This window comes from Bradyrhizobium sp. 22 (assembly GCF_000482425.1).
Taxonomy (GTDB): domain Bacteria; phylum Pseudomonadota; class Alphaproteobacteria; order Rhizobiales; family Xanthobacteraceae; genus Bradyrhizobium; species Bradyrhizobium japonicum_B.
On the sequence record NZ_KI519399.1, the window covers coordinates 2,309,183 to 2,365,173 of the forward strand.

Sequence of the window (55,991 nt, forward strand, 5' to 3'; positions counted from 1 at the left end):
GCGCGCCGACGACGGCGAGGCCGGACCAGACCAGGCGCGACAATGTGGGATGCTTGGACACGGGCTTGGACATGGGAAGTCTCCTATGTTGGCCGCAACCTCGCTGGTCGCCGGCTATGACGGGAGCTTGGTCGAGATCGCGTCGATCCTGAAATGCCGGCTTGCTCTCGATGCGATAGCGATGCGCTATGTTGATGCGCGGCGGCTATCGATCCGATTGGGCAACGGCATTTCCGCTTTCGTACCATTCGGCGTCCGATGACAGGGCGCCCGATTGGCGCCCGGTATCGCGCCCCTTGCGGCCGGCCGAACCAGGAAACTAATATTCACCGAATGCAATGCCGGAGCAGAAGATGACATCTCTCTCGCCAGCCGATGCCGAGCAGCTCAGGCTTGCCTTCCAGCGTTGCCGCGACATGGACGGTACGCTGAACGAGCAGCTCCGCGCCTATGCCGATGCCAGCCGTGCGGTCTTTCCGGCCTATGGCGAGGCAGTCGATCGCCTGGTCGCGAGATTGGGCGGGAACGGCGGCGGCGAGACCGCGCCGCGTCCCGGCGATCTGATGCCGCCATTCATGCTGCCGGACGAGGGCGGGCGTCTGGTCACACTGCCTGCGCTGCTGGAGCGCGGTCCGCTTGCCGTGATGTTCTTCCGCGGCCATTGGTGTCCCTATTGCCGGCTCAATGTCCGCGCCGTGGTCCAGGCGCTCGGTCATATCGAGGCCATGGGGGCGCAGGTCGTCGCAATCATGCCGGAGACGCAGGAATATACAGGGCAACTGAAGGTCGAATCCGCTGCGCCGTTTCCGATCCTCACCGATCTCGACAACGGCTATGCGCTCTCGCTCAATCTCGCGATCTGGCTCGGCGCCGAGATCCAGCATCTGCTGTCGTATCAGGACATGGCGAAATTCCACGGCAATGACGGCTGGATGCTGCCGATCCCGGCCGTGTTCGTGGTCGGCCGCGACGGAATGGTGAAAGCGCGGTTCGTCGATCCCGATTTCCGCAAGCGCATGGAGATCGACGATCTGCTCGCGGCGCTGGAGAGCGCGAGCCGGGAGAACTGAGCTTTTCTTCCCTTCTTCCCTTGCGGGAGAAGGCGGCGCGGAGCGCCGGATGAGGGGTCTCTAGCCCCATATACTGATGTGCGTGGAGATATACCCCTCACCCAAGCGAGTCCGGGTCTGCCAGCGTGGCTGCCCTCTCCCACCAGGGGCGAGGGCACAGCAATGCGCCTCTGGCCTGGGGCGGAGCGCTCGCTCTGCTAGCCAGCAATCTCCCGCCAGTCGGCGCCGCGCAGCATGCGCATCACGGCGTTGGCGACTGCCGTGCGCTGGCGGCCGGCCACGCCGTAGAGGCTGACGGTGCGGCGTGCGTCCAGTCCGGCGACGGTGGCGCGGCTCAGCGTTTCCGGCAGAGGCGAGGTGTGCGGCACCATGGCGACGCCGATGTCGGCTTCGACCAGCTCGATCAGGTCGCGCTCGCTCGAAATCTCGTGGCCATGCTCGATGCCGTGCTCGCGCAGGCTCGCGGAAATGCGGCGCGAATGCTCGCAGAAGGTCCGGCTCAGCAATTGCTCCGAGCGCAAATCGTCCAGCTCGATGCTGCTGCGGCCGGCCAACCGATGTCCGTCGCCAACGACGAGCTCGAAGCTCTCGGTGAACAGCGGCCAGGTGTCGAGCCGGTCCCAGGCCTCGTCGATCTCGGCGGCGATGCCGAGCTCGGCTTCTCCCTTCTTGAGGAAATCGGCGACCTCGCGGCTCGTCCCGCGCAGGAAGCGCAGCTCGAGCCGGTTGAACTGCCGCCTGATCTCGTTGAGGTGCGGGATCAGCAATGCCAGATCGATCGAATGCGTCAGCGCGATGCGCAGCGCGCCGACTTCACCGCTCCTGAACGAGGAGGCGAGCGAGCGCGCGCCGACCGCGGCATCATAGCACTGCTTCAGGAGCGGATGCATGCGCTGGCCGAGCTCGGTCAGTTGCGCCGCCGGTCGCTCGCGGCGAAACAGGTCGCCGCCGAGCTCGGCCTCGAGCTGCTTGATCGCGCGCGTCAGCGAAGGCTGCGTGACGTTGCACTCCTCCGCCGCGCGCGTGAAATTGAGCAGTCGCGCCACCGCGAGGAAATAGCGGACCTGGTGCATTTCCATGGATCGGCTCCCAGCAAGATTGGCTGGAAACCTAGCCGATCGAAGCGGGAAATGACATCCCGCCCGCGATAGCGCGGACGTATGGAGTCGGAAGCCAGCCGGTATTTCCGTTCGGGCCGGCGATCCTCCAGGGTCTTGCGAAGGCTTGAAGTCCAGTCATCGCCAACGGAGACCGTGCCATGAACATACCGCTGAAGTCGCAGACATCGCAGCCTGCCCGCGCGCTGGCCGGCAAGGTTGCGCTCGTCACGGGCTCGACCAGCGGCATCGGTCTCGGCATCGCACGTGCCCTGGCGGCGGCCGGCGCCGATGTCGTCCTGAACGGCCTCGGCGTCGCCAGTGAGATCGGCCGGACGCGCGAGCAGATCGCCGCCGAGTTCGGCGTCAAGGCGAGCTACTCGCCGGCCGACATGACGAGGCCAAAGTCGATCGCCGAGATGATCGCGGCGACCATCGCCGAGTCCGGCCGGCTCGACATCCTCGTCAACAACGCCGGCATCCAGCATGTGGCGCCGCTCGAGCAATTTCCCGTCGAGAAATGGGACCAGATCCTCGCGATCAACCTGACCTCGGCCTTCCACACGACGCGGCTCGCGCTGCCGGCGATGCGCCAGAACGGGTTCGGCCGGATCATCAACATCGCCTCCGCGCATGGCCTGGTCGGCTCGCCGTTCAAGGCCGCCTATGTCGCCGCCAAGCACGGCATCGTCGGTCTGACGAAGGTGACGGCGCTGGAGACAGCGGAGGAAGGCATCACCTGCAACGCCGTGTGCCCGGGCTACGTCTACACGCCGCTGGTCGAAGCGCAAATCGACGGGCAGGCCAAGGCGCACGGCATCTCCCGCGACCAGGTCATCCGCGACGTGCTGCTGGCGCAGCAGCCGAACAAGCGCTTTGCCACGGTCGAGGAGCTCGGCGCACTGACGGTGTTCCTGTCGACGGATGCGGCGGCTTCGATCACCGGCATCGCGCTTCCGGTCGACGGCGGCTGGACTGCGCATTGAGATGGGCCGGCGCAACAAGCCGCAACGGCATGTGAATATTCGATCGGTGCAAGCTCACCAGGAGCGAGACATAAACGGCATGCAGGACAACACGCAGAGCAAGGGCGCGGATCTGCCCGGCCAGGTCGTGCTCGTGCTCCAGGGCGGCGGTGCGCTCGGGTCCTACCAGGCCGGCGTGTATCAGGCGCTGCATGAGGCCGGCATCGAGCCGGACTGGATCATCGGCACCTCGATCGGCGCCATCAATGCCAGCCTGATCGCGGGCAATGCACCCGGCCAACGGCTGGCGCATCTGAAGGAATTCTGGAAGCGGATGGAGCAGAATCCGATCTGGAATCTGCGCACCGCGTTTCCCGGCTTCAACGAGAAGCTCACCTATTGGTCGACCGTCACCAACGGCATTCCCGGATTCTTTCGCCCCAATCCGCTGGCACATGCCGGTGATTCCTATCCGCTTGGAGCGGATCACGCCGGCTTCTATTCGACCGAACCATTGGAGAGGACGCTGCTCGAGCTGGTCGATTTCAGCCTGGTCAACAGCTGCTCGCCGCGGCTGACGGTCGGCGCGGCCCATGTCCGCAGCAGCCAGATGCGCTATTTCGACAGCCGCGACGGCGAGCTGACCGTGAAGCACGTGATGGCCTCCGGCGCGCTGCCGCCGGCGTTTCCGGCGGTGCGCATCGACGGCGAGCTCTATTGGGACGGCGGCATCCTGTCCAACACCCCGACCGAAGCCGTGTTCGACGACAATCCGCGCAGGAATTCGCTGATCTTCGCCGTGCATCTGTGGAATCCGATCGGCGCTGAGCCGACGACGATGGCGGAGGTGCTGAACCGGCACAAGGACGTGCAATATTCGAGCCGTATCGCGAGCCAGATCGCCCGCCAGCAGCAGGCCCACCGCCTGCGCCACGTCATCAATCAGCTCGCCGCGCGCCTCTCCGAGAGCGAGCGCCGCGACTCTGCGGTGCGGGAGTTGATCAGCTACGGCTGTCCGACCCGGATGCATGTGGTGCGACTGCTGGCGCCGCAGCTCGATCGTGAGACCCATACCAAGGATATCGACTTCAGCCCGTCCGGCATCATGCGGCGCTGGGACGCCGGCTATGCGCATACGCGGTCCGTGCTCGAACGAAAGCCGTGGATCGGCGAATTCGATCCGCTCGCCGGCGTGGTGCTGCACGAGCATATGGACGTGCTGCCGATGGCGGCGGAGTAGAACTGCTCTTGTATCATCGAATTGCCACAGGCCTTGCGGATCGTCGGTCACCTTGCAGCCGAAGGCCGCGCAGATGGTATCCGCGAACGATCTCGAGGCAACGCTCGATCAGGTCCGTGCCAATGCGGCGGGAGCGGTGGCCGGCGTGTTCGGTCCTGACACGCTGACCTGGCGGATCGATCGCGAGGCCGTCATCTTCCTCGGCGCCGGCCGCGCGCTATTGCTGCAGCTGGCCCATCCCTGGGTTGCCGCGGCCATCGCCGAGCATTCCAAAACCTTTGCCGATCCGATCGGGCGCTTCCATCGCACCTTCGACATCGTGTTTGCCATGGTGTTCGGCTCGCTGGAGCGGGCGTTGCTGTCGTCGCGCCAGCTGCACCGGCGTCACAGCATGATCGTCGGAGAGATGCCCGAGACGACCGGCCCGTTCGCGGCAGGCTCGCGCTACCACGCCAACGACGTCGCATCGCTCCGCTGGGTTCATGCGACGCTGGTGGAGTCGGCGCTGATGGCGCATGACCTTGTCCTGCCGGCTCTCACGGCGGAAGAGCGCGAGCGCTACTGGAGCGAGAGTCGGCTGTTCGGGGCCTTGTTCGGGTTGACCGCGGACGATTTACCGGCGGACTGGTCCGGCTTTGCCGCCTACACCGCGGCGATGGCGCAGTCGGAGACGCTGACCGTGAGCCCGGCGGCGCGCGAGATCGCGGCGCAGATCTTTGCCGGCGCCCGCCCGTGGTTGCGGCCGCCGCGCTGGTACCGCGCGCTGACGGCGCGGATGTTGCCGGAACGGCTGCGCGCCGGGTTCGCCCTTGCGCTCGACGCGAACAACGACAGGTCGGTCGACAATGCGCTGCGCTGGATCAGGCGCGTCTATCCGAAACTGCCTGACAGGCTGCGCTATGTCGGCCCCTACCAGGAAGCACAGGCGCGCCTGCGCGGCGAGCCGCAGCCGGACTGGATGACGCGCTGTCTTAACCGCGCGTGGATCGGACGGCCGCAGATGGACGTGCGCCGCAAGGGGTGAGGGCCCGATCTCTCGTGTCCCGGACAAGCCACAACGCGCAACGCGCGTTGCGGCGCAGTGCCGGGACCCAGAGGCCGCGAACTGCGACGCGCGATGGGCCCCGGCTCGGCAGCGCATCGTCGAAGAGACGCTGCGCTGCGTCCGGGGCACGAGAGGGCGAGGCGCTCGCAATGACCTGAGTTTGTGGGAGCGCCGAAGCACCTCACACCGACGCCAGCTTCCGGTACAGCGCGCTATAGCTGCCGGCCGAGATGCTCCAGGAGAACGATCGGCCCATGGCGCTGCGGCGCATGGTGTCGAGCTGGTCCTGGGCCATGAAGGCCGAGAAGGCCCGGCGGACGCCGCCGAGGAAGGAATCGCGCGAGGGTTTCGAGAACAGGAATCCGGTCTCGCCGTCGGTGATGGTCTCGGCGAGGCCGCCGGTCTGGTGCCCGATCGGCAGCGAGCCGAAGCGCTGGGCATACATCTGGCTGAGGCCGCACGGCTCGAAGCGCGACGGCATCAGGGTGAAGTCGCTGCCGGCAAAGATGCGGCGTGCCTGGGCATCGTTGAAGCCGATCACGACGCCGATGGCGTCAGGGCGGCGGCGATGCGCGTCGATCAAGGCCTGCTCGAGCGCCGGCTCGCCAGAGCCGGTGACCACGATCTGCCCGCCGGCATCGACGATCTCGTCGGCCGCCGACAGCACGAGGTCGATACCCTTCTGGTGCACGAGGCGCGCGACGATGCCGAACATCGGGCCGCGCGAGACCGCTAAGCCGAACTGCTTGCGGACGTAATCCGCATTGGCCCTCTTGCCGGCCCAGTCGCCGGCGCCGAACTGCTGGGCGAGTTGGGCGCAGGAGCGCGGATCCCAGCTCTCGTCGATGCCGTTGAGGATGCCGGTCAGCTCGGCGGCGTCCGAGCGCAGCCGGAGCAGTCCCTCCAGGCCGCAGCCAAACTCGGCCGTAGTGATCTCGCGCGCATAGGTGCCGCTGACGGTGGTGAGGTGCGAGGCGTAGACGAGGCCGGCCTTGAGGAAGGAGACCTGATCATAGAACTCGACGCCGTCGATGTGGAAGGAGCTCTCCGGTGCCCCGATCCGGCGCAGAGCGTCCTTCGGGAAAAGACCCTGATAGGCGAGGTTGTGGATGGTCAGGATCGACGGCAGCTTGGCGCCGTGCCAGGCAAGGTAGGCCGGCACGAGCGAGGCCTGCCAGTCATTGGCATGGATCAGGTCTGCTGCCCAATTCTTGTCCAGCTTGCCCATGGCCAGCTCAGCGGCGGCGGAGGCAAATCGGGCGAAGCGAATGTCGTTGTCGGGCCAGTCGCGCCCGGACTCGTCGCCATAGGGATTGCCGGGCCGGTCGTAGAGTTGCGAGCAGAGCAGCACGTAGACCGGCAGGCCGTCCTTGGTCGCGGCTCGGCCGAGCGAGCATGCCGGCATTTCCGCGAACGCCGGGCAGCGGCCAACGATCTGAATATGCGTGAGTTGTTCGATGATGTCGCGATAGCCGGGCAGCATGACCCGGATATCGGCAAAGGGGCGAAGCGCGCGGGGGAGAGCTGCGGACACGGCGCCAAGGCCGCCGACGCGGACGAAGTCGTCCATCTCAGTCGTGACGAACAAGACCCTCAAGAACAGCTGCCCTCTTCCGATCCCGTTTGCTGCTATGCAAGAACGGGTCCAGTTGCCCACGAATCTCAAAGCCCGCCCACGCGGCACGTCCGTTCGGTAAAGACTTTCCTACTCAGCCGCCGCCCTCTAGGGTCGCCGCATCAACAAGAGAGAACATTGAAGGTTCCAAGGGGCTTCGGGGATGCAGCTAGCAGATAAGCATGAGGGGACAACGACAAAGGCCTTCGCCGGCCTCCGGGTGCTGGATTTTTCGACCACCATCGCCGGTCCTCACTGCGCGCGGATGCTTGCCGACATGGGCGCCGAGGTCATCAAGATCGAGACCGAGGGCGGCGAGACGATGCGGACCCGGCCGCCGCTGCGCAACGGCTGCAGCACCACGTTCGGCCAGCTCAATGTCGGCAAGAAGAGCGTGGTGCTCGACCTCAAATCGGAGGACGGCAGGGAGGCGGTCCGCCGGCTGGTCGCGACGTCGGACATCCTGGTCGAGAACTTCCGCCCCGGCGTGATGCACCGGCTGCGGCTCGACTATGACAGGCTGCGCGCCGTCAATCCGAGGTTGATCTATTGCTCGATCTCCGGCTACGGCCAGAGCGGCCCTTCGGCCGAGCTGCCGGCCTATGCGCCGGTAATCCATGCCGCCTCCGGCTACGACATGGCGCATCTGGCCTACCAGCCCGGCCGCAACCGTCCCGATTATTGCGGCATCTATCACGCCGACGTCGTCACCGGCACCTATGGCTTCGGCGCGATCGCCTCCGCGCTCTATCAGCGGACCGTGACCGGGCTCGGCCAGCATATCGACGTGTCCATGCTGGAATCGATGCTGTCGCTGACGCTGACCGAGCTGCAGGGCGCGCAATTCGCCGTGAAGCCGCCGCCGCGCCCGATGTTCGGACCGACCGAGACGGCAGACGGCTACGTCATGATCACGGTCGCCAGCGAAAAGACGTTCCAGGGATTGATGGGCGTGATCGGCCACGGCGAATGGATCACCGACCCGCGCTTCTCGACCTATGCCCCGCGTCGCGAGAATTGGGCCGAGGTGATGGACGGGGTCGAGGCCTGGTCGCGGCAGCTCACGACCGATGCGTGTCTTGCTGCGCTCGGCGCGGCCGGCGTGCCGGCTTCGGCCTATCGCACCGTGGCCGAGGCGCTGGCCGATCCGCAGCTCGCGCACCGGCAGGCGCTCACGTCCGTGCAGGACGAGGGCGGCTCCTTCAAAGTGCTCAACCTGCCGTTCCGGATGTCGGGCGCCGACACCGTGCCCGCCACGACGATGGCCGGGCTCGGCGAACATACCGATGCGCTGCGCGAGGAGATCGGCCTCGCCGACGATGCGCCAATTCCGACAGGCAAAACAGCCGCGACACGCTGAGCAACGTTGCGCCGCACTGCGGCGTGTGATCTTCCACGCGTTCCTCTTGCGGTGGCGCGCTTTTGCCGCCACTCTCGCCTCCAGTCATTCAGCGATCCGAAACATCGGACGAGGGATCCGGGGAGGAACCATGACGAAGATTGCTGCTGCGGCGCGCAAGCACGCGCCGATATTCCTTGTTGCGGCATTTGCCCTCCTTCCACTGACTGGGCCTGCGCAGGCGCAGAAGTCCGGCGGCAGCATCACCGTCGGCCAGGAGCTGGAGATTGCAGGCTTCGATCCCCTGAAAGTCGGCGTCTACGACACCTCGACCTTCACGGCTGCCGCCGCCATCTTCGACACGCTCACAACGCTTGACGAGAAGGGACAGGCCGCGCCGAAGCTCGCGGTGTCCTGGACTCATTCCGACGACTACATGACGTGGACCTTCAAGCTGCGCGAGGGAGTGAAATTCCACGACGGCACGCCGTTCAATGCGCAGGCCTTCAAGGAGAATTTCGACCGGCAGAAGGATCCCGCCAACAAGTGCCGCTGCGCGTTCTACATCACCAACATCAAGGAAGTGCTGGCGCCGGACGAATACACCCTGGTCTACAAGCTCACCGACCCTTCGGTGAATCTGCCGGCGGTAATCACGATCCAGAGCCAGAACAACGCGGTGCATTCGCCGACGGCGTGGAAGACCAAGGGCGACGACTACAATCGCAATCCCGTCGGCACCGGTCCCTACATCCTGAAGTCATGGACCGCCGGCGACCGCATGGTGCTGGAGAAGAATCCAAACTACTGGGACAAGGGCCGGCCCTATCTCGACCGCATCATCCTGAAGCCGCTGCCCGACGCGCAGTCGCGCTTCGCCTCGCTGCAATCGGGAGAGGCCGACATCATCTGGGACGACGAGAACGACGCCGACAACATCATGAAGGCGCAGAAGGATCCCAAGCTCACGGTGCACACCTACAAGGGCTCGGGCGCGGCGGTCTACGCCTTCAACACCAAGGTCGCGCCGTTCGACGATGTCCGCGTGCGCCAGGCGCTGGTGATGGCGATCGACCGCCCGAAGATGTCGCAGGCGATCACCAACGGTCTGAGCCGGCCCGCGAGCAATCCTTACGGTGACGGCTCCTGGGTCAAATGCAAGGACGACGGCGCGCTGCCGTTCGACGTCGAGAAGGCCAAGGCTCTGATCAAGGATTACGGCAAGCCGGTCGAGTTCAAGATGCTGGTGACCGCGACGCCGCGCGGCCGCATGGTCGGACAGGTGCTGCAGCAGTTCTGGAAGCGCGTCGGCGCCAACATGGAGATCGAGCAGGTCGACCAGGCCACCATTCCCTCGCGCGCCTTCACCCGCCAGTTCCAGATGACGCCGTGGCGCATCGTCGATCTCGCCGATCCCGATCCGCAGATGTACGCGAATTTCCGCAGCGGCAGCCCGCTGGCGCTCGCCGGATACTCAAACCCCGAGCTCGACAAACTGCTGGACCATGCGCGCGTCACGGCCGATCTCGGCCAGCGCAGCGAGGATTACTGCGCCATCAGCCGCCTGATCAACAAGGAGGCGATCTGGTTCTGGACCTTCCAGAACACCTATTACGCGCTGTCGAGCGCCAAGCTGAAGGGCTTCCCGAAGATGTACAACGGCGTGATCGACGTCTCGAGGACCTGGCTGGAATGATCGCGCGATGCTGAACTTCGTTGTTCGGCGGCTGCTTGCCATGCTGCCGGTGCTGCTCGCTGTCTCGCTGCTGACGTTCCTGATTGCCTCGCTGCTGCCGGGCGACCTCGCTCTCGTCATCCTCGGCGATCAGGCGACGCCGGAGAACGTGGCGGCGCTCCGCCGCGACATGGGGCTCGACCAGCCGCTGTGGTGGCGCTATCTCAGCTGGCTCGGCCAGGTCCTGCAGGGCGATCTCGGCCGCTCGTTCCGCACCGGGCAGACGGTGTTGCAGGCGGTCGCCGAGCGCATTCCGGTCTCGCTGCAATTGATGCTGATGGCCGAGTTCCTCGGCCTCCTGATCGGCGTTCCCGTCGCGATCGCCTGTGCCGCGCGCGCCGGCGGCGCGTTCGACCGCTTCATGACCGGCAGCGCGTTCGCGATGCTGTCGATGCCGTCCTTCCTGGTGGCGATCCTGCTGATCTATCTGTTCGCGGTCGAGCTGCACTGGCTGCCGGCGACCGGCTATGTGCCGTTCACCGAGGCGCCGCTCAGCAATCTGCGCTTCTTCGTGCTGCCGGCGCTGACGCTCGCCCTCGCCGAATGGCCTGGAATCATGCGGGTGCTGCGTTCCGACATGATCGCGACCCTGCAGGAGGACTATATCGCGCTCGCCAAGGCAAAAGGCCTCAAGCCCGCGCGCATCCTGTTCGTCCATGCGCTGAAGCCGTCGTCGCTGACCCTGGTGACGGTGACCGGCATCAATATCGGCCGTCTGCTCGGCGGCACGCTGATCGTGGAATCGATCTTCGCGCTGCCCGGCATCGGCCGCCTCCTGGTCGGGGCGATCTATACCCGCGACCTCGTCATCCTCCAGGGCGTGGTGCTGCTGGTCGCCTGCGGCTTCGTCATCGTGAATTTCATCGTCGACATGCTCTACGCCGTGCTCGACCCCAGGATCCGCCATGGCCACGCTTGAGCTCTCGCTGCAGGACGAGGCGGCGCCCGTGCCGGTCGGCCGCAAGCGCAAGCTCGGCCTGCTGTTCTGGATCGCGAGCAGCTGGCTTGCGATCATCCTCGCGCTCGCGATCCTCGCGCCCGTGCTGCCGCTGCAGAATCCCATCGACATGGACATGCTGGAGCGCCGCGCCGCGTTCTCTTCCGAGCACTGGCTGGGGACCGACGGGCTCGGCCGCGACGAGCTCGCCCGCCTGATCTTCGGCGCGCGGACCTCGCTGACGGTCGGGCTGATCGCGCCGATGATCGGTCTTGCCATCGGCGGCGCGCTCGGCCTGCTCGCCGGCTATTTCCGCGGCCGGTTCGAGACCATCGTGGTCGGCAGCATGGACGTGCTGCTGGCCTTTCCGCCGCTGATCTTCGCGCTTGCCGTGACCGCCTATCTCGGCCAGTCCGTCCCCAATCTCACCGTGATCCTCGGCGTGCTCGGCATTCCCGCCTTCATGCGCGTGGCGCGGGCGGCCACGCTGACGCTGGCGCGGCGGGAATTCGTGATCGCGGCCGAGGCGCTCGGCGCCAGCCATGCGCGCATCCTGCTGCGCGAGCTGCTGCCGAACGTGATCCTGCCGCTGCTCGCCTTCTTCCTGCTCGGCGTCGCCGTCACCATCGTGGTCGAGGGGGCGCTGTCCTTCCTCGGCCTCGGCGTGCCGCCGCCGATGGCGAGCTGGGGCAGCATGATCGGGGAAGGGCGCGACAGCCTCGACGTCGCGCCGCGGCTGGCGTTCCTGCCGGCGACCGGACTTTTCGTGACCGTGCTGGCCTTCAATCTGGTCGGCGACACCTTGCGGGCGCTGACCGACCCGCGCCAGGGGGCGCTGTGAGCGCCCCGCTATTGACCATCGCGGACGTCACCGTCGAGCTGCCGACGCCGCGCGGCAATTTGCGCGCGGTGGATCATGTCGATCTGTCGCTGCAGGCGGGCCGCACGCTCGGCATCGTCGGCGAATCCGGCTGCGGCAAGACCATGCTGTCGCGCGCCGTGCTGCAGCTGCTGCCGAAGAAAGCAAAGCTCACGGGCCGCGTGATGTTCGACGGCCAGGATCTGGTGCAGCTCGCGCCGGAAAGCCTGCGGCGGCTGCGCGGCCGCGATCTCGCGGTCGTGTTCCAGGATCCCATGACCTCGCTCAATCCGGTGCTCACGATCGGCACGCAGTTGATGGAGACGATCCAGGAGCATCTCGAACTCGATGCTCCGGCGGCGAAGGCGCGCAGCATCGAACTCTTGGCCGCCGTTGGCATTCCCGCGCCGGAGCAGCGGCTCGCGCAATACCCGCATCAATGTTCCGGCGGCATGCGCCAGCGCATCGCGATCGCGATCGCGCTGTCCTGCGAGCCGAAGCTCTTGATCGCGGACGAGCCGACGACCGCGCTCGACGTCACCATCCAGGCGCAGATCCTCGATCTGCTCGCGCGCGAGCAGCGCCGCCGTCATATGGCGATGATCATCATCACCCACGATCTCGGCGTCGTCGCCGGCCGTGCCGACGAGGTTGCGGTGATGTATGCGGGCAGGGTGGTGGAGCGCGCTCCGACCTCGGCGTTGTTCAAGCGCATGCACATGCCCTACACCGAGGCGTTGCTGGCAGCGATCCCCAAGCTGGATGCCGCGCCGCATACGCCGCTGCCGGCCATCTCCGGCCGTCCGCCCGATCCGACGCGGCCGCTGCGTGGCTGCTCCTTCGCGCCGCGCTGCCGTTATGCCACCGGCCGCTGTCGTGAGGCCAAGCCGGCGCTGGCAAGCGCCGAAATGCCTGATCATCTTTACGCGTGCTTCCACCCGATCCAGATGGCGGAAGGAGTTGGCGCATGATGCAGCTTGCCGTGCGCGCCGAGCCGCTTCTGAACGTCGACAATCTCGTCGTCGAGTATGGCCTCGGCAACAAGATTGTGCATGCCGTCTCGGGAGTCAGCTTTCAGGTCGCGCGCGGCGAGACGCTGGGGCTGGTCGGCGAATCCGGCTGCGGCAAGTCGACGCTGGGGCGTGCGGTGCTGCAATTGCGCCGCGCCAGATCCGGCCGCGTGCTGTTCGACGGCGAGGACCTCACCGCGATGGAGGGCGAGGCGCTGCGCAGGATGCGCCGCCGCGTGCAGCTGATCTTCCAGGACCCGATCGCCTCGCTTAACCCGCGCCGCCGGATCGGCGACATCGTGGCCGAGCCGCTGATCATCGCCGGCGTCAAGGATGCGGCCGAGCGCAGGCGGCGCGTCCACGAGGTGCTGTCGGCGGTCGGGCTCGATCCTGAGCTCGTCGCTGGGCGCCTGCCGCACGAGTTCTCCGGCGGCCAGTGCCAACGCATCTGCATCGCGCGGTCACTCGTGCTCAATCCCGAGTTCATCGTCTGCGACGAGCCGGTCTCGGCGCTCGACGTCTCGATCCGCGCGCAGATCCTCAACCTGCTGGAGGAGATGAAGGCGCGCTTCGGCCTGACGCTGCTGTTCATCGCGCATGATCTTGCTGTGGTCAAAGCGGTCAGCGACCGCGTCGCGGTGATGTATCTCGGCCGGCTTTGCGAGGTCGGCCCTGCCGAGCAATTGTTCGCGAGGCCGGCACATCCCTATACGGAGCTGTTGCTGCAGGCGATCCCGGTGCCCGATCCGGACGTTCGTCCCGCCGAGAGCGTAGCGGGCGGCGAGCCGCCATCGCCGATTGCGCCGCCGTCCGGGTGCCGCTTCCGCACCCGCTGCCCGCGGGCCGATCAGCGATGCAGCGCGGAGATACCGGAGTTGCGTGAAGTCGCATCCGGCCAGTTCGCGGCTTGCCATCATCCGCTGGCCTGAACTAAGACCGGTTTGTCTCGCCTTGCCGGCCATGGCATGGTGGCGCGGCGACAAGAAGCATGCGGGAGGACGTCGATGAAGAGTTACAAGGTTGCCGATTTCAAGGCGCCGCTGCAGGAGTTCGACGAAGCGACGCCGCAGCCGTCGGGCACGCAGGTGCTGATCAAGGTGAAGGCCGCCGGCGTCTGCCACAGCGATCTCCACATCTGGGAAGGCGGTTACGATCTCGGCCACGGCCGCAAGCCGCTGTCGCTGAAGGACCGCGGCATCAGCCTGCCGCTGACCATGGGCCACGAGACCGTCGGTGAAATCCTGGCGTTCGGCCCCGACGTGAAGCCGACCGACCAGGGCGAGCTGAAGATCGGCGACGTCGGGCTGGTCTATCCCTGGATCGGCTGCGGCAAGTGCGCCACCTGCCTTGCCGGTGACGAGAACATGTGCCTGACGCCGCGCTCGCTCGGCGTCTATTGCGACGGCGGCTATTCCGATCACATGCTGGTGCCGCATCCGCGCTATCTGCTCAATCTGCGAGGGCTCGATCCGGCGACGACCGCGCCCTATGCCTGCTCGGGCGTCACCACCTACAGCGCGCTGAAGAAGGTCGAGCAGCATTTCGACACGCCGATCGTGATGTTCGGCGCGGGCGGTCTTGGCCTGATGGCGCTGTCGCTGTTGAAGGCGATGGGCGGCAAAGGCGCGATCATGGTCGATATCGACGCCAGGAAGCGCGAGGCGGCGGAGAAGGCCGGCGCGCTCGCCACCGTCGATCCCAAGGCACCGGATGCGCTGGAGCAGCTTGCCAGGAAAGCGGGCGGGCCGATCCGGGCCGTGATCGACCTCGTGGGCAATGCAGCGACGACGCAGCTCGGTTTCGACTGCCTCACCAAGGGCGGCAAGCTCGTCATCGTTGGCCTGTTCGGCGGCGGTGCGACCTGGGCACTGCCGCTGATTCCGATCAAGGCGATCACGATCCAGGGCAGCTATGTCGGCAACTTGCGCGAAACGCAGGAGCTGCTTGATCTCGTGCGGACCAAGAAGGTGCCGCCGATCCCCGTCACGACGGCCCCGCTCGCCAAGGCCAACGACGCGCTGCTGCAATTGCAGCAGGGCGCGGTGGTCGGGCGCACGGTGCTGACGCCGTAATCCATCTGTCATTCCGGGGCGGTCCGTAAGGACCGAACTACGGTGCGCAATTGCGCACCTGAGAATCTCGAGATCCCGGGTTCGGCTCTTCGAGCCGCCCCGGGATGACGCGTCCTACAGGAACTCCCATGTCCGCAAATAACGCCTTCCACATTGCCGTGCTCGCCGGGGACGGCATCGGTCCCGAAGTCATGGCGCCCGCACTCGAGGTGCTGCGCAAGGTCGGCGAGAAATCGGGCCTCGGCTTCCGTTTCACCGAGGCACCGGCCGGGGCGACCAATTATCGGGCGACCGGCAAGTCGATGCCGGATTCGACGATCAAGCTGTGCGAGGAGGCGGATGCGATCCTGCTCGGGGCCTGTGGCCTGCCGTCGGTGCGCTATCCCGACAATACCGAGATCGCGCCGCAGATCGAGCTGCGCTTCATCTTCGATCTCTATGCCGGCGTGCGACCCGCGCGCCTCATTCCCGGTGTGCCGAGCCCGATCGTCGGTGCCGACCAGCGCGGCATCGATCTCGTCGTGATCCGCGAATCCACGGAAGGGCTGTTCGCTTCGATGGGAAAGGGCGTCGTCACCCACGAGGACGCGCGTGAAACCATGGTGATCACGCGCCGGACCTCCGAGCGCCTGTTCGAGTTTTCGTTTCGCCTGGCCGAGCGGCGCAAGGCGCGCGGCAAGCCGGGGATGCTCACCTGCGTCGACAAGGCGAATGTGTTCAAGGCGTTTGCATTCTTCCGCGGCATCTTCGATGAGATCGCGAAGAAGCATCCTGACGTGAAGACCGACCGGCTCTATGTCGATGCCTGCTCGGCGATGCTGGTGAAGCGCCCCTGGGATTTCGACGTGATGGTGATGGAGAACATGTTCGGCGACATCGTCTCCGACATCACAGCCAGCCTGATCGGCGGCCTCGGCATGGCGCCGTCAGCCGATATCGGCGACAAATACGCGGTTTTCCAGCCCTGTCATGGCACCGCGCCCGATATCATGGGGCAGGGCAAGGCCAATCCCACCGGCATGATCCTGTCGGCGGCGATGATGCTGGACTGGCTCGCCGACAAGCACGGCGTCGAGAGCGCCGCGGACGCGGGCGAGACGATCGAGCGGGCGGTGGATCAGGTCTATGCCGGCGGCATCAAGCCGATGGAATTCGGCGGCAGCAACGGCACGGCGGATATTGCGAAGGCCGTGCTGGAGGCGCTGTAATTAAAGAAAAAGGGCCCGCGGGCCCCTTGGTTCACCAGCGCCGCCAGTGATGGTGATGACGCCAGCCCCACGGACGCGGGCCGTAGAAGCGCGGGCCGCCGTAATAGCCGTAGGCGCGGTAGTAATTCGGGCGCCACCAGCAACGGCCCCAGGGGTTACAGACCCAACGCACCTGATCGACGTCGGCGGCCGGGCCCTTTGCAAGCTGGTTCGCCTGCGGAATGCCGTTCGGCATGGCCGCGAGGGCCGGTCCCGAAGCGAGCGCCACACCGCCGATGGCAGCCAGACCGAGCACAGCAAGTTTGAATGTCATCGCAACCTCCCTCAATGATGGCGGGAGAACTATGGCGCGATCAACTGGTTGCTGCCGCAGCAAGCTGCACGAGGAATTTAATCTTCCTGAATAGAGGTTCAGCTACCTGCCCTGGAACCGCGGTTTGCGCTTCTCCATGAAGGCCTGCCGGCCCTCGCGGAAATCCGCGCTGTCCATGCAGGCATGGCCGATCGCCTTGATGGCGTCCATGTCGCGCTGGCCTTCGTCCTTCAGCACCTGAGCGATCGTGATCTTCGCGGCCTTGATCGCGAGCGGCGCGTTCTCGGAGATGGCATGCGCGATCGCCATCGTCTCACCCCACAGCTCATCGATCGGGAACAGGCGCTCGACGAGGCCGATCCGCAGCGCCTCCGCGGACTCGATGCGCATGCCCGTGTACATCAGCAGCCGGGCCCAGGACGGGCCGACCAACGATACCAGATGCTTCAGGCCGTCATAACCATAGGCGATGCCGAGCCTGGCCGCGGGAATGCCGAACTGGCTGCCATGAGCGGCGAGACGGATATCGGCGAGCATCGCGACCTGCATGCCGCCGCCGAGACAGAAGCCCTCGATGCAGGCGATCGTCGGCTTGGGAAAGTCGGCGAGCAATGCGCGCTGGGCCGCGCTGCGCTTGGCGTATTGCTCGGACGCCGCCGCATTATGGCGGGTCTTCTCGAACTGGCTGATGTCGGCCCCGGAGACGAAGGCCTTGCCGCCGGCGCCGCGCAGGATCACGACGCGCACCGTCTCGTCGTCGCGCAGGGCCGTCAGTGCCTCGCCAAATCCCTCCCACATCTCCAGCGACATCGCGTTGCGCTTGTCGGGATTGTTGAAGGTGATCACGCCGACGCCGTCAATGACGCGCTTGAGGATCTTGCCGTCGGCGTAGGATTTCTCATCGGAAGTGTCGGGCATCGCGCGCTCGCTTGTCATTGACAAGGTGCAATGTGCTGCGAGGGCATCGCCGCGGTCAACGGTAACAGGCGAGGCAACTTGCATCCGCCTGTGCCGCCATTGCATGGCGGCGGTGCCGCCGCGCCGGCAAGACAGGACGAGCGACACGGAATCTGATAACAAAAGAAGCGGTCAGACCGCCCGGGAAGCGAAGGCCGCGCGCGGAAAGCGCGCGGGCCAAGACGGACGCAAGGACATGCGATCCGGGTCCCGTTCAATCCGGCCGCGCCCCGTGACGCGGCGGATTGAAGATCGGCCGTAAAGGCCGATCGTCGGTCGATCTCAGCTTTCGTTCGCCGCGATCGATTCCATCAGCGAGACCAGCTGACGCTGCACCGTCTGGTCCTTGATCTTGCTGTAGGCACGCAGCAGGCGCAGGCTGAAGGCCGAATCGAGGAAGAGCAGGCTCTCGACTTCGCGCGCCTTGTTGTCGCCGTCGTAGAAGAAGGTCACCGGCACGTCGAGCGCGGAGGCGATCTGCTGAAGGCGAGCTGCGCCCACGCGATTGACGCCCTTCTCGTACTTCTGGACCTGCTGGAAGCTGACGCCGAGCTTCTCGCCGAGCTCGGCCTGCGAGATCTTCATCTCGACGCGCCGCAGGCGGATCCGCTTGCCAAGCTCGATGTCCGGCTTGCCGGCACTACGCTGCTTCATTCTCTTTGCCGCTGCTTTCATCTTCGTTCTCACCTTTGTTCTTCGGTTGAAAATCCCCCGAAGAGCTGGGTCAGGGGTTCGCCCATGTACGAGTCCTTGAATTCATGCGGGTGCACGAACTCTTCCTTAAACCACGGGAAACGAGCTGGACTGAACGCTTCGATCAGCCAGTCGATCATGTGCCGCACGCGCGGAATACGGCCGCTACCGGGATGGTAGGACAGCCAGATATCCAGCGGCCGGTTCAGCTCGACCTCCAGTGGAATCAATTTCCCGCCAAGCGCAATGGCGTAGCTGGGGAAGACGCCGATGCCGGCGCCATTCGCGACCGCCCAATAGTTGGCGCTCGAGACATTGGTCTTCATGACCAGAAGGTCCCGTTCCGAAACGCCCGGGAAGAAGCTTTCGAAGGATTCCTTGGCGGCGAGCTGGTCGGCGAATTGCAGCACCAGGCGATGCTTGATCAGTTCCGCCGCCGAACGCGGCGCGCCGTGTTTTGCGATGTACTTCTCCGAGGCCCAGAACATCAGGTGCATGCGGCCGAGCCGAACCAGCTTGATGTCGAGGGCCGAGGGACGGGACAGATGGATGGCGACGTCGGCCTCGTGGCGCGAGACATCGGCCGAGCGCATCGCGCAATGCAGGTCGACCAGGATCTTGGGATAGGCCTGCTGGAATTCGACCAGGCGCGGCGCAAGCCAGAACGTGCCGAGCCCCTCGGTGACGGCGACCCGGACCTCGCCGGACAGCGCGTTGGCCATCGAATCGCTGGCCCGCAGCACGTCGAAGGTGGCAGCCTCCATGCGCTCGACGGCGGACACCACCAGCGCGCCTTCATCGGTCAGATGGGTGCCGTGGACGTCGCGGGTGAACAGCGTGGTGCCGGTCTGGCGTTCGAAATCGTCGATCCGCCGGCGCACCGCGTTGATCGACAGCGACAGGCGTTCGGCCGCCGACCGGAAACTTCCGCATCGGACGACTTCAAGAAATATGCGGGCCGCATCCCAATCCGAGAGGCCGCTGAGATTTGTCTTTGGGCGTTCCGCCAGAGGAACGCCCCTTTCCGCCAAGGAGTGCATACAAGTCCCTTCGGACAGCTAAACTGGCAGAATCTGGCGCAAACCACAACCACTGCGGGTTGGGGGATGATGAGTTTTGAACTGTCATCCTTACCATCTAGGGTGAGTGGTATTTAGGTGCTGCCATGGGCTGGGAATCGGGTGAATTTGTCGCCTGTGCGAGGGGTGTGGCGTGGGTTCCGTTGCGAGCCGTGAAATGGCTGCGGGATTGCAGGCGCTGTCCGCGATGACCGTCTTTGTGCGCAAGCCTGCGCCGTCTCGGTCGATGGATCAATTGCAGCACGCCAAGCGTTTCCTTTTCAATCGCTTCGAACGGCGCGAACAGCGCGGCGCGGCCACGTTGGCCGGAATCGCAGTTCCACGGCGGAAACCAACTGAAATCAGGTTCAGAGGGGCAGCGGCCTCATGCTATCCTGGGAATTCCAGGGGCGCCGAGGGGATCGTCACAATCACGTCTCGCAGGCCGAATTAACGGAAAGAACGCCGGTGTCGCATTCAGACGAACAATTGCAGTCGGTGCTGGAAACACTCGAGGGATGCCGCAAGGTTCTCAATGCGTGCAACAGCCGGGAATCGGCCGATCTGCTCTCCATCGTCATCCTCGACGTCAGGATGAAGCTCAAAGGAATAGACAGTGCCGATCTCAAGGCATTGTGCGATGAAATGCTGCGGAGCGCTGCGAGCGCGCCGCCGACCCCTTCCAAGCAGACGCAGGACCAGCCCCGGCGTCCGCTGCTCCGCGTGGTGAAGTAGCCGCGCCGCCGAACCTCGCTTTTTGGCGAGGTTTGTGCGCGTCTCGATGCCGCACCTGTGATCGCAGACGGCATCGGGCGGAGCCCTGGTTTCGTGCGCCTCTGTTGCGCATTCTCCGGCATCGGCTACACCAGAGCCGGTTCGCTCCGGCCGGGCGCATTCCCCGCGCGCCGTACCGGTACCTGAGATGGCTCAGACGGCATCATGCAAAATGTTTCGATCCCGGCGGCTCTGATTGCCGGCCTCGTCAGTTTCCTTTCGCCTTGCGTCCTGCCGCTGGTCCCGCCCTATCTGGTCTACCTCACGGGCGCCACGATCGAGCATGTCGAGAGCGACGAGCCAGTGGAGGCCTCCAAGCGCGCCATCCTGTTGTCGGCGCTGCTGTTCGTGCTGGGATTCTCCACGATATTCGTCGCGCTCGGCGCCAGCGCCTCGCTGATCGGCGGGCTGATCCGGGCCTGGTCGGCGGAGCTGTCGATCCTCGCCGGCATCGTCATCATGGTCATGGGCCTGCACTTCCTCGGGCTGACGCGCATCGGCCTGCTGATGCGCGAGGGACGGCTGCCGATCCCGAAGCCGGTCGGCCTCTGGGGCGCCTATATCATGGGCCTCGCCTTCGCCTTCGGCTGGACGCCCTGTATCGGCCCGATCCTCGCCGCGATCCTGTCGATCGCCGCGGCTGAAACCACGGTGATGAAGGGCGCGGGTCTGCTCGCGGTCTATTCCGCGGGCCTCGGTATTCCCTTCCTGATCGCCGCCCTGATGATCGAGCAGTTCTCGGCACTGTTCGCGCGCATGAAGGGCCACCTTGTCAATGTCGAACGCGCCATGGGCGTCCTGATGGTGATCACCGGCATCGGCTTTCTCACCGGCGCAGTCTCGAATGTGAGCATCTGGCTGCTGGAGACCTTTCCAGCGCTGCAGACGATCGGCTAGCTGCCCCACGGGAACCGGGTTTTCACGGATAAAAGCCGCAAGGAACCGTTGAGAACCGTCAGGCATGCTACCTGAGAGCAGGTCTCCAACCTTTCCGATCCCGAGGCGTTGGAGCACGGACAATTGCATGATGGGAGATCTCGTGACCAAGACAGTGCGCCTAGAGCCCTTGTCGGGCAACGTGGCCCTGGTGGCCTGGCAATTCGTCGGACAGCCCTTGCAGGAGTGGCCAAGCTGGGTTCAGTCGAGTTGCTCGCTTCAGAAGGATGACGAGGGAAAATTCGAGCTTCGGCACGAGCGGCGTAACGGCACCCAGATCGTCTATCTCGGCGAGTGGCTGGTGCGAGATCTCGATGGCGGCGTCGATTTCTACACCGACGCCGAGATCTGGACGCGGTTCGCTGCGAAACGCTGAAGCGCGACGCGATCGCCGCGGATCGTGCGTCACGCCTTAGTCTTTCTTGCTTGAGCTCCGAGCGGTCAAAAGCCCGTGTCGTCAGTGGGGCAAAAAGCCTCGCCGGTAGGACACACCTGCATATGCAATCTGTGGTAATATCTCATCTTACTGCACCCTGAGGGGCAATTTTCAAAGACCTATACTGAAACGGGAATTTCAGCCCAATCGACAACTTCGTCGCCCCTCTCCACACAGCATTTTAAGCAGGAGCAAGCGATGGGAACCGACGTCAACCTTCATCCCGGTCATGGCAAGGCCGGACGTCAGCCGACGCGCCAATTTCTCGATACGCTTTCTGGACACGAAGATCCGGGCATGTTTGGGCGGATGTTTCCGACCCTGGAGCCGCTGGCTGTCGACGATGGCCCGCTCCATGAACTCGCCGATGCAATGAAGGACCCCAATCCCGGCGATCCCGCAGGAAACAATGCCAACGTACCCGCCGGCTTCACCTATCTTGGACAATTCGTCGACCACGACATCACGCTCGACCTGACCTCCTTCGGCGAGAAGGAAGCTGATCCGATGGCGGTGACGAATTTTCGCACGCCCGCCCTCGATCTCGACAGCATCTATGGTCTTGGTCCGGACGGAAGCCGCCACCTGTACGCGCGCAATTCGGCGAGCGACAGCGGCAAGACTCCGGGTCCCAAGCTCCTGATCGGCAAGACCGTCAACGTCGATGACATTACCGGGGACCATCGCAACGACCTGCCGCGCAATCCCGAGGGGTTTGCCCTGATCGGCGATCACCGTAACGACGAGAATCTGCTCGTCGCGCAAACCCACCTTGCGATGCTGAAGTTCCACAACAAGGTCTGCGATCAGCTCGCGGCGTCGGGCAAGCCGGCGGGCGAGATCTTCGAGGAGGCGCGCCGGATCGTGACCTGGCACTATCAATGGATGGTCCTGCACGATTTCGTCGAGCGGATCACCGAGAAGGGGATCGTGGCGAAGATTCTCGAGCAGGGGCGGCGCTTCTACCGCTTCAAGAAGACGCCCTACATGCCCGTCGAGTTTTCAGGCGCCGTCTATCGGCTCGGCCACAGCATGGTTCGTCAAGCCTACAGCCACAACAGGATCTTCACATTCGGACCAGGCAACATCCCGGCGACCCTCGACCTGCTGTTCAGGTTCACCGGGCTGTCGGGAGGGATCATTGGAGATCTCGCGCCCAATCCGATCCAGCCGCCGCTCCCGCTTCCGGTGCTTTCGAGCAACTGGATCATCGACTGGCGGCGCTACTTTCAGGTCCTGCCCAACAATCCTCCGGGCGTGGGGTTCAATCCGTCGCGCAAGATCGATCCGTTCGTCGTGCCGCAGCTCCACACCTTGCCGGGCGACGGCGGCAGCCTGCCGTTCCGCAATCTCAAACGCGGCGTGTTGCTGGGACTGCCGTCCGGACAGGACGTCGCCAAGGCCATGAAGATCAAGAATCCACTGTCCCCGGAAGAAATCTCGAAGGGGAGCGACGGTGCTGTGGCGAAGAAGCATGGTCTGCACCAGCACACCCCGCTCTGGTACTACATCCTCAAGGAGGCCGAGCAGCGGGGCGGCGGTGAACGGCTCGGGCCGGTCGGTGCGACGCTGCTCGCCGAGGTCTTCGTCGGCCTCGTCCATGGCGACCACCAGTCGTATCTTTGGGTCAAGGGCAAGAGCTGGAAACCGACGCTTCCATCGCAAGTGCCGGGCGAATTCACGATGGCCGATCTCTTGCGTTTCGTCGGCGATATCAGCCCGATCGACGGCATCTCGACCGTCTAGTCCTGGTCCCCGCCGGCGTTGCAGGCGATGGGGTAGACCGGCGCGCACGGCGCGCCGGTCTGGACGGTTGCAACAAGGCTCACGGCTTGAACACGTAGCCCGGCTTGATCGCTGCCGTCTCCGGGATCGGCGGCAGATCGGCGAACAGCTCGGGACGATCCTTCATGACCTTGAGAATGTGCTTCGGCTCGATATGCGCGTTGACGTCGAAGGTCGATTTGAGGATGCCGAGACGGGCGAGCCGGTCCTCGGCGCTCCACAGCGCGCGGTAATTGTTCGCCGACAGCCGGCGATCCGCTTGCTGGATGTTGAACTGCATCGCGGTCTCGGCGACCTCCTGCTTCAGTCCCGGTATCCAGCGCGTGGCAACTTGCGCCGCCAGCTTCGGGTTCTTGCGCATCCATTGGTCTGCCTCGGAGACGGCCGCGAGGAATTTCTCGATGGTCTCGCCGTTGGCCTGCACCCACGGGCGAAGCGCCACATTGAAGCCGATATAGGAGATCACGTCGCCGCCCCTGATGATCTCGACGGCGCCCGGCACGTCCTTGCCGGCGACGATCGGCCAGGGATCCCAGCCCGAGAACGCATCGATACCTTTGGCGAGCAGGGCGACCGTCATGTCCGGGGGCGGCGTGTTGACCAATGTCACGTCGTCGGGTTTCAGCCCGGCCTTCTCCAGCGTCGCCAGGATATAGAGATGGTTGATCGTGCCGAAGGATGCCGCGATCTTCTTGCCCTTCAGCGTCGACAGGTCGCCCTTGACGATGCCCGAGCCTTCGCGCGCGATGATCGCCATGGTCGCGTCGGACCCGGCCTTGGTGGCGTTGCCGCTGTAATTGCCGAGCGCGACGAGGTCCATGCCGCGCAGCACGGCACCGATCATGGGCACGCCGACCTGCACGATCTCGCTCTCGCCCGCCTGCAGCGCGTTCAGCGCGTCGACGCCGGTGGCATAGGGACGAGCGATCGTGACGTCGAGCCCGTACTTTTCGAAGAAGCCGCGCTCGAGCGCGATCGGCAGGCCGATCTGGTCGATGCCGGTGACCATGCCGGCCTTCAGTTTCGTCAGGTTCTGGGCGCTCGCCGGCACCATGCCGGCGAGAAGCGCTAGTCCAAGCAGCACGAGTCGTTTCATAGTCTCAGCCTCCCTCTTTTATCGGCCCCACCGCCGTCACCCAGTAGGGCCGGGCGACGGCATTGAGGTCCGTTCTTTTGACGCCACGCAATTCGATCGAATGCTCGTCCGTGCCCGACACGCGTCCGTATTGCTGGAACGCGAGCACATGGAATCTCTCCGGCGTGAACGGCAGCTCGATCTGGACATTCACTTTTTCCGACGTGCCTTTCAGCTCCGGCGCGATCTTGCCCGGGGCCGCGATCGTCAGCCAGAGCTGAAACAGCGCCCAGGCCGCGACGGCGCCGAGCACGACGCGTGCCTTGGTCGAGCGCAAGACGTCGGAGGCGATGCTCATGCCGCGCGCACCATCTGCAGCACCCGCGCGGACAGCTGCTTGAACCGGTCGTCCTTGACGAGGTCGTCCCAGACGCGCGGACGAGGAAGGTCGACCGCGATCTGGTCGAGCACGCGTCCCTTCGACAGCACGACCACGCGGTTGGCGAGAAACACCGCTTCAGCCACGTCATGGGTGATGAAGATCACCGTCGGTCTGCGCTCCTGCCAGATCCGGGTCAGCTCCTCCTGGAGCGTCATGCGCGTCTGCGCGTCGACGCTGGCGAACGGCTCGTCCATCAGCAGGACGTCGGGGTTGTTGGCGAGTGCGCGCACCACGCCGACGCGTTGCTGCATGCCGCCGGAGAGCTCGTTGGGATAGCGATGCGCCGCGTGCGACAGCCCGGCCAGCGCGAGATATTCGCGCGCGATGCGGTCGCGCTCGGCCTTCGGCACGCCACGCATCTTCGGGCCGAAGCCGACATTGTCGAGCACCGTCTTCCAGGGAAACAGCGCGAACGACTGGAACACGACGCCGCGCTCGGGGCCGGGCCCGTGCACCGGCTTGCCGTCGAGCAGGATGTCGCCCTTCGAATAGGGAATGAAGCCGGCGATCATGTTCAGGATCGTCGTCTTGCCGCAGCCGGAGGGGCCGACCACCGAGATGAACTCGCCGGGCTCGACGTCGAGCGAGACGTCGTGGACGGCGGTGACGTGTGCGCCCGCATAGGGGTCGAAATAGGTCTTGCCGAGATTGCGCAGCGAGAGCGTCTTCATGATGTCACCAATCCCCAACGCTGGCCGGTCGCGCGCTCGAGCGGCGCGAGGATCCAGGCGTCCACGATGTACCAGAGCAATCCGAGAATGATCATGCCGAGGATGATCTCGACGGTGGAGCCGGCGCGGCGGGCGTCGAACATCATGAAGCCGATGCCGGAGGTGCCGACGATCATCTCGACGGCGATCAGTGCGCGCCAGCCATAGCCGAGCCCGTTGCGCAGGCCGGTGATGATGTTCGGCAGCGCGCCCGGCAGCGTCACCTCCCACAGCACGCGCGCCCGCGAGGCCCCGAGGCTCAAGGCGGCACGCGCGAGGTCCCGCGGCACGGATTCGACGCCGAGCACGGTGTTGAGCACCACTGGGAACAACACGGTGTAGACGATGACGAAGGTCATCGTCGTCAATCCGAAGCCGAACCAGATCAGGAGGATCGGCAGCCAGGCGATGTCGCCGATGGCCTGGAAGAACAGCAGCACCGGCCAGCAGATGCGGTGCGCCCAGCGGCTGGTGCCGATCAGGATGCCCAGGGGAATGCCGAGCGCCATGCCGGCCGCGGCGCCGGTCGCGAGCCGGATCAGGCTGTCCTGGAGATAATCGGGCAGGATGCCCTTGTAGGTCAGCGTGAAGAACGCGCGCATGACGTCGGCCGGTCCGGGAAAGAACGCGCGCGGAAACAGACCGGCCTCGCTCACCGCGGTCCACAGCGCCAGCACCGGGATGAACGGAATGATCGCGGCGAGCCCCGGCCAGCGCTGGGTCAGGCGGGTATAGCCCGCCCAGATTTGCAGCATCAGATTCATGCGCGCCTCACCATGCCCCAGCGCTCGATGGTCGCGCGCTCGAGCGGGACCAGCAGCAGACGATCGATCAGAAGCCAGAGAACGCCGATCACGATCATGCCGAACACGATCACCTCGGTGCGGTAGAAGTCGCGGGCGACGAACAGCATGTAGCCGAGCCCGACATTGGTCGCGATCATCTCGGCCGCGATCAGGCCGCGCCAGGCAAAGCCAAGGCCCGTGCGGATGCCGGTGACGATGTTGGGGAGCGCGCCCGGCAGCAGCACCTCGGTCAGCAGCGCCCAGCGGCCGGCGCCGAGCGAGGCGGCAGCGTTGCGCAGCGTGTGCGGAATGGTCCTGACGCCGAGCAGGGTGTTGTAGGCGACGACAAAGAACACGGCATTGAAGATTACGAAGACGATCGCGCCAAAACCGTAGCCGAACCACAGCGTCGCGATCGGAATCCAGGCAATGCCGGCGAGCACCGAGAAGAAGCGGAACAGCGGCGTCAGGAAGGACGCGACCGCAGGGCTCACACCCATGGCGATGCCGAGCGGCACGGCGGTGGCGATGCCGATCAGCGTGCCCAAGGCGACGCGCAGGAGGCTTGCGCCGACATGGGCGAACAACGTGCCGTCGCGGATCGAATCCAGCGCGGCGGTGCCGACCGCACCGACGGAGGGAAACACGCGCGGATTGACGTTGAAGAGCGGGACGACGGCGGCCCAGATCGCGACCAGGGCCAGCAGCGGCGCGACGAACATCGCGATTCCCGCCAGCGAATTGACGCTGCGGATCAGCCGCGACGATCGACCTTTCAGACTGCCCGTCACTTGCATCTGGCCTCCCTCGCGTTCAGCAATGCCTGTGCCGGCATTTCGCGCTGATTACTCCACGGTCCTGCAACAGATCCCGGGCGAAGCAAGGCTGTGGCCCGAGCCCTCGTGTTACGGGTCATGACGTCTTCTCTTGCGCTTGAGGGGCGACGTCCTGGTCACGCGCACGTCCGATCCGCCCGCTCTGCGTGTCGCCGCAGCGATGACTGTCTTGCGGTTCGACAGCTTCAATCGGGTGTAGCCCAGCAGCCGTTCCATCGCGGCACGCGCCTTTTCCGGGTTGCCGCTCTCGATGGCCCGCGCCGCCGCCGCGTGGTTCGGCAGATTGTCCTTGAACCAGCCGCCGGGGCCCCCGACGGCGACGGTGAATACGGTGCTCAGAATGGTATCGATCGCGCCGCGAAAGCCCTGAAGCACCGGATTGTGGGTCGCGTCCAGGATGGCAAGATGGAAAGCCTTGTCGGCTGCGAGAGCGCTGGCCTGGTCTCTTGCCGTCTGCATCGCAGCCAGGGCCGTGTCGATCCGCCAGCGGTCGTTCCTCGTGGCACGTTCGGCGGCGAGCGCTGCGGCGGCCGGCTCGATGATCGAGCGCACCTCCTGGATTGCCAGCAGAAGGTCGCGATCAGGCTCGTCCTGGCCGACGAGCCAGCTCAGCACGTCGCGGTCGAGCAGGCTCCATTCGTGGCGCGGCAGCACGTGCGTGCCGTGGCGCGGCCGCACGCTGACGAGACCCTTCGCAGCGAGCGTCTTGATGGCCTCGCGTACCACGCCGCGTCCGACGCCGAACCGGGTTTCGAGCTCAGGCTCGGGCGGCAGAGTCGTCCCCACGGGAATGAGATCCTGGGCGATCTCGCGGCCGAGCGTTGTCAGCACGGCGCGAATGCGGCCGGGCTTGATCGGCTTGTCGACGGGGCTCGGGCGCGCTCTTGCCACTCTTATGTTCTCCCGCCCCGGCCGGTCCCAGCCGGTTCATTTATTTTTGGCTGCCACGCCCGGCAGCGGCACAATCATCCGATGTTTAACATCGGATGATTGGGCGAAGGCAAGCTGAATTGTCGCAGGGATCGCTGTGTTGCGCTGCGATATGCAAAGGGGGGCGACGTCCAGCGTGCAGATGAGCGGTGGCAGATGTCGTTGTCCGTCGTCGCCATTGAAAACAGCTGGCGGCCGGATCTATCGGCCAGCAGCAGGATGCTGGCATCCCCGCGGCGCTGCGCCACTGCACAAACGTCATGGGCCAGAGATGAAAGCTGCAGTGCAATAGACGGCGTGTCGGCCGTTCCTGCGTCGAACTGTATCAGCGGCAAGCTTGTCAGCGTCCGGCCGGGCATCCGAATTGGGCTTCCGTGCCGCCATGGATTTTCATACCCTCTCTGCACGCAAGCCGCATACCGGCTGCACTCACGGCCCGGCGACAGGGTCGGAGCATCAAAGGGAGGGGAGACGATGAAGCGAAGGTCATTTCTCGCTGGTATCGGCGCGACCACTGCGGCAGCTACGATCGGCATGCCGTCGATCCTGCGGGCGCAAGCGCCGGTCACGCTGAACGGCGCGGTCCAGTTCAACGACGACCATGCCTTCAACCGGGCTCTGCTCCGGTTCGAGGAGCTGGTGAAGAAGTATTACGGCAAGCCCGTCAATTTCACCCTGCACAGGAACTCTTCGCTCGGCCTCGAGAAGCAGTATTTCGAGTACATGTCGCAAGGCAAGGCGGTCGATTACGGCATCGTCTCGCCGGCGCATATGTCCACCTTCGCCAAGGCGGCCCCCTTCATCGACGCGCCTTTCGTGTTCAAGGGCATCGAGCACATGAACAAGGTGGTCGAGGCCAACATCCTGGCGCCGGTCGCCGACGAGGTTGCTGCCAAGGCCGAGGTCGTTCTCATCGGTTACGCCGGCGGCGGCATCCGCAACATCTTCGCCAACAAGCCGCTCAAGAACCTCGCCGATCTCAAGGGGCTCAAGGTCCGCGTGCAGGGTGCGCCGATCTGGTCGAAGACCTTCGCGGCGGTCGGCATGAGCCCGACCGTCATTGCCTATAACGAGGTCTACAACGCGATTCAGAACGGCGTGATCTCGGCCGGCGAGAACGAAGCGGCCGGCGTCGAGGCGATGAAATTCTACGAAGTCGCGCCGCATCTCAACCTGACCCAGCACGCGGTGTCGATCCGGCCGATCTGCTTCTCCGTGAAGACGCTGAAGACCTTGCCGAAGGATCTGCAGGACGCGATCATGAAGGCCGGCAAGGAGGCCGGCGATTACGGGCGTAAGCTCGAGTCGAGCGAGGAGGTCGTCAAGCTCGACACGCTCGAAAAGGCCGGCAAGCTCAAGCGCGTCCCCTTCGAGGAGCGGGACGCCATGAAGAAGCTCGCCGATCCCGTGATGGCTACCTACGCCAAGGAGATCGGCGCGGAAGGCATTTTCGAGAAGATCAACGCCGTCTGAGATCCTTGCGTCCGCCGAGAGCACATCCGGGCAGGCCCCGCTTCCTGCCCGGAGTTGGCGGATGTTTCGCCGCTGGGAGTTCCAATGACTGAAATGCCCGTCCCGTCCACACCGTCGCTGTGGCGCCGCGTTACGGCGGCCTATGCCAAGTTGTTGGAATTCCTGCTGGCGGCCTGCGTCGGCATCCTCGTTGTTCCGGTCACGCTGCAGATCATCTCACGCTACACGCCGTTCATTCCTTCCTACATCTGGACGGAGGAAATGGCGCGCTTCATGTTCATCTGGACGATCATGATCGGTGCCATGGTCGGCGTGCGCGAAGCGCAGCATTTCGAGGTCGACGTGTGGCCCGACCTGTCGCGGCGCTCGGAAGCCGCAGTGCGGATACTGGCGCGTCTCGGCATATTGGCGCTGGCGCTGGTGTTCGTAACGGCGGGCCTCGAGTTCACCCGCTTTGCCTGGAACAGAACGTCGGAGCTGGCCGATCTGCCGCTTTGGCTGATCCACGTCGCCTGGCCGGTTGCCGGGGTAACGTGGATCGTGTTCGCGGGCGAGCAGATTCTCGATGAAGTGCGCGTTGTGGTCGGGGCAAGGCGATGAGCGGCAATGTACTCTCCGCCGGACAGGCCGCGATGGTGCTGTTCGGGGTCTTCGTCGGCCTGCTCATCGTGCGCGTGCCGGTCGCCTTCGCGCTCGGCCTTGCCTGCGTGCCGATCCTGCTGATCGAGCCGCGCCTGTCGCTAATGACGCTCGCGCAGGAAACCTTCAATGCCTACAATTCCTTCATCCTGCTGGCGGTGCCGTTCTTCCTGCTGACGGCCAACCTGATGAGCATCGGCGGCATCACCGATCGATTGGTGTCGCTGTCGCGCTCCATGGTCGGGCATTGGCCGGGCTCGCTCGCGCAGATCAACGTCGTGCTGTCGGTGTTCTTTGCCGGGATATCGGGCTCCTCGACGGCCGATGCGGCGAGCCAGTCCAAGATCTTCATCGATGCGCAGACCAAGGAGGGTTACGATCTCTCGTTCTCCATCGCCATCACGGCGGCCTCCGCGGTTCTTGCGGTCGTCATTCCGCCCTCGATCCTGATGATCGTCTGGGGTGGGCTGATCTCGACCTCAATCGCTGCGATGTATCTGGCCGGAATCGTGCCCGGCCTGCTGATCGCGGGCGCGCAGATGGCGACGGTGCACGTCTATGCAGTGCGCCGCGGCTATCCGACCTATCCGAAGTCGAGCTGGGTCGACATGCGATGCGCCATCTGGCGTTCGATACCGGCGCTGATGACGCCGTTCATAATCGTCGGCGGCATCCTGCTCGGTTGGTTCACCGCGACCGAGTCCGCCTGCGTCGCCGTGCTCTATTCCGTGGTGCTCTCGGCGTTCTTCTACCGCGAGACGGGGATCCGGGAATTGTACAGGGCCTTGCTCGATACCGGCCGCCTCGCCGGCGTGGCGCTGTTCTGCGTCGGTACCGCCAGTGCGTTCGGCTGGCTGCTGGCCTATTACAAGATCCCGCAGGAGCTGCTGGCCAACGTCTCGACGTGGGGCATGGGCGCTGTTGCGGCCGGGTTCTTCATCGCCTTCTGCTTCCTGGTGGTGGGCTGCTTCCTCGACGCCATCCCGGCCATCATCATCGTCGGCACCGTGCTGGAGCCGCTGGCCAAGTCCGTCGATCTTCATCCCGTCCAGTTCGCGATCATTTCCATCGTCTCGCTGGCCTTCGGACTGGTGACGCCACCTTATGGCCTGTGCCTGATGATCGCCTGTTCGATTGCGGGCGTACGGCTGCGCTATGCGCTGAAGGACACGGTGATCATGCTGATCCCGATGCTGCTGGTGCTGGCGGCCGTCATCATCTGGCCCAGCGTGTCGCTGTTCCTGCCGCGCCTGATCGTGCCGGAGATGCTGAAATGAACGCGATCCCGCGGCCGGCGGCCGCGGGCTCCGTTCGGCTGGCTACAGGTTGCTCTCGGTGATGGCCGCGTACACCATGCTGCGCAGCTCGCGCCGGATCGGATACGCGCTCGACGGCAGCACCTGCGTCATGAAGATCGTGATCAGCTCTTCAGCCGGATCGATCCAGAACGAGGTTGTCGCCGCGCCGCCCCAATTATATTCGCCGGGGCTGCCGGCGATCAGCGTTTCGGCGGGACGCATCGTCACGGCAAAGCCGAGGCCGAAGCCGATGCCATTATAGGTTGCTTCGGAGAACAACGAGCGGGATACCTCCGGCAGCGCGCGGCCGCCCGGAATGTGGTTGCTTGTCATCAGCGCCAGTGTCTTGGGTCCGATCAGCCTGACACCGCCGAGCTCGCCGCCGTTGAGCAGGGCGCGGCAGAAGGTGAGATAGTCGGCAACCGTCGAGCACAGCCCGCCGCCGCCGGAGATAAAGGAGGGCGGAGACAGAAAAGAGCTCGTCGCCGGATCGTCCTGCAGCGTCAAACCTTCGCGGCGCTGGCCGGCATGGAAGGTCATGCCGCCACCGGGATCGGCGGAATAGCAGGCGGCAAAGCGATGCGCCTTCGAGGCCGGCACGTGGAAATCGGTGTCTGTCATGCCGAGCGGATCGAGGATGCGTGATTTAAGGAATTGCTCGAAAGGCACGCCGGAGATCTTGCCGACGAGATAGCCGAGCACGTCGGTCGAGACTGAATAATTCCAGGCGTCCCCCGGCGAGAACTCCAGCGGGATCTTGGCCAGGCCCTCGATCATGGTCTGGAGCGTGCCCGACTTCTCGACCTCGCCGATCTTCTCGCTGCGGTAGGCGGCGTCGACATTGGAGCGCTGCTGGAAGCCGTAGGTGAGGCCGGAGGTGTGGCGCAGCAGGTCGACGATCAGCATCGGCCGGGACGGCGGCCGGGTCAGGAACGCCGGATAGGTGCCGGCGACGAAGACGCCGAGGTCCTTCCATTCCGGAATGTATTTGGCGACGGGCTCGTCGATCGCGACGAGGCCTTGCTCGACCAGCATCATGAAGGCGACGCTGGTGAGCGGCTTGGTCATGGAATAGATGCGGTAGATGGTGTCGTCCTTCACCGGCAGCTTGCGCTCGACATCGGCAAGGCCCTGGACCGAGCTGTGCGCGACCTTGCCGCGGCGGTAGACCAGAAGATGCGTGCCCGGGAATCGGCCGGCATCGATGTACCGGCTCTTCAGATGCGCATCGACGCGGTCGAGCGCGGCCTTGGACATGCCGACGGATTCGGGCGAGGCGGGGGTGGGCGCGAGCATCAGTTTCCTCCGGGCAGTTCTGTCTGTTCGTTGATAGCGAAATGACGGCCTCATTCCAAGCCGCTCGCGCTTAACGCAGGGGGCCCGGCTGGTGTAGGCTGTCCCCTGGAACGCCTCCAGGCGGCCCCCGGGGGCGAACGAGAAAAACACAGGGCAAACCATCATGACCCAGTTCAACGAGACCGATCTTACCGAAGCCGTCATCAGGAGCTTCGACAGCACCCCCGATCCCCGCGCGAAATTCCTGCTCCAGGAATTGGTGAGGTCGCTGCACGATTACGTGAGCAAGACCGGTCTCACCTTCGAGGAGTGGGACTACGCGATCGATTTCTTGACCCGCACCGGGCAGAAATGCACCGATACGCGCCAGGAGTTCATTCTCCTGTCCGATGTGCTCGGCGTGTCCATGCTGGTCGACGCGGTCAACCATCGCGACCGCGAGGGCGCGACACAGACCACCGTACTGGGCCCGTTCTATGTCGGCGAGCACAAGGTGACCGCGCACGGCACCGACATCTCGCCGCACAATCTCACCGGCGAGAAGATGTTCGTGCAGAGCCGCGTCACGGATCTGAAGGGCAAGCCGCTCGCGGGCGTCCCCGTCGACGTCTGGCATGCCGATGACGACGGCTTCTACGATTCACAGAAGCCGAACTACGACGAGGTCGGCGCCTCGGCGCGGGCGCGCTTCATCACCGACGATGACGGCCGTTTCTTCTTCCGTACCATCCTGCCTTGCAGCTACCCGATTCCGACCGACGGCCCGGTGGGCGAGATGATCGTGCAGACGGGCCGCCATCCGATGCGCCCCGCGCATGTGCACTTCCTGGTCAATGCCAAGGGCTATGAGCCGCTGATCACCCACGTCTTCATGGACGGTGACAAATATCTGGATTCAGACGTGGTGTTCGGCGTCAAGGACGACCTCATCGCCAAGGTCGAGCCGCGCACCGAGCCCACGATGCCCGACGGCACCAAGGCAAGCGGGCAATGGCACCTGATGACTTACGAGTTCCACCTCAAGCCCGGTGGCGGCGTGGCGCCGAAACCGCTGGGGGTGAAGGCGACCGAGTCGGCGTGAGGCGGCGTGCCTACCGCGCGTGCAGCAAAGCCAGCAGCACGACGACCGCGCAGGCGAGCACCGCCGTTGTCAGCTTCCAGAACATCAGCGGGCTGCGCTCGAGCAGCGGCGTGATCCGGGTGTCGAGATAGGCCGGGTTGGGCGTACGCAGCTCGAAGATGAACTCCGAGAGATCCTCGTGCCGTTTGTAGGGATCGGGATGGAGCGCGCGCCGGAGCGCGCCGTCGATCCATGCGGGCACATTGCGGTCATCGTCGGCCGGGCGATATTTGAGCTTTCGCACGTCCGCCTTGCGGCGGATCCTGGCGATCTGGGCGCCGTAGGGCAGCTTTCCCGTCAGCATCTGGTAGCAGATCACGGCCAGCGAAAACATGTCGGAGCGCGGCGAGCCGCCTTGCCCGAGAAAATATTCCGGGGCGGTGTACTGCATCGTTCCCAGGATTTCGTCGGCCTCGTCCGGCGGTGCGGCCTCGGCGACGCCGGCGACCCTGACCGATCCGAAGTCGATGATCTTCGCGGTGCCGGTCTTGTCGATCAGGATGTTGTCGGGCCTGAGGTCCTGATGCAGCATCTCCATGCGATGGAAGGCGCGCAGGCCCGCGGCGATCTGCTCGATGATGCCACGCACGGTTTCGAGATCGGGCCGCGGATTGTCGGTCATCCACTGCTTCAATGTCTGCCCCTCGACGAATTCCGTGGCGACGTAGAGATAGCCGCGCCGCCGCGACTGCGACAGCGGCTTGAGCACATGCGGGCTGTCGATCCGCCGCGCGATCCACTCCTCCATCAGGAAGCGCTTGAGATAGGCGGCGTTGTCGCGCAGGTCGACCGAGGGCAGCTTGAGTGCGACCGGCTGCTCGGTCTCGGTGTCGACGGCGAGGTAGATATGGCTGCGGCTGCTGCCGTGGATCTCCCGGACGATCCGGTAGCCGTCGAACATCGCCCGCGGCTCCGGTAGCGAAGGCAGCGGCAATTCCGAGCTCTGATTGAAGATGCCGGCCGGCTCGCGCTGCGGCACCGCGTCGATGCGCAGGATCTGGACGGTGATGTTGTCGTCGCTGCCGCGCCGGTAGGCTTCCTCGACGATGGCCTTGGCCGCCGCGTCGAGGTCGGCATGTTCGTTGATCGCGCTCGTGATGTAACGCGCATCGACGAACTCATAGGCGCCGTCGGTGGCCAGCAGGAAGGTGTCACCGGCCTCGACCTCGAACGCCTGGTAGTCGATCTCGAGCTGCGGATTGATGCCGAGCGCGCGGCCGAGATAGGTCTGCTCGGACGAGACGATGATGCGGTGATCGTCGGTCAGTTGCTCCAGCGCCTTGCCGGCGACGCGGTAGATGCGGCAGTCGCCGACATGGAACATGTGCGCGGTGGTCGCCTTGATGACCATGGCGCTGAGGGTGCAGACATAGCCCTTGTCGCGGTCATAGGCATATTGGCTCTTGCGCGTCTGCGCATGCAGCCAGGAATTGGTCGCCTCCAGCACGCGGCGGGCGGAGGTCTTCACCGTCCAGGATTCCGACGTGCAGTAATAGTCCATCAGGAAGCTCTTGACCGCCGACTCGCTGGCGATCTGGCTCACGCTGCTGCTCGAGATGCCGTCGGCGAGGACCGCGGCGATGCCCTTCAGGCTGAGCAGCGGCTCCTCCGGAATCAGCACGCCGTGGAAATCCTGGTTGACGGGCTTGCGGCCCTTGTCGGAATGCTGGCCGACCGAAATCAGGAGTCCGCGGGTCATCGTCATCACCGGGAGAGGGGAGCCTCACCCTGCTCGGGCAAGGCTCCCCTGTCGAGACGGATTCGATCAGGCCGCGACGCGGGGCTTGGCCGCCCTGTCGATTTGGCGCTTCGGCAGGGTCATCACGTGCGTGGCGTAGAGGGTCATGCCGGTGAAGGCGAGGCCGCCGACGAGGTTGCCGAGCACGGTCGGGATCTCGTTCCAGATCAGATAATCCATGATCGAGAACTTGGCGCCGAGCAGCAGGCCCGACGGGAACAGGAACATGTTCACGACGGAATGCTCGAACACCATGTAGAAGAACACCAGGATCGGCATCCACATCGCAATGACCTTGCCGGGCACCGAGGTCGAGATCATGGCGCCGACGACGCCGGTCGAGACCATCCAGTTGCAGAGCATGCCACGCAGGAACAGCGTCGCCATGCCCGCCGCGCCGTGCGCGGCGTAGCCGAGCGTCCGGCCCTCGCCGATATGGCCGATAGCCGCGCCGACCTTGTCGGGGGCTTGGGTGAAACCAAACGTCGTCACGAAGGCCATCATGAAGGCCACGGTGAAGGCGCCGGCGAAGTTGCCGACGAAGACGAGACCCCAATTGCGCAGCACGCCGCCAAGTGTCACGCCCGGACGTTTGTCGATCAGGGCGAGCGGCGAGAGCACGAACACGCCGGTCAGGAGGTCGAAGCCCAGGAGGTAGAGCATGACGAAGCCGACCGGAAACAGCAGCGCGCCGACCAGCGGCTGCCCGGTGTTGACGTTGATGGTGACGGCGAACCACGCCGCCAACGCCAGGATGGCGCCGGCCATATAGGCGCGGATGATGGTATCCCGGGTGGACATGAAGATCTTGGACTCGCCGGCATCCACCATCTTGGTGACGAATTCCGAAGGCGCGAGATACGACATTCAATGGTTCCTTTGCTTCGTAAGTGAGATCGACGCGCCCTCCACGAGAGCGCGGCTGAACGTCCTGGGTCGTGCGGGCGGCCGGCCGCGCACGGGGCTATGGAAGGTTTGGAAGCCGTGGGAATCGCGTCACGAGGATTGCGCCGGCGAGGGCCGCGAAGCAGGTGAGCTTCCGGATGCAGCCGCCAGAGGCTGCAACAATGCGGCAAGCCGCAGTCTTCGTTGACGCCAATGGAAATGCAAGTTGTGTGCCGCATGAGTGCGCTTGAAAGATGTAGCAAAATCAATGAGATGTCCTTTTGGGCAGGTGTCCTCCCACGCTTCCCTTGGCCTCTTGCACGAGCTTCTGCACAAGGTTTGTGCGTCGCACAAGAATCAAGCAGCCCGCAAATTTCACGAGCGGAACCGGCCTGCGGCAGGCTGGCGCAGTGTCATTAAAATATTGATTTTCAAACATTTTTTGCAATGTCGGCCTTGGCACGAAGCTTGAATGGTTCCAGCCGACGCCATTGAAGCCGTCCCGCGAGACTTCTCATCCGATTTGCCGACGCCACCAAGGCGGGGGTCTCCCCCGTCGCGCGTTCGCATGCGCCAAAGATGGCGCCGCCGGACGGACGGGCTGCTCGTGTGCACAGACGCCACTCAATTCTGCAACGACGCAAAGGACGACACTGCCTATGACCAAGCGCACCCGCCGGCCCGCGGAGACGGGCCTTAGCCGCCGTCAATTGTTGAAAGCCACCGGCTCCACCGCCGCACTTCTCGCCGCAGCAAAGCTGAATTTCCCCGCCGGCGCCTTCGCGCAGGACGCAGGCCCCGAGGTCAAGGGCGCCAAGCTCGGCTTCATCGCGCTCTCCGATGCCGGACCGCTCTTTGTCGCCAAGGACAAGGGCCTGTTCGCCAAATACGGCATGCCCGACACCGACGTGCAGAAGCAGGCCTCATGGGGCACCACGCGCGACAATCTCGTGCTCGGATCCGAAGGCAACGGCATCGACGGCGCGCATATCCTCACGCCGATGCCGTATCTGATCTCGGCCGGCAAGGTGACGCAGAACAACCAGCCGACGCCGATGTACATCCTGGCGCGGCTCAATCTCGACAGCCAGTGCATCTCGGTCGCCAATGAATATGCCGACCTCAAGCTCGGCGTCGATGCATCGCCCTTCAAGGCGGCGCTGGAGAAGAAGAAGGCCTCCGGCAAGGCGGTGAAAGCCGCGATGACTTTCCCCGGCGGCACGCACGATCTCTGGATCCGCTACTGGCTCGCCGCCGGCGGGATCGACCCCGACAAGGACATCGAGACCATCGTGGTGCCGCCGCCGCAAATGGTGGCCAACATGAAGGTCGGCACCATGGATTGCTTCTGCGTCGGCGAGCCCTGGAACCTGCAGCTGATCCATCAGAAGATCGGCTACACCGCTGTCAACACGGGCGAACTCTGGAACAAGCATCCGGAAAAATCCTTCGGCATGCGCGCCGCCTTCGTCGACAAGTACCCCAAGGCCGCCAAGGCGCTGCTGATGGCGGTGATGGAAGCCCAGCAATGGGCCGACAAGTCCGAGAACAAGGCTGAGCTTGCCGCCATCATGGGCAAGCGGCAGTGGATGAACTGCCCGGTCGAGGACGTGCTCGACCGCAGTGCGGGCAAGTTCGACTACGGCATCCCCGGGAAGGTGGTCGAGAACTCGCCGCATATCATGAAGTACTGGCGCGACCATGCCTCCTATCCCTTCCAGAGCCACGATCTCTGGTTCCTCACCGAGGACATCCGCTGGGGCAAGTACGAGGCTGGCTTCGACACCAAGGCGCTGATCGCCAAGGTCAATCGCGAGGACATGTGGCGCGATGCGGCCAAGACCCTCGGCGTCGCGGCTGCCGACATTCCGGCTTCGACCTCGCGCGGCAAGGAGACTTTCTTCGACGGCAAGGTGTTCGATCCGGAAAATCCGGCTGCCTATCTGAAGTCGCTCGCGATCAAGCGCGTCGAAGTCTGATGGAGCCCTGCGGCCGCCCGCGGGGCGGCCGCATCGTCCCCGCCAAAGCCGGAGAGAGATAGCGATGAACATGCCTGCCACGAAGATCGAGCTTGAGACCGCGACGCCTGCCGCAGCCGCTGCACCGGTCGTCGCGATGACGCCGAAGCGGCCGCCGCGCGCCGAGACCTACGCGCGCATGGCACGGGAGACCGCAGTGCGCGTGATCCCGCCTCTGGTCGTGATTGCGCTACTGACGCTGGTGTGGGAGCTGATCTGCCGCCGCGCCGGCTCGGCGCTGCCGCCGCCCTCAAAAGTGTTTGCGGATACCAAGGAGCTGATCCTCGATCCGTTCTTCGACCATGGCGGCATCGACAAGGGGCTGTTCTGGCATTTGTCCGCCAGCCTGCAGCGCGTCGCCTTCGGCTATTCGCTCTCGGCCATCGCCGGCATCGCGCTCGGCGTGCTGGTCGGCCAGTCGGTCTGGGCGATGCGCGGGCTGGATCCGCTGTTTCAGGTGCTGCGCACGATTCCGCCGCTGGCCTGGCTGCCGCTGTCGCTCGCCGCGTTCCGCGACGGTCAGCCCTCGGCGATCTTCGTCATCTTCATCACCTCGATCTGGCCGATCATCATCAACACGGCGGTCGGCATCCGCAACATCCCTCAGGACTATCGCAACGTCGCGGCGGTGGTGCAGCTCAATCCGCTCGAATTCTTCTCCAAGATCATGATCCCGGCGGCGGCGCCCTACATCTTCACGGGCCTGCGCATCGGCATCGGCCTGTCGTGGCTTGCGATCGTCGCGGCAGAAATGCTGATCGGCGGCGTCGGCATCGGCTTCTTCATCTGGGACGCCTGGAACTCCTCGCACATCAGCGAGATCGTCCTGGCACTGTTCTATGTCGGCATCATCGGCTTCGTGCTGGACCGCCTGATCGCGGGTCTCGGCAAGATCGTCACCCGCGGCACCGCGCAGAACTGAGAGGAGGGGACACATGACCGCCTATCTGAAGCTCGACCACATCGACAAGGTCTTTACCCGCGGCGCCGCCACCACGGAGGTCTTGAAGGACATCAACCTCACGATCGAGAAGGGCGAATACGTCTCGATCATCGGCCATTCCGGCTGCGGCAAGTCGACCCTGCTCAACATCATCGCAGGGCTGACCGGCGCCACCACGGGTGGCGTGCTGCTGGAGAATCGCGAGGTCAACTCGCCGGGGCCCGACCGCGCCGTGGTGTTCCAGAACCACAGCCTGTTGCCGTGGCTCACGGTCTACGAGAACGTCAGGCTCGGGGTCGACAAGGTCTTCGCCAAGACCAAGTCCCGCGCCGAGCGCGACGCCTGGGTGATGCACAATCTCAACCTGGTGCAGATGGTCCACGCCCGCGACAAGCGCCCGTCCGAGATCTCCGGCGGCATGAAGCAGCGCGTCGGCATCGCCCGGGCGCTGGCGATGGAGCCGAAGGTGCTGCTGCTGGACGAGCCGTTCGGCGCGCTCGACGCACTGACCCGCGCGCATCTGCAGGACTCCGTGATGGCGCTGCATCAGAAGCTCGGCAACACCATCCTGATGATCACGCACGACGTCGACGAGGCCGTGCTGTTGTCCGACCGCATCGTGATGATGACGAACGGGCCGAGCGCGCGCATCGGCGAGGTGCTGGACGTGCCGCTGGCACGGCCGCGCAAGCGGCTCGAGCTTGCTACCAATGCGACCTATTTGAAGTGCCGCCAGCGCGTGCTCGAATTCCTCTACGAGCGTCATCGCTTCGTCGAGGCCGCGTAAGCAGAGTTAACGTGAACCACGCGCACGCCCAATTAATCGACAGCAAGCTCAATCCTTGTGCGCCGCACAAGGATTGAGCGAATCGCAAATTTGCCGTGCGAACAAGCCCTGCGAAAAATTCGGGCAACGCGAATAACGTTCTGAAATCCCTGTCTTTCCCGCGTGCGCGCAACTGGCACGGAAATTGAAATGTATTTGCGCGACGCCAACGACGACGTCCCTCAACATCATCAATCAGCATCGTGAACTCGCCACCGGGGTGAAGCCTCGGAGCGCGCCTCCGTGGCCGGAGGCTGAGCCTGCAACGACGCAGCGGTGAGCCTGGAAGGGATACTCAATGACGAAGAATCCAACCTGGATTTCAGATTGGCGCCCCGAAGACGAGGCGTTCTGGAATGCGACCGGCAAGACCATCGCGCGACGCAACCTGATCTGGTCGATCGTGGCCGAGCATATCGGCTTCTCGGTCTGGCTGATCTGGAGCATCGTCACCACCAAGCTGCCGCAGGCCGGCTTCCACTACACCACCGACCAGCTGTTCCAGCTCGTCGCGGTGCCGGGGCTGATCGGCGCATTGATGCGCTTTCCCTACACCTTCGCAGTGACGACGTTCGGCGGCCGCAACTGGACCATCTTCAGTGCGGCGATCCTGTTCATTCCGACGTTGTCGCTTGCCTATTTCGTCAGCCAGCCCGACACGCCGTTCTGGCTGATGCTGCTGGTGGCCTCGGCCGCGGGTCTTGGCGGCGGAAATTTCGCCTCCAGCATGACCAATATCTCCTTCTTCTTCCCCGACCGGATGAAGGGGTGGGCGCTCGGCCTGAATGCGGCCGGCGGCAATATCGGCGTCTCCAGCGTGCAGCTCCTGACCCCGATCCTGATGGCGCTGGCCGTCTTCAATCTGTATCAGGCGACGCCCGTCGACGGCATCTACCTCCAGAATGCCGGCCTGATGTGGGTGCTGCCGATCGCCATCGCAGTGCTCGGCGCGGTGTTCTTCATGAACAATCTCACCACCGCGAAATCGTCGGTGAAGAACCAGCTCGCGATCGTCAAGCGCAAGCACACCTGGATCATGGCGTACCTCTATATCGGCACGTTCGGCTCCTTCATCGGCTATTCCGCGGCATTTCCGCTGCTGATCAAGACGCAATTCCCGGCCATCTCGATCTCGATCGCGTTCCTGGGGCCGCTGGTCGGCTCGCTGTCGCGTCCCTTCGGCGGCTGGCTCGCCGACAAGGTCGGGGGCTCCATCATCACCTTCTGGAACTTCATCCTGATGGCGGCGGCCACCGTCGGCGTGCTGTACTTCGTCGGTCACAAGGATTTCACCGGCTTCCTGTCGATGTTCCTGATCCTGTTCGTGACGACGGGCATCGGCAACGGCTCGACCTACCGCATGATCCCTTCGATCTTCCGCGAGCAGAACCTGTTCAAGGTGCGCGGCAAGGGCGATGCGGAGCGCGCGGCCGCCATGAAGACGGCGAGCATCGAAAGCGGCGCGGCGGTCGGCTTCATCGGGGCGGTCGGTGCGGTCGGCGGCTACCTGATCCCCAGCGGCTTCGGCAAGTCGATCGCCTTGACCGGCGGCCCGCAGCTCGCGCTTGCGATCTATCTAGGCTTCTACGCCTCCTGCCTCGCTCTGACCTGGTGGTTCTACCTGCGTCGCAGCCCGCAAAGCGAAGGCGCGCCAAGCCTCGCTGAGGCTCGCGTGTAGCACTTGGTACAAATCTCGCTTCTCCCCGTACGCGGGGAGAAGTCCCTCTGATGACGTTTGATCCATGAACTTTTTCCGCAACGGCGCGGACGAAGGCAGACCGAAGCAGACAGGAGAACATCATGACGCCAGAACAGATCGCCCTCATCCAGCAGAGCTTTTCCAAGGTCGCGCCGATTTCGGAGCAGGCCGCGGTGCTGTTCTACGATCGTCTGTTCGAGGTGGCGCCGTCCGTGCGCGCGATGTTTCCCGAGGACATGACCGAGCAGCGCAAGAAGCTGATGGGCATGCTCGCCGCCGTCGTCGGTGGCCTGTCGAACCTGGACTCGATTCTTCCCGCGGCCTCCGCGCTCGCCAAGCGCCACGTCGCCTACGGCGCGGCGCCCGAGCACTATCCCGTGGTCGGCGCGACGCTGCTGTGGACCCTGGAGAAGGGCCTTGGCGAAGCCTGGACGCCCGAGCTGGCAAAGGCCTGGACCGACGCCTACGGCGTGCTGTCCGGCTACATGATGTCCGAGGCCTACGGCGCACAGCCGCAGGCCGCCGAATAGGAGATGTCTCGTGAGTGAACCGCTGGTCATCGTCGGTAACGGTATGGCGGCCGCGCGTCTGGTCGACGAGCTCGCCAAGTCCGCGCTCGGTCGCTACGCGGTCGCCGTTATCGGCGAGGAGCCGCGGCTCGCCTACAACCGCGTGCTGCTCTCATCCGTGCTGGCCGGCGAGACCGGCTCGCACGAGATCGAGCTGCGGCCGGCGGACTGGTGGCGCCATCGCGGCGTCACCGTGCGCTACGGCTATCGCGTCACCGAAATCGATGTCGGCCGCCGCGAGCTCAAGATCGAGGGCGAGGAGAGCATGGACTATTCCAAGCTCGTGCTCGCCACCGGCTCGACGCCGCTGCGCCTCAATTTGCCGGGCGCCGACCTCGCCGGCGTGCACACCTTTCGCGATACGCGCGACGTCGACCTCTTGCTGACGCTGGCCGCGGCCAGGAAGCGCGTCGTTGTCGTCGGAGGCGGCCTGCTCGGACTTGAAGCTGCCTACGGCCTCGCCAAGGCGGGGGCGCCGGTGACGCTGCTGCATCTGATGGACCGGCTGATGGAGCGCCAGCTCGACGGGCCGGCGGCAGCTCTGCTCAAGACGCTGGTCGAGCGCAAGGGCATCCGCATCCTGCTCAACGCCTCGACCGCCCGCATCCATGGCGATGGACATGTCGAGGCCGTCGAGCTTGCCGATGGTAGCCGTATCGAGGCCGACGCCGTGATCTTCGCTGCCGGCATCAGGCCGAACGTCGCGCTGGCGAAAGAGGCGGGGATCGCTGTCAATCGCGGCGTCGTCGTCAACGACGTGATGCAGACGTCCTCGTCCGACATTTTCGCGCTCGGCGAGTGTGCCGAGCATCGCGGCACCTGCTATGGCCTGGTCGAGCCCGCCTATGAGCAGGCGCGGGTGCTGGCGCGGCACCTGGCCGGCCGGCCCGCCGCCTATCAGGGCAGCGTCGTCTCGACCAATCTGAAGGTGTCCGGCGTCAGCGTGTTCTCCGCCGGCGATTTCATGGGCGGGGAGGGCAGCGAAAGCCTGGTGCTGACCGACCGCAGACGCGGCACCTACAAGAAGCTCGTGATCGCAGACGGCCGGCTCACCGGTGCGGTGCTGATCGGCGATAACGCCGATGCGCTCTGGTATCTCGAGTTGATCCGCAATGGCGACAAGGTGACGGCGATCCGCACCGACATGATGTTCGGCCGCGCGCTCGCGCGTCCTCCCAGGGCGGCGTGACCGACAAGCTTGACAAGGCAGTTCGACATGACGGCAATCGATCCCTCGCTCCGCGCCACCAAGACGACCTGTCCCTATTGCGGCGTCGGTTGCGGCGTGCTGGCGACGCCCGACGGCAAGGGTGGCGCGGCGATCGCGGGTGATCCTGATCATCCCGCCAATTTCGGCCGGCTCTGCTCCAAGGGCTCGGCGCTCGGCGAGACCGTCGGACTGGAAAACCGGCTGCTCTATCCGATGATCCGCTGCAAGGGCGTGCTGGAACGCGTCGCCTGGAGCGATGCGCTCGATCACGTCGCCCATCGCATGCAGCACATCGTGGCCCGCGACGGTGCCGACGCGGTCGCGTTCTATCTCTCCGGCCAGCTCCTCACCGAGGACTATTACGTCGCCAACAAGCTGATGAAGGGTTTTGTCGGCACGGCCAACGTCGACACCAATTCGCGACTCTGCATGTCGTCCTCCGTCGCCGGTCATCGCCGGGCCTTCGGCGCCGACACCGTGCCCGGCTGCTACGAGGATCTCGACCAGGCCGATCTGCTCGTCTTCGTCGGCTCGAATGCGGCCTGGTGCCATCCGGTGCTGTTCCAGCGCATGCTGAAGAACCGGCAGGAGCGCGGCGCACGGATGATCGTGATCGATCCGCGCCGTACCGACACCGCCGAAGACGTCGACCTGTTTCTCGGCCTCAAGCCGGGCACCGATACCGCGCTCTTCTCCGGGCTGTTCGTCGATCTCGTCGACAACGGCGCGTTGGACACGGATTACGTCGCGAACCACACATCGGGCTTCGAGGACGCGCTGGCGCGCGCGCGGAGCATCGCCGGCAGCGTCCGCGCGACGGCGCTTGCCACGGGCCTGTCCGAGCAGGACGTCGCCACCTTCTTCAGGATGTTTCGCGAGACGCCGCGCGTGGTCACGCTCTATTCGCAAGGCGTCAACCAGTCGGCGCAGGGCACCGATAAGGTCAACGCGATCCTGAACTGCCATCTGGCGACGGGGCGGATCGGCAAGCCGGGCGCCTCGCCGTTCTCGCTCACCGGTCAGCCCAATGCGATGGGCGGCCGCGAGGTCGGCGGCCTCGCCAATATGCTGGCCGCTCACATGGGCTTCACGCCGCCGGACATCGATCGTGTCAGGCGGTTCTGGAAGGCGCCGCGCATCGCCACCCATGAGGGCCTGAAGGCGGTGCAATTGTTCGAGGCCATCAACCGCGGTGAGGTCAAGGCGCTCTGGGTGATGGGCACCAATCCCGCGGTGTCGCTGCCGGATGCGGACTTCGTGCGCGAGGCGTTGAAGAAGCTTGAGCTGTTCGTGATCTCCGAGAATGTGCTGTCCAACGACACCGTCGAGGCGGGTCCGCATGTGCTGCTGCCGGCGCTGGCCTGGGGCGAGAAGTCGGGCACGGTGACCAATTCCGAACGCCGCATCTCGCGCCAGCGCTCGTTCCTGCCGGCGCCGGGCGAGGCGCGCCCCGATTGGTGGATCCTGAGCGAGACCGCAAAGCGTCTCGGCTTCGGCGACAGTTTCAACTACAAATCCGCCGCCGAGATTTTCCGCGAGCACGCCGCGCTCTCGGCATTCGAGAATGATGGCAGCCGCGATTTCGACATCGGTGCGCTGACTTCGCTGTCCGACGAGGGCTTCGACGCCCTGAAGCCGGTGCAATGGCCCGTGCGCGACGGTGGCGCGCCCGGCGAGCGTTTCTTCGCGAGCGGCGGCTTCTTCACCAATGACGGCAGAGGCCGCTTCGTCGCGCCGGAGGTGCCGTTACTGCGCAGCGAGACCGGTCCCTCGCGCCCCCTCAGGCTCAACACCGGACGCATCCGCGATCAGTGGCACACCATGACGCGCACCGGCCTCAGTCAGCGGCTCGGCGCGCATCTGCCCGAGCCGTTCGTCGAGATCCACCCCGATGACTCCAGCAAATATGGCATCGTCCATGACGGCTATGCCCGCCTCACCACCGACTACGGACAATGCATCCTGAAAGCTGTTGTGAGCGATCGCCAGCAGCGCGGCGCGCTGTTCGTGCCGATCCACTGGAGCGCGATGAATGCCTCGCACGGCCGCGTCGGGGCGCTGGTGCAGTCGTTCACCGATCCGTTCTCCGGACAGCCGGAATCGAAGGCGACGCCGGCCGCGATCGCGCCGTATGAATTCGTCTTCCGCGGCTTTGCGCTGTCGCGGCAGCAGCTCGATCTTCCATCAAACGTGTTGTGGACCCGCGTCACGGTCGCCGGCGGCTTCGGCTATCTGTTCGCCGACAACGCGGATCTGTCGCGCTGGCCGGCTTGGCTCGACGGCATCGCCGGCGAGGACGTCGCCGAATATCGCGATTTTGGCGGCGGTATCTATCGCGCCGCCTCCTTCGCCGGTGATCGCATCGAGGCCTGCCTGTTCGTCGGCCCCGGGCATGACGCCGGCGATTGGGAGGTGGTCAAGACTGCCTTTGCGGCCGATCACGTCAGCGACGAGCAGCGCCGTATGCTGCTCTCGGGCAAGTCGACCGAGGGGGCGGCCTCGACCGGGCCGATCGTCTGCGCCTGCTTCGGCGTCGGTCGCGGCACCATCTGCGACACCATCGCCGCCGGCGCGCGCACGGCGGCCGAGATCGGTGCCGAGCTCAAGGCCGGCACCAATTGCGGCTCCTGCATCCCCGAGCTGAAGCGGCTGATTGCGGCGACGGATGTGCCGGTGAAAGAAGCCAAGCTCGCCGGCGCGGCGGGTTAGGCCTCGTAGGGTGGGTTAGCGCAGCGTAACCCACCCCTTCTGCTGCCGCGGAGATGAAAGAGGTGGGTTACGCCTTCGGCCAACCCACCCTACGCAGCGCTCGCGCCGCTGCCATGTCTCCACCCAATCGACGCGCCCTCGATAGTGCCCTATGCTGCCGCGCGCTCTCCCTCAACAATCACAACAACAAATGATGTACCTGGAAACGCCGCCGCGGCCGATCGAAACCACGCTGTTCTCCGCCATGCCTGACAAGTTCCGCCGCAAGGGGGTGCGGAGCGATTGGGCCGATGCCAACCGGCCACATGTGCCGACTGACAGTTTCATCGAAGGGCCATCCTTCGACACGGACGGCAACCTCTACATCGTCGACATTCCCTTCGGCCGCATCTTTCGCGTCGCGCCCGACGGGGAATGGTCGCTGGTGATCGAGTACGAGGGATGGCCGAACGGGCTGAAGATCGCCGCCGACGGCCGCATTCTGGTTGCCGATTACATGCACGGCATCATGGAGCTCGATGCCAGAGCAGGCCGCATCAAGCCGGTCGTGACCGCGCGCAATTCGGAATCGTTTCGCGGCTGCAACGATCTGCATCTGGCCTCCAACGGCGATATCTTTTTCACTGATCAGGGCCAGACCGGCCTGCATGACCCGAGCGGCCGGGTCTATCGGCTGGCATCGAACGGCCGGCTCGATTGCCTGATCGATACCGGCATCAGTCCCAACGGCCTGGTGCTCGACCCGACCGAAACCGTGCTGTTCGTGGCAATGACGCGCGACAATGCGGTGTGGCGGCTGCCGTTCATGAAGGATGGCAGCGTGTCCAAGGTCGGCCGCTTCTGCTCGCTGTTCGGCACCAGCGGTCCCGACGGCATGACGATGGATGCGAAGGGCCGCTTGTTCGTCGGCCACGCCTCGCTCGGCCACGTTTTCGTGTTCGCCCCCAACGGCGAACTGATCGCGCGGATCAAGTCGTGCGCGGGGCCGAACTGCACCAACGTCGCGATCGGTGGCGCCGGGAAAGACAGGCTCTATATCACGGAATCATCGACCGGCAGCATTCTGGTCGCCGACATCAGCGGATTGAACCCGTGAGCTTGGTAGCGGTTGGCTGAGCTGAAGAACCACAGCGGAGCGAACATGAACGCAAAACCCTTCGGCCGAACCGGCGCCGACGTTTCCGTCATCGGGCAGGGCACCTGGTATCTCGACCACGGCGACCGCGAGCGCGCGATCGCCGCGCTTCAGCGCGGGCTCGATCTCGGCATGACGCATATCGACACCGCCGAGATGTACGGCGATGCGGAGCTCGTCATTGCCGATGCCATTGCGGGACGTCGCGACGAGGTGTTCCTGGTCTCCAAGGTGCTGCCGAGCAACGCCTCGCGCCGCGGAACCATCACTGCCTGCGAGCGCTCGCTGAAGCGGCTCAAGACCGATCGCCTCGACTGCTACCTCCTGCATTGGCGCGGTTCCTATCCGCTGCAGGATACCGTGGCCGCGTTCGAGGAGCTGGTGCAGGCAGGCAAGATCAAGTCCTGGGGCGTTTCCAATTTCGACGCCGACGATCTCGACGAGATCCTCGAAGTCTCCGGGGAAGGCCGGATCGCCTGCAATCAGGTGCTCTATCATCTGAAGGAACGCGCGATCGAGCATGCGGTGATCCCCTGGTGCGAGAGGCATGGCGTCGCGGTGGTCGCCTATTCCCCCTTCGGCCACGATGATTTCCCGGATGCGCGCAGCAAGGGCGGCGCCGTGCTGGCGCGCATCGCAGAGGCGCGTCGCGCGACGCCGCGTCAGGTCGCGCTGAGCTTCCTCACCCGTGCGACTACGGTGTTCGCGATTCCGAAGGCGTCATCGGCGGAACATGCCGGCGAGAATGCGGCGGCCGGCGACCTCGTGCTGACGAGGGACGAGATTGCGGCACTCGATGCGGCGTTTCCGCGCGGGGCGAAGCCGCGCAGCCTGCCCATGCTGTAGTGCACAAACACCCATTATTAACGGAGCATTGACGCGCGCGGCGGCCCGCGCATATCGGCATCCTGTTTTCGGAAGTTGTGAACACGGCGCATTTGGCGTTTTTTACAACCGTTCCTCGATTCGCATTTGCCCGGGTTCCTGCCGTGACACCGCCGCCCGCCGCAGCCGCAAGGCTCGACACTATTCCCATGCCCGTGCCGGAGAAGAAGCAGAAGGCCCGCCGCGCGCCTGCGCGCGTCGATCATCCCTTCAAGGGCATCGCGCTGGTGTTGCTCTCCACGATCTTCCTGGGCTGCTCCGACGTCACCGCGAAATATCTGTCGACCAGCCTGCCCTCGATCGAGATCACCTGGATCCGCTTCGTTACGTTCGCGCTGCTGTTCACGCCGGTGATGCTGCCGGGCTCGCCGCTCCACGCGATGCGCACCGAGCGGCTGGGCCTGCAGCTGATGCGCGGCGCCGCACTGCTCGGCTCCTCGCTGTTCTTCATTACCGGTCTTGCATTTCTGCCCATCGCCGAAGCCTCCGCCACCGGCTTCGTCTCGCCGCTGTTCGTCACCGCGCTGTCGATCATTTTCCTCAGCGAGAAGGTCGGCATGCGCCGCTGGATCGCGACCGCGATCGGCCTGACGGGCGTCTTGATCATCCTGCGGCCGGGCACCAGCGCGTTTCATGCCGCCGCATTCTTCCCGATCATCTCGGCATTCTGCTGGGCCGCCGCGCTGATCCTGACACGGATGATGAGCGGCCGCGAAGCGGTGCTCACCACCATGGCCTATTCCGCGCTGACTGGCGTTGCGATCCTCAGCGTCATGGTGCCATTCGTCTGGGTCACGCCGAGCTGGACGGCAATCGGCCTCGGCATCGTGATCGGCATTGCCTCGACCGTCGGCCAATGGATCATCGTGCTGGCCTATCGCTACGGCGATGCCTCGGTGCTGGCGCCGTTCTCCTACACGCAGCTGCTCTGGGTCAGCATTTTGGGCTTCTTCATTTTCGGCGAGGTCCCTGACGTCTGGACCGTCGTCGGCGCCGCCTTCATCGTCGCCAGCGGCCTCTACATCGCCCATCGCGAGCGCGTCCGGCGGGCCCAGCTGCTGGTCTTGGAGGAGCGTTCCCCGAACCCCTGACGCAAGTTCGCGCGTCCCGCTTCGTGCTATCAATGGCGCCAACGAAAAGGGGGGAGCCGGATGCGCGCGGCGATTTTCAGGAACGGTGAGATTGTCGTTGGGGAGATGGCCGAGCCCAGGCCCGGCGCCGGCCAGGTGCTGGTCAAGACGCTCGCCTGCGGCATCTGCGGCTCCGACCTGCACGCGCGCCAGCACGCCCATCGCCTGGCGGAGATGGCGCAAAAGACCGGCCGTAAGCCGATGGACCTCTCCCGCGACGTCGTGTTCGGCCACGAGTTCTGCTGTGAGATCGTCGACTACGGAGCCGGCACCGCGCGCAAGCTGAAGCCGGGCACGCGCGTCTGCTCGCTGCCGGCGCTGGTGACGCCTGGGGGGATCGAGGGCATCGGCTATTCCAACGACAATATCGGCGGCTACGCCGAGGCGATGTTGCTCAGCGAAGCGCTGCTGCTCGAAGTGCCCAATGGTCTGGCGCCGGAACATGCCGCGCTAACCGAGCCGCTTGCCGTCGGCGTCCACGCCGTGGCGAAAGCCAATATCCGTGGCGGCGAGGTGCCGCTGGTGATCGGGTGCGGCCCGGTCGGGCTTGCGGTGATCGCCGCGCTGAAGCTGAGGGGACTGCACCCTATCGTCGCCGCCGATTATTCGCCGGCGCGGCGCGCGCTCGCAGCCAGGCTCGGCGCCGATGTCGTCGTCGATCCCAGAGCGTCGCAGCCCTATGCGGCCTGGGCCGAGCACGCGCAAATGTCCGACGCGGAGAAGGCGGCACGGCCGCCGTTCCAGGCGATGCTGCCGGCGCTGAAGCCCGCGATCATCTTCGAATGTGTCGGCGTGCCCGGCCTTCTCCAGCAGGTGTTCGAGGGCGCGCCGCGCGATGCCAGGATCGTCGTGGTCGGCGTCTGCATGGAGAGCGACAGAAACGAGCCGATGCTCGGCATCATGAAGGAGCTGAACGTCCAATACGTGCTCGGCTACACGCCGGAGGAGTTCGCAAGCTCACTGCGCCTGATCGCCGAAGGGCAGGTGGACGCCGCCGCCATGGTGACGGCCGAGGTCGGCCTCGATGGTGTCGCAAAGGCGTTCGCCGACCTCGCCAATCCCGAAGCGCACACCAAGATCATCGTGCAGCCGTGGCGGTAGTGGTCTCAATATTTCGCGGGCACGTACATTTCCGGCGGGACCGGCCCGCGCTGATAATCGGGGTTGCGCACGCGCGGGGGCAGCGTCACCGGAGCTCGCACGACCTCCTGGTACGGGATCTGAGTCAATAGATGTGCGATGCAGTTGAGCCGGGCGCGCTTCTTGTCCACGGCATCGACGATCCACCACGGGCTGTCCGGCAGATGCGTGTGCTCCAGCATGGTCTCCTTGGCCTTGGTGTACGCCTCCCAGCGACTGCGGGATTCGACGTCCATCGGGCTCAGCTTCCACTGCTTCAGGGGATCCTTGATGCGCATGGTAAAGCGGAACTGCTGCTCGTCGTCGGTGATCGAGAACCAGTACTTGACCAGGATGATGCCGGAGCGGATCAGCATGCGCTCGAACTCCGGCACTGTCTTGAAGAACTCCTGATATTCGTCCTCCGAGCAGAAGCCCATTACGCGCTCGACGCCGGCGCGGTTGTACCAGCTACGATCGAACAGCACGATCTCGCCGCCGGCCGGCAGGTGCGCGACGTAGCGCTGGAAATACCATTGCGTGCGCTCGCGCTCGTTCGGCGCCGGAAGCGCCGCGACGCGGCAGATGCGGGGATTGAGACGCTGGGTGATGCGCTTGATGACGCCGCCCTTGCCGGCGGCATCACGGCCCTCGAACAGCACCACGACCTTCTTCTTCTCGCTCTGCACCCAGTCCTGAAGCTTGATCAGCTCGCCCTGGAGGCGGAGCAGCTCCCGGAAATAGAGCCTGCGATCGATCGTCGGACACGGCATGCCCGTCTCGTCCAGAAGCTCGTCGAACCTCGTGTCATCGAGCTCCATCTCCAGCTCTTCGTCGAGATCGTCGGCCATTTCCTGGATGATGCGCTCGCGCTTGGAGGTCTGGGATTTGCGGTCGGATGCGGTCATGGGTCCCTCTCTCGGCTCGGATAACAGCCACAACGACCATCGGCGGCGTTTGTTGCGACCATGTGACAACGTGCAGCCCCGCTGACGCAGCTCACACCGGCAGCGCGATCGAATACTTCACCTGGCTCAGCGCAAAGCTCGATTCGATCGAGGCGATGCCGTCGAGACGGGTCAGCTTGGTCTTCAGGAACGTCTCGTAGGAGGCGAGGTCGGCGGCGACGACGCGCAGGAGATAGTCGCGATTGCCGGTCATCAGATAGCATTCCAGCACCTCGTCCCATTTCGAGATCGCGCGGGCGAAGCGGTTGAGGTCCTCCTCCTTCTGCCGCGCCAGCTTGATCGAGATGAAGACGCTGACATGCAGGCCGAGCGCCTTCTGGTCCACGGTCGCGATGTAACGGCTGATGACGCCGCGTTCCTCCAGCAGCTTGACCCGGCGATGGCAGGGCGAGACCGACAGGCCGACCTTGTCGGCGAGCTCCTGCATGGTCATGCGGCTGTCGGCCTGCAGCAGGGCGAGAATCTTGCGGTCGATGGTGTCGAGGTCGGGCATTGGGATGAAACCTGCATTTCTGGCGATATTGTGGGAAACTATCCCAATTTATTCAGATGTACCGCAAGAAATTGAGATATTTGGCGACCCCCGCAGAGGTATGATCGGCGGATCAGATTCCGGAGCATCGCCATGCCCGTCGATTCCGCCCGTCTGGACACATTGACCGCCCTCAGCCGCAAGGCGCTGTGGTTGTCGTCCTGGACCATCCACCATGCCAACCACATCCGCGCCAATGCGGATGGACTCAAGGTCGGCGGTCACCAGGCTTCCTCGGCCTCGCTCGCGACCATCATGTCGGCACTGTACTTCCACGTGCTGCGCCCGGAGGATCGCGTCGCGGTGAAGCCGCATGCGAGCCCGGTGTTCCACGCCATCCAGTACCTGTTCGGCCGGCAGAGCCGCGACAAGCTGGAGAACTTTCGCGGCTTCAAGGGCGCGCAGTCCTATCCATCGCGCACCAAGGACGTCGACGACGTCGATTTCTCCACCGGCTCGGTCGGCCTCGGCGTCGCGCAGACGCTGTTCTCTTCGCTGGTGCAGGACTACGTCAAGGCGCACGGCTGGATGAAGGATCGCCGCGAAGGTCGCATGATTGCCCTGGTTGGCGATGCCGAGATGGACGAGGGCAACATCTTCGAGGCGTTGGCCGAAGGCTGGAAGCACGGCCTGCGCAACACCTGGTGGGTGGTCGACTACAACCGCCAGTCGCTCGATGCCGTCGTGCGCGAGGGGCTGTGGGAAAAGTTCGAGACCATGTTCCGCAATTTCGGATGGGACGTGGTGATCGTGAAATACGGCCGCCTGATGCGCGAGGCCTTTGCCGAGCCCGGCGGCGAAGCCTTGAAGCGCTGGATCGACAATTGCCCGAACGCGCTCTATGCGGCGTTGTGCTTCCAGGGCGGCGCGGCCTTCCGCAAGCATCTGCATGACGAGATCGGCGACCAGGGCCCGATTACAAAACTGATCGACAAGCGCAGCGACGACGAACTGCTGGCACTGATGTCGAATCTCGGCGGCCACGACATGGCGAGCATGCTCGAGGCATTCGACTCCATCGATCACGATCGCCCGGTCTGCTTCATCGCCTACACCATCAAGGGCGTCGGCCTGCCGTTCCAGGGCCACAAGGACAACCACGCCGGCCTGATGACTGTTACGCAGATGGAGAAATATCGCGACAGCCAGAACATCCGGCCCGGGCACGAATGGGACAAGTACGAGGGCCTGTCGCAATCCGCCGCCGAGCTTGACGCATTCCTCGCACGCGTGCCGTTCAACCAGGACGGCCGGCGCCTCAGCGCACCTGTGATCGAGGTGCCCGCCCAGCTCGCGTTCAAGCCGTCGCCGCAGATGTCGACCCAGCAGGGCTTTGGGCTCGTGCTCAACGAGATCGCGCGCAGCGACAGCGAGCTGGCAAAGCGCATCGTCACGACCTCGCCCGACGTCACCGTCTCGACCAATCTCGGCCCGTGGGTCAACCGCCGCGGCCTGTTCGCGCGCGCCGAGAAGGCGGATTTATTCCGCAGCGAGAAAATACCCTCGACCTACAACTGGGACGCCTCGCCCAAGGGCCAGCATCTGGAGCTCGGCATTGCCGAGATGAACCTGTTCATCATGCTCTCCGCGCTCGGCCTGTCGCACCAGATCAATGGCGAGCGGCTCTTGCCAGTCGGCACGCTCTACGATCCCTTCATCGAGCGCGGCCTCGATGCGCTGAACTATGCCTGCTACCAGGATGCCCGCTTCATGGTGGCGGCGACGCCGTCGGGCATCACGCTCGCGCCGGAGGGCGGCGCGCACCAGTCGATCGCGACACCGCTGATCGGCATGGCACAGGACGGCCTCGCCTCGTTCGAGCCGGCCTTCGTCGACGAGCTCGCCGTGATCATGGGTTGGGGTTTCCAGCATATGCAACGCGAGCCGGGCGAGGGTGGCTCGGTCTATTTGCGCCTCTCGACCCGCAGCATCGAGCAGGCGCAGCGGATCATGACACCGGAGCTGCAGCAGGGCATCACCGACGGCGCTTACTGGCTGCGCAAGCCGGGCCCGAATGCCGAGGTCGTGATCGCCTATACCGGTGCGGTCGCGCCGGAGGCGATCGAGGCCACCGGCTTCATCGGCGAAAGTCGCCGCGATATCGGCCTGCTCGCGATCACCTCGGCCGATCGCCTGCATGCGGGCTGGACCGCCGCACGGAAATTGCGGCGCGATCGCCGCGGCGTGCAGCATCTCAGCCACATCGAAAAACTGCTGGCGCCGCTGCCGCGCGACTGCGGCATCGTGACCGTGATCGATGGCCATCCCGCCGCGCTCGGCTGGCTCGGCGGCGTCCGCGGCCACCGCGTCGAGGCGCTCGGCGTCGAGCAGTTCGGCCAGACCGGCAGCATTGCGGACCTCTATCGGCACTACGGCATCGACGCCAACGCCATCATCGATGCGGCCGAAAGCCTCACCACCGGGGCACCGGTGCTGCACCGGAAGATGGCGGTGTAGCTACGTTGTCATTCCGGGGCGCGCGTTAGCGCGAACCCGGAATCCATCGTGCCTCAGTCCAGGTGGTGAAATGGATTCCGGGCTCGCGGCGTCGCCGCGCCCCGGAATGACTGCGGGGCCATCTTGCCACGTTCCCGCCATCGGCTCATATAACCTCCGTCCGCCGCAACGCTGGCCCGCATATGGCGGGTTCAATTGCCGGCGCTTTCGTGCAAGGATGCCGGCCGAAACGCCCCCACCATGCCCCCAAGAAGAGGTTAACGATGGTCAATCGCATGCAATTCTACATCGACGGCGCCTGGGTCGATCCGGTCGTCAAGAAGTCCACCGCCGTGGTCAATCCCGCCACGGAAGAGGCGATGTACGAGGTTGCGCTGGGCTCCAAGGCCGACGTGGACAAGGCGGTTGCCGCCGCCAAGCGCGCCTTCGCGACCTTCTCCCAGACCAGCCGCGATGAGCGCGTCGCGCTGCTCAGCAAGGTCATCGAGGTCTACAAGGGCCGCCTCAAGGAGATCGGCGCCGCCGTCTCCGACGAGATGGGCGCACCGCTGCCGATGGCGGAAAAGCTCCAGGCCGGTGCCGGCCTTGGCCATCTCATGACCACGCTCGACGTGCTCAAGAACTATCATTTCGAGGAGCCGGTGGGCACCGCCATGGTGCTGCGCGAGCCGATCGGCGTGGTCGGCATGATCACGCCCTGGAACTGGCCGCTGAACCAGATCGCCTGCAAGGTCGCGCCGGCGCTCGCCGCCGGCTGCACCATGATCCTGAAGCCCAGCGAGTTCACGCCGACCTCGGCGCTGATCTTCGCGGAAATCCTGCATGAAGCCGGCGTGCCGAAGGGCGTGTTCAATCTCGTCAACGGCCTCGGTCCCGAGGTCGGTGCCGCCATGAGCGAGCATCCCGACATCGACATGATCTCCTTCACCGGCTCGACCCGCGCCGGCATCGACGTGGCCAAGCGCGCCGCGCCCACCGTGAAGCGCGTCAGCCAGGAGCTCGGCGGCAAGTCGCCGAACGTCATCCTCGAAGGCGCCGACCTTACCAAGGCGGTGACCGGCGGCGTGATGCACATGTTCAACAATTCCGGCCAGTCCTGCAACGCGCCCTCGCGCATGATCGTGCCGCTGTCGAAGATGAAGGAAGTCGCCGCGATCGCGAAGGCCGTCGCCGACAAGACCAAGGCGGGCGATCCCCGCGCCGAAGGCACCACCATCGGTCCGGTCGTCAACCGCGGCCAGTGGGACAAGATCCAGGGCCTGATCAAGAAGGGCATCGATGAGGGCGCAACGCTCGTCGCCGGCGGCCCGGGTCTGCCCGAAGGCGTCAACAAGGGTTTCTATGTCCGTCCGACCATCTTCGCCGACGTCACGCCCGACATGACGATCGCGCGCGAAGAGATCTTCGGACCGGTGCTGAC

Annotated in this window: 53 protein-coding genes (2 of these 53 running past the window's edge); 34 read left to right on the forward strand and 19 right to left on the reverse strand. The window is 64.9% G+C overall.

Going from position 1 to position 55,991, the window contains the following annotated elements; translation table 11 throughout:
• Window positions 1–61: the 5' end (the start) of a cupin domain-containing protein gene (locus K410_RS0112235; protein WP_028135121.1), read on the reverse strand. 422 nt of this gene lie to the left of the window's left edge; only the first 61 of its 483 coding nucleotides appear in the window; it begins with the start codon at window positions 59–61; the stop codon falls past the left edge of the window.
• Between the two features lie 24 nt (window positions 62–85).
• Between K410_RS0112235 and K410_RS39460 the strand changes: the two genes are divergently transcribed.
• Both K410_RS39460 and K410_RS0112245 read left to right on the forward strand, forming a co-directional pair.
• The gene (locus tag K410_RS39460; RefSeq protein WP_196236014.1) at window positions 86–262 is read left to right on the forward strand and encodes a hypothetical protein; all 177 of its coding nucleotides are present in this window, start codon (window positions 86–88) and stop codon (window positions 260–262) included.
• A gap of 91 nt (window positions 263–353) precedes the next feature.
• Complete coding sequence (locus K410_RS0112245) at window positions 354–1,070, forward strand: peroxiredoxin-like family protein (RefSeq protein WP_028135122.1); 717 nt, start codon at window positions 354–356, stop codon at window positions 1,068–1,070.
• Between the two features lie 197 nt (window positions 1,071–1,267).
• Here the strand turns inward: K410_RS0112245 and K410_RS0112250 are convergent, their stop codons facing one another.
• Window positions 1,268–2,149, reverse strand: coding sequence for a LysR family transcriptional regulator (locus K410_RS0112250; RefSeq protein WP_028135123.1), 882 nt, complete (start codon window positions 2,147–2,149; stop codon window positions 1,268–1,270).
• A gap of 179 nt (window positions 2,150–2,328) precedes the next feature.
• Here K410_RS0112250 and K410_RS0112255 point away from each other — a divergent pair, with 179 nt between their 5' ends.
• The 3 genes from K410_RS0112255 (at window position 2,329) to K410_RS0112265 (ending at window position 5,396) form a co-directional block, all read left to right on the forward strand.
• Complete coding sequence (locus tag K410_RS0112255) at window positions 2,329–3,153, forward strand: 3-hydroxybutyrate dehydrogenase (protein WP_028135124.1); 825 nt, start codon at window positions 2,329–2,331, stop codon at window positions 3,151–3,153.
• A gap of 79 nt (window positions 3,154–3,232) precedes the next feature.
• Window positions 3,233–4,372: a patatin-like phospholipase family protein gene (locus K410_RS0112260; protein WP_433994196.1), complete on the forward strand. Its 1,140-nt coding sequence runs from the start codon at window positions 3,233–3,235 to the stop codon at window positions 4,370–4,372.
• A 73-nt stretch (window positions 4,373–4,445) separates the two neighbouring features.
• The gene (locus tag K410_RS0112265) at window positions 4,446–5,396 is read left to right on the forward strand and encodes an oxygenase MpaB family protein (protein ID WP_028135126.1); all 951 of its coding nucleotides are present in this window, start codon (window positions 4,446–4,448) and stop codon (window positions 5,394–5,396) included.
• 202 nt (window positions 5,397–5,598) lie between these two features.
• On the opposite strand, the gene glgA is transcribed toward K410_RS0112265, so the two are convergent.
• Entirely contained in the window at window positions 5,599–7,014 is a 1,416-nt protein-coding gene (gene glgA, locus K410_RS0112270; protein WP_049820022.1) for a glycogen synthase GlgA, read from the reverse strand.
• A gap of 181 nt (window positions 7,015–7,195) precedes the next feature.
• Here glgA and K410_RS0112275 point away from each other — a divergent pair, with 181 nt between their 5' ends.
• The 8 genes from K410_RS0112275 to K410_RS0112310 all read left to right on the forward strand — a co-directional run bounded on the left by K410_RS0112275 (window position 7,196) and on the right by K410_RS0112310 (window position 16,192).
• Window positions 7,196–8,392 (forward strand): CaiB/BaiF CoA transferase family protein, encoded by a 1,197-nt coding sequence (locus K410_RS0112275; protein WP_028135128.1) that lies wholly within the window; start codon window positions 7,196–7,198, stop codon window positions 8,390–8,392.
• A 130-nt stretch (window positions 8,393–8,522) separates the two neighbouring features.
• Window positions 8,523–10,067 carry an ABC transporter substrate-binding protein gene (locus K410_RS0112280; protein WP_028135129.1) on the forward strand — a complete coding sequence of 515 codons (1,545 nt, stop codon included), beginning with the start codon at window positions 8,523–8,525 and terminating at the stop codon, window positions 10,065–10,067.
• A 7-nt stretch (window positions 10,068–10,074) separates the two neighbouring features.
• Window positions 10,075–11,025: an ABC transporter permease gene (locus tag K410_RS0112285; RefSeq protein ID WP_028135130.1), complete on the forward strand. Its 951-nt coding sequence runs from the start codon at window positions 10,075–10,077 to the stop codon at window positions 11,023–11,025.
• Entirely contained in the window at window positions 11,012–11,884 is an 873-nt protein-coding gene (locus K410_RS0112290; RefSeq protein WP_028135131.1) for an ABC transporter permease, read from the forward strand. Before K410_RS0112285 ends, K410_RS0112290 begins: the two co-directional genes overlap by 14 nt.
• Entirely contained in the window at window positions 11,881–12,873 is a 993-nt protein-coding gene (locus K410_RS0112295; protein ID WP_028135132.1) for an ABC transporter ATP-binding protein, read from the forward strand. Before K410_RS0112290 ends, K410_RS0112295 begins: the two co-directional genes overlap by 4 nt.
• Window positions 12,870–13,841 (forward strand): ABC transporter ATP-binding protein, encoded by a 972-nt coding sequence (locus tag K410_RS0112300; RefSeq protein ID WP_028135133.1) that lies wholly within the window; start codon window positions 12,870–12,872, stop codon window positions 13,839–13,841. The genes K410_RS0112295 and K410_RS0112300 overlap by 4 nt, the downstream gene beginning before the upstream one ends.
• A 75-nt stretch (window positions 13,842–13,916) precedes the next feature.
• Complete coding sequence (locus K410_RS0112305; protein WP_028135134.1) at window positions 13,917–14,984, forward strand: alcohol dehydrogenase; 1,068 nt, start codon at window positions 13,917–13,919, stop codon at window positions 14,982–14,984.
• Between the two features lie 128 nt (window positions 14,985–15,112).
• Window positions 15,113–16,192 carry an isocitrate/isopropylmalate dehydrogenase family protein gene (locus tag K410_RS0112310; RefSeq protein ID WP_028135135.1) on the forward strand — a complete coding sequence of 360 codons (1,080 nt, stop codon included), beginning with the start codon at window positions 15,113–15,115 and terminating at the stop codon, window positions 16,190–16,192.
• Window positions 16,193–16,223: 31 nt separating this feature from the next.
• On the opposite strand, the gene K410_RS0112315 is transcribed toward K410_RS0112310, so the two are convergent.
• The 4 genes from K410_RS0112315 to K410_RS0112330 form a co-directional block, all read right to left on the reverse strand.
• The gene (locus K410_RS0112315) at window positions 16,224–16,505 is read right to left on the reverse strand and encodes a hypothetical protein (RefSeq protein ID WP_028135136.1); all 282 of its coding nucleotides are present in this window, start codon (window positions 16,503–16,505) and stop codon (window positions 16,224–16,226) included.
• A gap of 102 nt (window positions 16,506–16,607) precedes the next feature.
• Window positions 16,608–17,423 (reverse strand): enoyl-CoA hydratase, encoded by an 816-nt coding sequence (locus K410_RS0112320; protein ID WP_028135137.1) that lies wholly within the window; start codon window positions 17,421–17,423, stop codon window positions 16,608–16,610.
• Window positions 17,424–17,744: 321 nt separating this feature from the next.
• Window positions 17,745–18,116: a helix-turn-helix domain-containing protein gene (locus K410_RS0112325; RefSeq protein WP_020608151.1), complete on the reverse strand. Its 372-nt coding sequence runs from the start codon at window positions 18,114–18,116 to the stop codon at window positions 17,745–17,747.
• A gap of 29 nt (window positions 18,117–18,145) precedes the next feature.
• Window positions 18,146–19,195 (reverse strand): LysR family transcriptional regulator, encoded by a 1,050-nt coding sequence (locus tag K410_RS0112330; protein WP_028135138.1) that lies wholly within the window; start codon window positions 19,193–19,195, stop codon window positions 18,146–18,148.
• 405 nt (window positions 19,196–19,600) lie between these two features.
• On the opposite strand from K410_RS0112330, the gene K410_RS0112335 reads away from it, so the two are divergent.
• The 4 genes from K410_RS0112335 (at window position 19,601) to K410_RS0112350 (ending at window position 23,105) form a co-directional block, all read left to right on the forward strand.
• Entirely contained in the window at window positions 19,601–19,948 is a 348-nt protein-coding gene (locus K410_RS0112335; RefSeq protein ID WP_245269365.1) for a hypothetical protein, read from the forward strand.
• A 204-nt stretch (window positions 19,949–20,152) separates the two neighbouring features.
• Window positions 20,153–20,884: a cytochrome c biogenesis CcdA family protein gene (locus tag K410_RS0112340; RefSeq protein ID WP_049820023.1), complete on the forward strand. Its 732-nt coding sequence runs from the start codon at window positions 20,153–20,155 to the stop codon at window positions 20,882–20,884.
• A 127-nt stretch (window positions 20,885–21,011) separates the two neighbouring features.
• The gene (locus K410_RS0112345; protein ID WP_433994197.1) at window positions 21,012–21,299 is read left to right on the forward strand and encodes a hypothetical protein; all 288 of its coding nucleotides are present in this window, start codon (window positions 21,012–21,014) and stop codon (window positions 21,297–21,299) included.
• A 258-nt stretch (window positions 21,300–21,557) separates the two neighbouring features.
• Window positions 21,558–23,105: a peroxidase family protein gene (locus tag K410_RS0112350; protein WP_028135142.1), complete on the forward strand. Its 1,548-nt coding sequence runs from the start codon at window positions 21,558–21,560 to the stop codon at window positions 23,103–23,105.
• Between the two features lie 79 nt (window positions 23,106–23,184).
• Here K410_RS0112350 and K410_RS0112355 read toward each other — a convergent pair whose 3' ends face one another.
• The 7 genes from K410_RS0112355 to K410_RS39465 form a co-directional block, all read right to left on the reverse strand.
• Window positions 23,185–24,240 (reverse strand): ABC transporter substrate-binding protein, encoded by a 1,056-nt coding sequence (locus K410_RS0112355; protein WP_028135143.1) that lies wholly within the window; start codon window positions 24,238–24,240, stop codon window positions 23,185–23,187.
• 4 nt (window positions 24,241–24,244) lie between these two features.
• Window positions 24,245–24,577 carry a hypothetical protein gene (locus K410_RS0112360; protein WP_028135144.1) on the reverse strand — a complete coding sequence of 111 codons (333 nt, stop codon included), beginning with the start codon at window positions 24,575–24,577 and terminating at the stop codon, window positions 24,245–24,247.
• On the reverse strand, window positions 24,574–25,332 hold the full coding sequence (locus K410_RS0112365; protein ID WP_028135145.1) for an ABC transporter ATP-binding protein: 759 nt from the start codon (window positions 25,330–25,332) through the stop codon (window positions 24,574–24,576). Before K410_RS0112365 ends, K410_RS0112360 begins: the two co-directional genes overlap by 4 nt.
• Window positions 25,329–26,135: an ABC transporter permease gene (locus tag K410_RS0112370; RefSeq protein WP_028135146.1), complete on the reverse strand. Its 807-nt coding sequence runs from the start codon at window positions 26,133–26,135 to the stop codon at window positions 25,329–25,331. Before K410_RS0112370 ends, K410_RS0112365 begins: the two co-directional genes overlap by 4 nt.
• Window positions 26,132–26,953, reverse strand: a complete 822-nt coding sequence (locus tag K410_RS0112375; RefSeq protein ID WP_063831417.1) for an ABC transporter permease — start codon at window positions 26,951–26,953, stop codon at window positions 26,132–26,134. Before K410_RS0112375 ends, K410_RS0112370 begins: the two co-directional genes overlap by 4 nt.
• A 108-nt stretch (window positions 26,954–27,061) precedes the next feature.
• The gene (locus tag K410_RS0112380; RefSeq protein ID WP_028135148.1) at window positions 27,062–27,883 is read right to left on the reverse strand and encodes a FadR/GntR family transcriptional regulator; all 822 of its coding nucleotides are present in this window, start codon (window positions 27,881–27,883) and stop codon (window positions 27,062–27,064) included.
• A 74-nt stretch (window positions 27,884–27,957) separates the two neighbouring features.
• Window positions 27,958–28,281, reverse strand: a complete 324-nt coding sequence (locus K410_RS39465; RefSeq protein WP_155253365.1) for a hypothetical protein — start codon at window positions 28,279–28,281, stop codon at window positions 27,958–27,960.
• A gap of 115 nt (window positions 28,282–28,396) precedes the next feature.
• On the opposite strand from K410_RS39465, the gene K410_RS0112385 reads away from it, so the two are divergent.
• The 3 genes from K410_RS0112385 to K410_RS0112395 all read left to right on the forward strand — a co-directional run bounded on the left by K410_RS0112385 (window position 28,397) and on the right by K410_RS0112395 (window position 31,311).
• Window positions 28,397–29,395 carry a TRAP transporter substrate-binding protein gene (locus K410_RS0112385; protein ID WP_028135149.1) on the forward strand — a complete coding sequence of 333 codons (999 nt, stop codon included), beginning with the start codon at window positions 28,397–28,399 and terminating at the stop codon, window positions 29,393–29,395.
• 84 nt (window positions 29,396–29,479) lie between these two features.
• On the forward strand, window positions 29,480–29,995 hold the full coding sequence (locus tag K410_RS0112390) for a TRAP transporter small permease (RefSeq protein ID WP_028135150.1): 516 nt from the start codon (window positions 29,480–29,482) through the stop codon (window positions 29,993–29,995).
• Window positions 29,992–31,311, forward strand: a complete 1,320-nt coding sequence (locus K410_RS0112395; RefSeq protein ID WP_028135151.1) for a TRAP transporter large permease — start codon at window positions 29,992–29,994, stop codon at window positions 31,309–31,311. Before K410_RS0112390 ends, K410_RS0112395 begins: the two co-directional genes overlap by 4 nt.
• A 42-nt stretch (window positions 31,312–31,353) precedes the next feature.
• Here the strand turns inward: K410_RS0112395 and K410_RS0112400 are convergent, their stop codons facing one another.
• Window positions 31,354–32,628: a serine hydrolase domain-containing protein gene (locus K410_RS0112400; RefSeq protein WP_028135152.1), complete on the reverse strand. Its 1,275-nt coding sequence runs from the start codon at window positions 32,626–32,628 to the stop codon at window positions 31,354–31,356.
• Window positions 32,629–32,791: 163 nt separating this feature from the next.
• Here K410_RS0112400 and K410_RS0112405 point away from each other — a divergent pair, with 163 nt between their 5' ends.
• Window positions 32,792–33,709, forward strand: coding sequence for an intradiol ring-cleavage dioxygenase (locus K410_RS0112405; RefSeq protein ID WP_028135153.1), 918 nt, complete (start codon window positions 32,792–32,794; stop codon window positions 33,707–33,709).
• Window positions 33,710–33,719: 10 nt separating this feature from the next.
• Here K410_RS0112405 and K410_RS0112410 read toward each other — a convergent pair whose 3' ends face one another.
• Together K410_RS0112410 and K410_RS0112415 are read right to left on the reverse strand one after the other, a co-directional pair.
• Window positions 33,720–35,453 (reverse strand): bifunctional protein-serine/threonine kinase/phosphatase, encoded by a 1,734-nt coding sequence (locus K410_RS0112410; protein WP_049820024.1) that lies wholly within the window; start codon window positions 35,451–35,453, stop codon window positions 33,720–33,722.
• 60 nt (window positions 35,454–35,513) lie between these two features.
• Window positions 35,514–36,353: a formate/nitrite transporter family protein gene (locus tag K410_RS0112415; protein WP_028135155.1), complete on the reverse strand. Its 840-nt coding sequence runs from the start codon at window positions 36,351–36,353 to the stop codon at window positions 35,514–35,516.
• Between the two features lie 677 nt (window positions 36,354–37,030).
• On the opposite strand from K410_RS0112415, the gene K410_RS0112420 reads away from it, so the two are divergent.
• The 11 genes from K410_RS0112420 to K410_RS0112470 all read left to right on the forward strand — a co-directional run bounded on the left by K410_RS0112420 (window position 37,031) and on the right by K410_RS0112470 (window position 50,596).
• Window positions 37,031–38,350, forward strand: a complete 1,320-nt coding sequence (locus K410_RS0112420; protein ID WP_028135156.1) for a CmpA/NrtA family ABC transporter substrate-binding protein — start codon at window positions 37,031–37,033, stop codon at window positions 38,348–38,350.
• A gap of 64 nt (window positions 38,351–38,414) precedes the next feature.
• On the forward strand, window positions 38,415–39,311 hold the full coding sequence (ntrB, locus tag K410_RS0112425) for a nitrate ABC transporter permease (protein ID WP_028135157.1): 897 nt from the start codon (window positions 38,415–38,417) through the stop codon (window positions 39,309–39,311).
• A gap of 13 nt (window positions 39,312–39,324) precedes the next feature.
• Window positions 39,325–40,119: an ABC transporter ATP-binding protein gene (locus tag K410_RS0112430; protein ID WP_028135158.1), complete on the forward strand. Its 795-nt coding sequence runs from the start codon at window positions 39,325–39,327 to the stop codon at window positions 40,117–40,119.
• Window positions 40,120–40,456: 337 nt separating this feature from the next.
• Window positions 40,457–41,836, forward strand: coding sequence for an MFS transporter (locus K410_RS0112435; RefSeq protein ID WP_028135159.1), 1,380 nt, complete (start codon window positions 40,457–40,459; stop codon window positions 41,834–41,836).
• A 122-nt stretch (window positions 41,837–41,958) separates the two neighbouring features.
• Complete coding sequence (locus K410_RS0112440) at window positions 41,959–42,387, forward strand: globin family protein (RefSeq protein ID WP_028135160.1); 429 nt, start codon at window positions 41,959–41,961, stop codon at window positions 42,385–42,387.
• A gap of 10 nt (window positions 42,388–42,397) precedes the next feature.
• Window positions 42,398–43,615, forward strand: a complete 1,218-nt coding sequence (locus K410_RS36785; RefSeq protein WP_080672154.1) for an NAD(P)/FAD-dependent oxidoreductase — start codon at window positions 42,398–42,400, stop codon at window positions 43,613–43,615.
• Between the two features lie 27 nt (window positions 43,616–43,642).
• Entirely contained in the window at window positions 43,643–46,345 is a 2,703-nt protein-coding gene (locus tag K410_RS0112450) for a nitrate reductase (RefSeq protein ID WP_028135161.1), read from the forward strand.
• A gap of 193 nt (window positions 46,346–46,538) precedes the next feature.
• A complete protein-coding gene (locus tag K410_RS0112455) occupies window positions 46,539–47,441 on the forward strand; it encodes an SMP-30/gluconolactonase/LRE family protein (RefSeq protein WP_049820251.1) in 903 nt (300 codons plus the stop codon).
• A 45-nt stretch (window positions 47,442–47,486) separates the two neighbouring features.
• Window positions 47,487–48,326 (forward strand): aldo/keto reductase, encoded by an 840-nt coding sequence (locus tag K410_RS0112460; protein ID WP_028135163.1) that lies wholly within the window; start codon window positions 47,487–47,489, stop codon window positions 48,324–48,326.
• Between the two features lie 188 nt (window positions 48,327–48,514).
• Complete coding sequence (locus K410_RS0112465) at window positions 48,515–49,456, forward strand: DMT family transporter (RefSeq protein ID WP_028135164.1); 942 nt, start codon at window positions 48,515–48,517, stop codon at window positions 49,454–49,456.
• Window positions 49,457–49,561: 105 nt separating this feature from the next.
• Complete coding sequence (locus K410_RS0112470; protein WP_245269367.1) at window positions 49,562–50,596, forward strand: zinc-binding dehydrogenase; 1,035 nt, start codon at window positions 49,562–49,564, stop codon at window positions 50,594–50,596.
• Between the two features lie 5 nt (window positions 50,597–50,601).
• Here K410_RS0112470 and ppk2 read toward each other — a convergent pair whose 3' ends face one another.
• Entirely contained in the window at window positions 50,602–51,522 is a 921-nt protein-coding gene (gene ppk2 / locus K410_RS0112475; protein ID WP_028135166.1) for a polyphosphate kinase 2, read from the reverse strand.
• 91 nt (window positions 51,523–51,613) lie between these two features.
• Entirely contained in the window at window positions 51,614–52,075 is a 462-nt protein-coding gene (locus K410_RS0112480; RefSeq protein ID WP_028135167.1) for an Lrp/AsnC family transcriptional regulator, read from the reverse strand.
• A gap of 132 nt (window positions 52,076–52,207) precedes the next feature.
• Here K410_RS0112480 and K410_RS0112485 point away from each other — a divergent pair, with 132 nt between their 5' ends.
• The gene (locus tag K410_RS0112485; protein WP_028135168.1) at window positions 52,208–54,571 is read left to right on the forward strand and encodes a thiamine pyrophosphate-binding protein; all 2,364 of its coding nucleotides are present in this window, start codon (window positions 52,208–52,210) and stop codon (window positions 54,569–54,571) included.
• 263 nt (window positions 54,572–54,834) lie between these two features.
• Window positions 54,835–55,991 carry the 5' portion of an aldehyde dehydrogenase family protein gene (locus tag K410_RS0112490; protein WP_028135169.1) on the forward strand. The gene runs 274 nt beyond the window's last position, so only the first 1,157 of its 1,431 coding nucleotides appear in the window; the start codon lies at window positions 54,835–54,837; its stop codon lies beyond the right edge, outside the window.

What these genes read in the sequence shown, in the direction of transcription:
- K410_RS39460 (WP_196236014.1), top strand. Translation starts at nt 86, where the DNA reads ATGTTGGCCGCAACCTCGCTGGTCGCCGGCTATGACGGGAGCTTGGTC.
- K410_RS0112245 (WP_028135122.1), top strand. Translation starts at nt 354, where the DNA reads ATGACATCTCTCTCGCCAGCCGATGCCGAGCAGCTCAGGCTTGCCTTC.
- K410_RS0112250 (WP_028135123.1), bottom strand. Translation starts at nt 2,149, where the DNA reads ATGGAAATGCACCAGGTCCGCTATTTCCTCGCGGTGGCGCGACTGCTC.
- K410_RS0112255 (WP_028135124.1), top strand. Translation starts at nt 2,329, where the DNA reads ATGAACATACCGCTGAAGTCGCAGACATCGCAGCCTGCCCGCGCGCTG.
- K410_RS0112260 (WP_433994196.1), top strand. Translation starts at nt 3,233, where the DNA reads ATGCAGGACAACACGCAGAGCAAGGGCGCGGATCTGCCCGGCCAGGTC.
- K410_RS0112265 (WP_028135126.1), top strand. Translation starts at nt 4,446, where the DNA reads ATGGTATCCGCGAACGATCTCGAGGCAACGCTCGATCAGGTCCGTGCC.
- K410_RS0112275 (WP_028135128.1), top strand. Translation starts at nt 7,196, where the DNA reads ATGCAGCTAGCAGATAAGCATGAGGGGACAACGACAAAGGCCTTCGCC.
- K410_RS0112280 (WP_028135129.1), top strand. Translation starts at nt 8,523, where the DNA reads ATGACGAAGATTGCTGCTGCGGCGCGCAAGCACGCGCCGATATTCCTT.
- K410_RS0112285 (WP_028135130.1), top strand. Translation starts at nt 10,075, where the DNA reads ATGCTGAACTTCGTTGTTCGGCGGCTGCTTGCCATGCTGCCGGTGCTG.
- K410_RS0112290 (WP_028135131.1), top strand. Translation starts at nt 11,012, where the DNA reads ATGGCCACGCTTGAGCTCTCGCTGCAGGACGAGGCGGCGCCCGTGCCG.
- K410_RS0112300 (WP_028135133.1), top strand. Translation starts at nt 12,870, where the DNA reads ATGATGCAGCTTGCCGTGCGCGCCGAGCCGCTTCTGAACGTCGACAAT.
- K410_RS0112305 (WP_028135134.1), top strand. Translation starts at nt 13,917, where the DNA reads ATGAAGAGTTACAAGGTTGCCGATTTCAAGGCGCCGCTGCAGGAGTTC.
- K410_RS0112310 (WP_028135135.1), top strand. Translation starts at nt 15,113, where the DNA reads ATGTCCGCAAATAACGCCTTCCACATTGCCGTGCTCGCCGGGGACGGC.
- K410_RS0112315 (WP_028135136.1), bottom strand. Translation starts at nt 16,505, where the DNA reads ATGACATTCAAACTTGCTGTGCTCGGTCTGGCTGCCATCGGCGGTGTG.
- K410_RS0112320 (WP_028135137.1), bottom strand. Translation starts at nt 17,423, where the DNA reads ATGCCCGACACTTCCGATGAGAAATCCTACGCCGACGGCAAGATCCTC.
- K410_RS0112325 (WP_020608151.1), bottom strand. Translation starts at nt 18,116, where the DNA reads ATGAAGCAGCGTAGTGCCGGCAAGCCGGACATCGAGCTTGGCAAGCGG.
- K410_RS0112330 (WP_028135138.1), bottom strand. Translation starts at nt 19,195, where the DNA reads ATGCACTCCTTGGCGGAAAGGGGCGTTCCTCTGGCGGAACGCCCAAAG.
- K410_RS0112335 (WP_245269365.1), top strand. Translation starts at nt 19,601, where the DNA reads ATGCTATCCTGGGAATTCCAGGGGCGCCGAGGGGATCGTCACAATCAC.
- K410_RS0112340 (WP_049820023.1), top strand. Translation starts at nt 20,153, where the DNA reads ATGCAAAATGTTTCGATCCCGGCGGCTCTGATTGCCGGCCTCGTCAGT.
- K410_RS0112345 (WP_433994197.1), top strand. Translation starts at nt 21,012, where the DNA reads ATGATGGGAGATCTCGTGACCAAGACAGTGCGCCTAGAGCCCTTGTCG.
- K410_RS0112350 (WP_028135142.1), top strand. Translation starts at nt 21,558, where the DNA reads ATGGGAACCGACGTCAACCTTCATCCCGGTCATGGCAAGGCCGGACGT.
- K410_RS0112355 (WP_028135143.1), bottom strand. Translation starts at nt 24,240, where the DNA reads ATGAAACGACTCGTGCTGCTTGGACTAGCGCTTCTCGCCGGCATGGTG.
- K410_RS0112360 (WP_028135144.1), bottom strand. Translation starts at nt 24,577, where the DNA reads ATGAGCATCGCCTCCGACGTCTTGCGCTCGACCAAGGCACGCGTCGTG.
- K410_RS0112365 (WP_028135145.1), bottom strand. Translation starts at nt 25,332, where the DNA reads ATGAAGACGCTCTCGCTGCGCAATCTCGGCAAGACCTATTTCGACCCC.
- K410_RS0112370 (WP_028135146.1), bottom strand. Translation starts at nt 26,135, where the DNA reads ATGAATCTGATGCTGCAAATCTGGGCGGGCTATACCCGCCTGACCCAG.
- K410_RS0112375 (WP_063831417.1), bottom strand. Translation starts at nt 26,953, where the DNA reads ATGCAAGTGACGGGCAGTCTGAAAGGTCGATCGTCGCGGCTGATCCGC.
- K410_RS39465 (WP_155253365.1), bottom strand. Translation starts at nt 28,281, where the DNA reads ATGCCCGGCCGGACGCTGACAAGCTTGCCGCTGATACAGTTCGACGCA.
- K410_RS0112385 (WP_028135149.1), top strand. Translation starts at nt 28,397, where the DNA reads ATGAAGCGAAGGTCATTTCTCGCTGGTATCGGCGCGACCACTGCGGCA.
- K410_RS0112390 (WP_028135150.1), top strand. Translation starts at nt 29,480, where the DNA reads ATGACTGAAATGCCCGTCCCGTCCACACCGTCGCTGTGGCGCCGCGTT.
- K410_RS0112395 (WP_028135151.1), top strand. Translation starts at nt 29,992, where the DNA reads ATGAGCGGCAATGTACTCTCCGCCGGACAGGCCGCGATGGTGCTGTTC.
- K410_RS0112400 (WP_028135152.1), bottom strand. Translation starts at nt 32,628, where the DNA reads ATGCTCGCGCCCACCCCCGCCTCGCCCGAATCCGTCGGCATGTCCAAG.
- K410_RS0112405 (WP_028135153.1), top strand. Translation starts at nt 32,792, where the DNA reads ATGACCCAGTTCAACGAGACCGATCTTACCGAAGCCGTCATCAGGAGC.
- K410_RS0112410 (WP_049820024.1), bottom strand. Translation starts at nt 35,453, where the DNA reads ATGACGATGACCCGCGGACTCCTGATTTCGGTCGGCCAGCATTCCGAC.
- K410_RS0112415 (WP_028135155.1), bottom strand. Translation starts at nt 36,353, where the DNA reads ATGTCGTATCTCGCGCCTTCGGAATTCGTCACCAAGATGGTGGATGCC.
- K410_RS0112420 (WP_028135156.1), top strand. Translation starts at nt 37,031, where the DNA reads ATGACCAAGCGCACCCGCCGGCCCGCGGAGACGGGCCTTAGCCGCCGT.
- ntrB (WP_028135157.1), top strand. Translation starts at nt 38,415, where the DNA reads ATGAACATGCCTGCCACGAAGATCGAGCTTGAGACCGCGACGCCTGCC.
- K410_RS0112430 (WP_028135158.1), top strand. Translation starts at nt 39,325, where the DNA reads ATGACCGCCTATCTGAAGCTCGACCACATCGACAAGGTCTTTACCCGC.
- K410_RS0112435 (WP_028135159.1), top strand. Translation starts at nt 40,457, where the DNA reads ATGACGAAGAATCCAACCTGGATTTCAGATTGGCGCCCCGAAGACGAG.
- K410_RS0112440 (WP_028135160.1), top strand. Translation starts at nt 41,959, where the DNA reads ATGACGCCAGAACAGATCGCCCTCATCCAGCAGAGCTTTTCCAAGGTC.
- K410_RS0112450 (WP_028135161.1), top strand. Translation starts at nt 43,643, where the DNA reads ATGACGGCAATCGATCCCTCGCTCCGCGCCACCAAGACGACCTGTCCC.
- K410_RS0112455 (WP_049820251.1), top strand. Translation starts at nt 46,539, where the DNA reads ATGTACCTGGAAACGCCGCCGCGGCCGATCGAAACCACGCTGTTCTCC.
- K410_RS0112460 (WP_028135163.1), top strand. Translation starts at nt 47,487, where the DNA reads ATGAACGCAAAACCCTTCGGCCGAACCGGCGCCGACGTTTCCGTCATC.
- K410_RS0112465 (WP_028135164.1), top strand. Translation starts at nt 48,515, where the DNA reads ATGCCCGTGCCGGAGAAGAAGCAGAAGGCCCGCCGCGCGCCTGCGCGC.
- K410_RS0112470 (WP_245269367.1), top strand. Translation starts at nt 49,562, where the DNA reads ATGGCCGAGCCCAGGCCCGGCGCCGGCCAGGTGCTGGTCAAGACGCTC.
- ppk2 (WP_028135166.1), bottom strand. Translation starts at nt 51,522, where the DNA reads ATGACCGCATCCGACCGCAAATCCCAGACCTCCAAGCGCGAGCGCATC.
- K410_RS0112480 (WP_028135167.1), bottom strand. Translation starts at nt 52,075, where the DNA reads ATGCCCGACCTCGACACCATCGACCGCAAGATTCTCGCCCTGCTGCAG.
- K410_RS0112485 (WP_028135168.1), top strand. Translation starts at nt 52,208, where the DNA reads ATGCCCGTCGATTCCGCCCGTCTGGACACATTGACCGCCCTCAGCCGC.